The sequence below is a fragment of the Kitasatospora griseola genome, from assembly GCF_014648555.1.
GTDB lineage: Bacteria > Actinomycetota > Actinomycetes > Streptomycetales > Streptomycetaceae > Kitasatospora > Kitasatospora griseola.
Window position 1 is genome coordinate 31473 of record NZ_BMRI01000026.1, and the last position, 55514, is coordinate 86986.

57 protein-coding genes and 1 pseudogene (1 of these 58 only partly in view) are annotated in these 55514 nt (G+C 72.6%); 29 read left to right on the plus strand and 29 right to left on the minus strand.

The features are described from left to right. Positions 1–199, plus strand: a 199-nt coding sequence (locus IEZ12_RS39175) for a DUF6126 family protein (RefSeq protein ID WP_229848062.1), incomplete at its 5' end; no start/stop codon positions are given. A 16-nt stretch (positions 200–215) separates the two neighbouring features. Here the strand turns inward: IEZ12_RS39175 and IEZ12_RS26565 are convergent. Both IEZ12_RS26565 and IEZ12_RS26570 read right to left on the minus strand, forming a co-directional pair. Then, entirely contained in the window at positions 216–557 is a 342-nt protein-coding gene (locus IEZ12_RS26565) for a MazG-like family protein (RefSeq protein WP_189275393.1), read from the minus strand. 124 nt (positions 558–681) lie between these two features. Then, complete coding sequence (locus IEZ12_RS26570; protein ID WP_043911705.1) at positions 682–1044, minus strand: UBP-type zinc finger domain-containing protein; 363 nt, start codon at positions 1042–1044, stop codon at positions 682–684. 253 nt (positions 1045–1297) lie between these two features. Here IEZ12_RS26570 and IEZ12_RS26575 point away from each other — a divergent pair, with 253 nt between their 5' ends. Next, positions 1298–1873 carry a TerD family protein gene (locus tag IEZ12_RS26575; protein WP_043911706.1) on the plus strand — a complete coding sequence of 192 codons (576 nt, stop codon included), beginning with the start codon at positions 1298–1300 and terminating at the stop codon, positions 1871–1873. A gap of 73 nt (positions 1874–1946) precedes the next feature. Here the strand turns inward: IEZ12_RS26575 and IEZ12_RS26585 are convergent, their stop codons facing one another. Continuing rightward, positions 1947–3008: a helix-turn-helix domain-containing protein gene (locus IEZ12_RS26585; protein WP_229848064.1), complete on the minus strand. Its 1062-nt coding sequence runs from the start codon at positions 3006–3008 to the stop codon at positions 1947–1949. 1081 nt (positions 3009–4089) lie between these two features. Between IEZ12_RS26585 and IEZ12_RS26590 the strand changes: the two genes are divergently transcribed. Then, positions 4090–5229 (plus strand): hypothetical protein, encoded by a 1140-nt coding sequence (locus IEZ12_RS26590; protein WP_189275397.1) that lies wholly within the window; start codon positions 4090–4092, stop codon positions 5227–5229. Between the two features lie 672 nt (positions 5230–5901). Here IEZ12_RS26590 and IEZ12_RS26595 read toward each other — a convergent pair. From IEZ12_RS26595 to IEZ12_RS26605, 3 genes are all read right to left on the minus strand, one after another. After that, complete coding sequence (locus IEZ12_RS26595; RefSeq protein ID WP_189275399.1) at positions 5902–6345, minus strand: hypothetical protein; 444 nt, start codon at positions 6343–6345, stop codon at positions 5902–5904. Positions 6346–6520: 175 nt separating this feature from the next. Further along, positions 6521–6826, minus strand: coding sequence for an MvdC/MvdD family ATP grasp protein (locus tag IEZ12_RS26600; protein WP_189275401.1), 306 nt, complete (start codon positions 6824–6826; stop codon positions 6521–6523). Positions 6827–6999: 173 nt separating this feature from the next. Further along, positions 7000–7767, minus strand: a complete 768-nt coding sequence (locus tag IEZ12_RS26605) for a hypothetical protein (protein ID WP_189275403.1) — start codon at positions 7765–7767, stop codon at positions 7000–7002. Positions 7768–8086: 319 nt separating this feature from the next. Here IEZ12_RS26605 and IEZ12_RS26610 point away from each other — a divergent pair, with 319 nt between their 5' ends. Further along, entirely contained in the window at positions 8087–8719 is a 633-nt protein-coding gene (locus tag IEZ12_RS26610) for a hypothetical protein (RefSeq protein WP_152645032.1), read from the plus strand. Here the strand turns inward: IEZ12_RS26610 and IEZ12_RS39180 are convergent. Then, the gene (locus IEZ12_RS39180; protein WP_308431085.1) at positions 8650–9375 is read right to left on the minus strand and encodes a helix-turn-helix domain-containing protein; all 726 of its coding nucleotides are present in this window, start codon (positions 9373–9375) and stop codon (positions 8650–8652) included. The two genes, IEZ12_RS26610 and IEZ12_RS39180, sit on opposite strands and share 70 nt — an antisense overlap. Between IEZ12_RS39180 and IEZ12_RS26620 the strand changes: the two genes are divergently transcribed. After that, entirely contained in the window at positions 9374–10357 is a 984-nt protein-coding gene (locus IEZ12_RS26620) for an aldo/keto reductase (protein ID WP_043911712.1), read from the plus strand. The genes IEZ12_RS39180 and IEZ12_RS26620 overlap by 2 nt on opposite strands. Positions 10358–10482: 125 nt before the next feature. Here IEZ12_RS26620 and IEZ12_RS26625 read toward each other — a convergent pair whose 3' ends face one another. From IEZ12_RS26625 to IEZ12_RS26640, 4 genes are all read right to left on the minus strand, one after another. Then, on the minus strand, positions 10483–10713 hold the full coding sequence (locus IEZ12_RS26625; RefSeq protein WP_043911713.1) for a DUF6296 family protein: 231 nt from the start codon (positions 10711–10713) through the stop codon (positions 10483–10485). Between the two features lie 99 nt (positions 10714–10812). Beyond that, positions 10813–11712, minus strand: a complete 900-nt coding sequence (locus IEZ12_RS26630; protein WP_189275404.1) for a diacylglycerol kinase catalytic domain-containing protein — start codon at positions 11710–11712, stop codon at positions 10813–10815. Then, on the minus strand, positions 11709–12818 hold the full coding sequence (locus IEZ12_RS26635; RefSeq protein ID WP_229848066.1) for an SPFH domain-containing protein: 1110 nt from the start codon (positions 12816–12818) through the stop codon (positions 11709–11711). Before IEZ12_RS26635 ends, IEZ12_RS26630 begins: the two co-directional genes overlap by 4 nt. Before the next feature lie 191 nt (positions 12819–13009). Continuing rightward, positions 13010–13978, minus strand: coding sequence for an NAD(P)-dependent oxidoreductase (locus IEZ12_RS26640; protein ID WP_189275407.1), 969 nt, complete (start codon positions 13976–13978; stop codon positions 13010–13012). On the opposite strand from IEZ12_RS26640, the gene IEZ12_RS26645 reads away from it, so the two are divergent. The 4 genes from IEZ12_RS26645 (at position 13923) to IEZ12_RS26660 (ending at position 16077) form a co-directional block, all read left to right on the plus strand. Next, a complete protein-coding gene (locus tag IEZ12_RS26645; protein WP_229848070.1) occupies positions 13923–14411 on the plus strand; it encodes an alkyl sulfatase C-terminal domain-containing protein in 489 nt (162 codons plus the stop codon). The two genes, IEZ12_RS26640 and IEZ12_RS26645, sit on opposite strands and share 56 nt — an antisense overlap. 75 nt (positions 14412–14486) lie before the next feature. Further along, on the plus strand, positions 14487–14804 hold the full coding sequence (locus IEZ12_RS26650; protein WP_100584504.1) for a DUF6191 domain-containing protein: 318 nt from the start codon (positions 14487–14489) through the stop codon (positions 14802–14804). 63 nt (positions 14805–14867) lie between these two features. Continuing rightward, positions 14868–15191, plus strand: coding sequence for a hypothetical protein (locus IEZ12_RS26655; protein ID WP_189275412.1), 324 nt, complete (start codon positions 14868–14870; stop codon positions 15189–15191). Positions 15192–15393: 202 nt separating this feature from the next. After that, positions 15394–16077 carry a hypothetical protein gene (locus IEZ12_RS26660; protein ID WP_189275414.1) on the plus strand — a complete coding sequence of 228 codons (684 nt, stop codon included), beginning with the start codon at positions 15394–15396 and terminating at the stop codon, positions 16075–16077. Positions 16078–16281: 204 nt separating this feature from the next. Here the strand turns inward: IEZ12_RS26660 and IEZ12_RS26665 are convergent, their stop codons facing one another. From IEZ12_RS26665 to IEZ12_RS26675, 3 genes and pseudogenes are all read right to left on the minus strand, one after another. After that, positions 16282–17184, minus strand: coding sequence for an SGNH/GDSL hydrolase family protein (locus IEZ12_RS26665; protein ID WP_189275416.1), 903 nt, complete (start codon positions 17182–17184; stop codon positions 16282–16284). A gap of 196 nt (positions 17185–17380) precedes the next feature. Beyond that, positions 17381–18547: a glycosyltransferase gene (locus IEZ12_RS26670; RefSeq protein ID WP_189275418.1), complete on the minus strand. Its 1167-nt coding sequence runs from the start codon at positions 18545–18547 to the stop codon at positions 17381–17383. Between the two features lie 206 nt (positions 18548–18753). Beyond that, a pseudogene (locus tag IEZ12_RS26675) lies at positions 18754–19893 on the minus strand (glycosyltransferase family 4 protein); the annotation flags it as partial. Between the two features lie 344 nt (positions 19894–20237). On the opposite strand from IEZ12_RS26675, the gene IEZ12_RS26680 reads away from it, so the two are divergent. Continuing rightward, positions 20238–23075: a TIM-barrel domain-containing protein gene (locus tag IEZ12_RS26680; protein ID WP_229848072.1), complete on the plus strand. Its 2838-nt coding sequence runs from the start codon at positions 20238–20240 to the stop codon at positions 23073–23075. A 301-nt stretch (positions 23076–23376) separates the two neighbouring features. Here the strand turns inward: IEZ12_RS26680 and IEZ12_RS26685 are convergent, their stop codons facing one another. Continuing rightward, positions 23377–23799 carry an avidin/streptavidin family protein gene (locus IEZ12_RS26685; protein ID WP_100584499.1) on the minus strand — a complete coding sequence of 141 codons (423 nt, stop codon included), beginning with the start codon at positions 23797–23799 and terminating at the stop codon, positions 23377–23379. A 275-nt stretch (positions 23800–24074) separates the two neighbouring features. On the opposite strand from IEZ12_RS26685, the gene IEZ12_RS26690 reads away from it, so the two are divergent. Together IEZ12_RS26690 and IEZ12_RS26695 are read left to right on the plus strand one after the other, a co-directional pair. After that, positions 24075–24905: a pentapeptide repeat-containing protein gene (locus IEZ12_RS26690; protein WP_189275422.1), complete on the plus strand. Its 831-nt coding sequence runs from the start codon at positions 24075–24077 to the stop codon at positions 24903–24905. 163 nt (positions 24906–25068) lie between these two features. Then, positions 25069–25305, plus strand: coding sequence for a hypothetical protein (locus IEZ12_RS26695; protein WP_043911723.1), 237 nt, complete (start codon positions 25069–25071; stop codon positions 25303–25305). Positions 25306–25557: 252 nt separating this feature from the next. Here the strand turns inward: IEZ12_RS26695 and IEZ12_RS26700 are convergent, their stop codons facing one another. From IEZ12_RS26700 to IEZ12_RS39185, 3 genes are all read right to left on the minus strand, one after another. Further along, positions 25558–26130, minus strand: coding sequence for a rhodanese-like domain-containing protein (locus IEZ12_RS26700; RefSeq protein ID WP_043911724.1), 573 nt, complete (start codon positions 26128–26130; stop codon positions 25558–25560). Positions 26131–26266: 136 nt separating this feature from the next. Continuing rightward, entirely contained in the window at positions 26267–27244 is a 978-nt protein-coding gene (locus IEZ12_RS26705) for a sulfite exporter TauE/SafE family protein (protein WP_189275424.1), read from the minus strand. Continuing rightward, positions 27241–27618, minus strand: a complete 378-nt coding sequence (locus tag IEZ12_RS39185; protein ID WP_229848073.1) for a rhodanese-like domain-containing protein — start codon at positions 27616–27618, stop codon at positions 27241–27243. The genes IEZ12_RS26705 and IEZ12_RS39185 overlap by 4 nt, the downstream gene beginning before the upstream one ends. A 326-nt stretch (positions 27619–27944) precedes the next feature. On the opposite strand from IEZ12_RS39185, the gene IEZ12_RS26715 reads away from it, so the two are divergent. After that, positions 27945–29315 carry an MBL fold metallo-hydrolase gene (locus IEZ12_RS26715; protein ID WP_189275429.1) on the plus strand — a complete coding sequence of 457 codons (1371 nt, stop codon included), beginning with the start codon at positions 27945–27947 and terminating at the stop codon, positions 29313–29315. 132 nt (positions 29316–29447) lie between these two features. Then, positions 29448–29714: a metal-sensitive transcriptional regulator gene (locus IEZ12_RS26720; RefSeq protein ID WP_043911727.1), complete on the plus strand. Its 267-nt coding sequence runs from the start codon at positions 29448–29450 to the stop codon at positions 29712–29714. A 39-nt stretch (positions 29715–29753) separates the two neighbouring features. Here IEZ12_RS26720 and IEZ12_RS26725 read toward each other — a convergent pair whose 3' ends face one another. Next, the gene (locus tag IEZ12_RS26725; RefSeq protein WP_043911728.1) at positions 29754–30002 is read right to left on the minus strand and encodes a hypothetical protein; all 249 of its coding nucleotides are present in this window, start codon (positions 30000–30002) and stop codon (positions 29754–29756) included. A gap of 128 nt (positions 30003–30130) precedes the next feature. Between IEZ12_RS26725 and IEZ12_RS26730 the strand changes: the two genes are divergently transcribed. Then, positions 30131–31795: a NaeI family type II restriction endonuclease gene (locus IEZ12_RS26730; protein ID WP_189275431.1), complete on the plus strand. Its 1665-nt coding sequence runs from the start codon at positions 30131–30133 to the stop codon at positions 31793–31795. 1 nt (position 31796) lies between these two features. Here the strand turns inward: IEZ12_RS26730 and IEZ12_RS26735 are convergent, their stop codons facing one another. From IEZ12_RS26735 to IEZ12_RS26745, 3 genes are all read right to left on the minus strand, one after another. After that, positions 31797–32063 (minus strand): metal-sensitive transcriptional regulator, encoded by a 267-nt coding sequence (locus tag IEZ12_RS26735; protein ID WP_100584489.1) that lies wholly within the window; start codon positions 32061–32063, stop codon positions 31797–31799. 90 nt (positions 32064–32153) lie between these two features. Next, complete coding sequence (locus IEZ12_RS40165; RefSeq protein ID WP_189275432.1) at positions 32154–33038, minus strand: lysophospholipid acyltransferase family protein; 885 nt, start codon at positions 33036–33038, stop codon at positions 32154–32156. Then, entirely contained in the window at positions 33035–33895 is an 861-nt protein-coding gene (locus tag IEZ12_RS26745; RefSeq protein ID WP_189275434.1) for a GNAT family N-acetyltransferase, read from the minus strand. Before IEZ12_RS26745 ends, IEZ12_RS40165 begins: the two co-directional genes overlap by 4 nt. A gap of 346 nt (positions 33896–34241) precedes the next feature. Here IEZ12_RS26745 and mptB point away from each other — a divergent pair, with 346 nt between their 5' ends. The 3 genes from mptB to IEZ12_RS26760 all read left to right on the plus strand — a co-directional run bounded on the left by mptB (position 34242) and on the right by IEZ12_RS26760 (position 38130). After that, positions 34242–35645 (plus strand): polyprenol phosphomannose-dependent alpha 1,6 mannosyltransferase MptB, encoded by a 1404-nt coding sequence (gene mptB / locus IEZ12_RS26750; RefSeq protein ID WP_189275436.1) that lies wholly within the window; start codon positions 34242–34244, stop codon positions 35643–35645. Then, positions 35639–36904, plus strand: a complete 1266-nt coding sequence (locus tag IEZ12_RS26755) for a glycosyltransferase 87 family protein (protein ID WP_189275438.1) — start codon at positions 35639–35641, stop codon at positions 36902–36904. The genes mptB and IEZ12_RS26755 overlap by 7 nt, the downstream gene beginning before the upstream one ends. A gap of 98 nt (positions 36905–37002) precedes the next feature. Further along, positions 37003–38130, plus strand: a complete 1128-nt coding sequence (locus IEZ12_RS26760) for a DUF4037 domain-containing protein (RefSeq protein ID WP_189275440.1) — start codon at positions 37003–37005, stop codon at positions 38128–38130. Positions 38131–38248: 118 nt separating this feature from the next. On the opposite strand, the gene IEZ12_RS26765 is transcribed toward IEZ12_RS26760, so the two are convergent. From IEZ12_RS26765 to IEZ12_RS26785, 5 genes are all read right to left on the minus strand, one after another. Continuing rightward, positions 38249–39073, minus strand: coding sequence for a class I SAM-dependent methyltransferase (locus tag IEZ12_RS26765; RefSeq protein ID WP_189275442.1), 825 nt, complete (start codon positions 39071–39073; stop codon positions 38249–38251). A gap of 112 nt (positions 39074–39185) precedes the next feature. Further along, a complete protein-coding gene (locus IEZ12_RS26770) occupies positions 39186–40283 on the minus strand; it encodes a glycerate kinase (protein WP_189275444.1) in 1098 nt (365 codons plus the stop codon). Between the two features lie 299 nt (positions 40284–40582). Continuing rightward, complete coding sequence (locus IEZ12_RS26775) at positions 40583–41443, minus strand: sugar phosphate isomerase/epimerase family protein (protein WP_189275445.1); 861 nt, start codon at positions 41441–41443, stop codon at positions 40583–40585. Beyond that, entirely contained in the window at positions 41440–42588 is a 1149-nt protein-coding gene (locus IEZ12_RS26780; RefSeq protein ID WP_189275448.1) for a dihydrodipicolinate synthase family protein, read from the minus strand. Before IEZ12_RS26780 ends, IEZ12_RS26775 begins: the two co-directional genes overlap by 4 nt. Positions 42589–42837: 249 nt before the next feature. Then, on the minus strand, positions 42838–43989 hold the full coding sequence (locus tag IEZ12_RS26785) for a Gfo/Idh/MocA family protein (RefSeq protein ID WP_100584479.1): 1152 nt from the start codon (positions 43987–43989) through the stop codon (positions 42838–42840). 372 nt (positions 43990–44361) lie between these two features. Here IEZ12_RS26785 and IEZ12_RS26790 point away from each other — a divergent pair, with 372 nt between their 5' ends. From IEZ12_RS26790 to IEZ12_RS26800, 3 genes are all read left to right on the plus strand, one after another. Beyond that, on the plus strand, positions 44362–45405 hold the full coding sequence (locus tag IEZ12_RS26790) for a LacI family DNA-binding transcriptional regulator (protein ID WP_229848074.1): 1044 nt from the start codon (positions 44362–44364) through the stop codon (positions 45403–45405). A gap of 184 nt (positions 45406–45589) precedes the next feature. Then, positions 45590–46336: a phosphotransferase family protein gene (locus IEZ12_RS26795; protein ID WP_189275449.1), complete on the plus strand. Its 747-nt coding sequence runs from the start codon at positions 45590–45592 to the stop codon at positions 46334–46336. Between the two features lie 80 nt (positions 46337–46416). Then, positions 46417–46725 (plus strand): DUF7677 family protein, encoded by a 309-nt coding sequence (locus IEZ12_RS26800; protein WP_229848075.1) that lies wholly within the window; start codon positions 46417–46419, stop codon positions 46723–46725. 535 nt (positions 46726–47260) lie between these two features. Here IEZ12_RS26800 and IEZ12_RS26805 read toward each other — a convergent pair. Further along, complete coding sequence (locus tag IEZ12_RS26805) at positions 47261–47698, minus strand: MarR family winged helix-turn-helix transcriptional regulator (protein WP_189275451.1); 438 nt, start codon at positions 47696–47698, stop codon at positions 47261–47263. A gap of 127 nt (positions 47699–47825) precedes the next feature. Between IEZ12_RS26805 and IEZ12_RS26810 the strand changes: the two genes are divergently transcribed. Beyond that, entirely contained in the window at positions 47826–48692 is an 867-nt protein-coding gene (locus IEZ12_RS26810) for an NAD(P)H-binding protein (protein WP_189275453.1), read from the plus strand. A 43-nt stretch (positions 48693–48735) separates the two neighbouring features. Here the strand turns inward: IEZ12_RS26810 and IEZ12_RS26815 are convergent, their stop codons facing one another. Then, positions 48736–49311, minus strand: coding sequence for a MarR family winged helix-turn-helix transcriptional regulator (locus IEZ12_RS26815; RefSeq protein WP_189275455.1), 576 nt, complete (start codon positions 49309–49311; stop codon positions 48736–48738). A gap of 410 nt (positions 49312–49721) precedes the next feature. Here IEZ12_RS26815 and IEZ12_RS26820 point away from each other — a divergent pair, with 410 nt between their 5' ends. The 7 genes from IEZ12_RS26820 to IEZ12_RS26850 form a co-directional block, all read left to right on the plus strand. Further along, on the plus strand, positions 49722–50732 hold the full coding sequence (locus IEZ12_RS26820; protein ID WP_189275490.1) for an MFS transporter: 1011 nt from the start codon (positions 49722–49724) through the stop codon (positions 50730–50732). After that, on the plus strand, positions 50729–53029 hold the full coding sequence (locus IEZ12_RS26825) for a molybdopterin oxidoreductase family protein (protein ID WP_189275457.1): 2301 nt from the start codon (positions 50729–50731) through the stop codon (positions 53027–53029). The genes IEZ12_RS26820 and IEZ12_RS26825 overlap by 4 nt, the downstream gene beginning before the upstream one ends. A 6-nt stretch (positions 53030–53035) precedes the next feature. Next, positions 53036–53644: a 4Fe-4S dicluster domain-containing protein gene (locus tag IEZ12_RS26830; RefSeq protein ID WP_189275459.1), complete on the plus strand. Its 609-nt coding sequence runs from the start codon at positions 53036–53038 to the stop codon at positions 53642–53644. A gap of 93 nt (positions 53645–53737) precedes the next feature. Beyond that, positions 53738–54370, plus strand: coding sequence for a QcrA and Rieske domain-containing protein (locus IEZ12_RS26835; protein ID WP_043911748.1), 633 nt, complete (start codon positions 53738–53740; stop codon positions 54368–54370). Positions 54371–54422: 52 nt separating this feature from the next. Continuing rightward, a complete protein-coding gene (locus IEZ12_RS26840; RefSeq protein ID WP_043911749.1) occupies positions 54423–54791 on the plus strand; it encodes a hypothetical protein in 369 nt (122 codons plus the stop codon). Between the two features lie 113 nt (positions 54792–54904). Next, complete coding sequence (locus IEZ12_RS26845; RefSeq protein ID WP_189275461.1) at positions 54905–55306, plus strand: SHOCT domain-containing protein; 402 nt, start codon at positions 54905–54907, stop codon at positions 55304–55306. Between the two features lie 38 nt (positions 55307–55344). Continuing rightward, positions 55345–55514, plus strand: partial view of a SpoIIE family protein phosphatase gene (locus IEZ12_RS26850; protein ID WP_189275462.1) — the 5' portion only. The gene runs 1888 nt beyond the window's last position; 170 of the gene's 2058 nt are visible here — the first part of the coding sequence; the start codon lies at positions 55345–55347; its stop codon lies off the right edge, out of view.

Sequence of the window (55514 nt, forward strand, 5' to 3'; positions counted from 1 at the left end):
GCTACCCTGCAAGGGTTCGAAACGACCGAACGACCGCAGCAGAACCCAGGACGACAGGAGAACGGGTGTGACCAGCGACGGCGTGCGCGATGAGAAGGCGCGTCGCAAGCAGATGATGATCCGCGCACTGATCTACATCGTGGGGACCCACCTGTTCGCCGGCTTCGTGGGCCTGCTGTTCGTCGTCGGGCACCGCTGACGGAGCCCCCCGGCCGTCAGTGCGCGGCGGCGTCGGCCCCCGGTGCGGGCAGCGCCCGGGCCGCGACCTGCGCCAGGTGCGCGTCGAACGCGGCGGCTGGGTCCGGGTGCACCCGGACCAGCGCGACCATCGCGGTGATCATCACGTCGCACAGCTCGCCCGCGACGTCGTCCCAGGTGTGCGAGAAGCCCTTGCGCGGATTCTGGCCGAGCACGCCGATCACCGCCTCGGCCACCTCCCCGGCCTCCTCGCTGACCTTCAGGCACTGCAACACCCGCTGCATCTCCGCGGGTTGAGTACTGCCGTCGGCCAGCCACGCCGCCAGCCGCCGCACCGTCTCCCACTGCTGCGCGTCCACGTTCCCGCCCCTTCGCCGCCGTCACTCGTCCTGCCGCAACGACCGTACCCGGCGCGGGCGGTGGCCAGGGCCGGGTACGGTCGTTGCGACAGGACGAGTACGGTCGCTGTGGCAGGGCGGGGAGTCAGCGCAGGCGCTGCTGCCAGTCGATCGGGACGTGCCCGGCCGGGCCCGGGGTGGGCTGGGTGACCGGGTGCGCGGACGGGCCGGCCAGCGGCGGTCCCTCGTAGAACTGCTCGGTCTCGGTGTTCCAGAACCAGTCCTCGCCCGGTTCGAAACTGGTCAGGAACGGGTGGCCGGCCGACCGGGCGTGCGCGCTGGCGTGCTGGGACGGCGAGGAGTCGCAGCATCCGATGTGTCCGCACGCCGCGCACCGGCGCAGGTGGAACCACCAGCCCTGGCCCTCGCCGGCCAGGCACTCCATGCAGCCGTCGCCACTGGGCGGCACCTTCGGGTCGATACCGGGGATCGTCGTGTCGTCACTCATCTCGGGCACCTCCTCGGAAAGGGTATGCCCGGGGTGGCGGCCGACGCCGGTAGGCGGCTCCCGGCGCGGCGCGCCTCCCGGGGTGGGGCGTTTCTTTGCCGTCCGTTGGGGTGCTGACGGTGTGAAGGTGGATTCCGTCCTGATCTACAGTGCTGTAGATTCAATGGCGGGGCCTGGGCCCGCGGACGCGGCCGGGGGCCGGCCGCCGGACCGAACTGCCGGTCCCGGCACGGGGATACCACAGGAGGGCAATATGGGAGTCTCGCTCGCCAAGGGCGGAAACGTCTCGCTGACCAAGGAGGCGCCGGGACTCACCACCGTCATCGTCGGCCTCGGCTGGGACGTTCGGGCCACCACGGGCGCCGACTTCGACCTCGACGCCAGCGCACTGCTGTGCAACGAGGCCGGCCGGGTCCTCAGCGACCAGCACTTCGTCTTCTACAACAACCTGCGCAGCCCCGAGGGTTCGGTCGAGCACAGCGGCGACAACCTGACCGGCGGCGGCGACGGTGACGACGAGCAGATCAAGGTCGACCTGACGGCCGTCCCGCCGCAGGTCGCGAAGGTCGTCTTCCCGGTGTCGATCTACGACGCCGAACAGCGCCGCCAGAGCTTCGGCCAGGTCCGCAACGCCTTCATCCGAGTCGTCAACGAGGCCGACGGCACCGAGGTCGCCCGCTACGACCTCTCCGAGGACGCCTCCACCGAGACCGCGATGGTCTTCGGCGAGCTCTACCGCTACGGCACCGAATGGAAGTTCCGCGCCATCGGCCAGGGCTACGCCTCCGGCCTGCGTGGCATCGCACTCGACTACGGCGTCAACGTCTGACACCCGGAAAGGGCCGGATCCTGCGGGATCCAGCCCTTCCTGCGTTCTCCGTCCCGCCGTTGCCGAGGGCCTGTCACAGAGCGGGGAGGCTCCCGGACTTCACCGCCGAGACGAACGCCTGCCAGGTGTCGGTCGAGAATCCCAGAACGGGGCCGCCGGGGTCCTTGGAGTCACGCACCGGCACCACGCCGGCGTCGACGAAGTCGTATGCCGCTTCGATGCACTGCCCGCCGTCGCTGCCGCTGTAGCTGCTCTTGAACCACCGGGCGGCGGACAGGTCGACCTTCGGACTCATGTTCAACAGCCCTTCCATGATGCGGAGGATCAGGCGGGACGATTCCGGTGCCGACAGGACTTCGGCCCGGAGCCGATCATAGGCGCGGGATCGCTCACCGACCTGTCTCGGATTGTTGGAGAACGCCCCTCTGCTGAGCGATTCCGCGTACTGCCACTCCGGCCCCTCGGGCAGTCTCAGCAGAGTGAACGACGCGCCGAACGGCGCACGTTCTCCGATGCCGTAAGGCGCCACCTGGAGAACGATGTTGGGGCGCTGCGCCAGTCGCAGCAAGTGGCGCAGTTGGTCCGCCATGACCACCGGGCCGCCGACCGCCCGGTGCAGGACTGCCTCGTCCAGGATGACCACCAGGAACGGTGCCGAGTCCGCTTCGAGGAACCGTGCCTGCCGACCCAGCCGTGCCGCGACCCGCTCATCGATCAAGTCCTCGTCACCCGCTGCGTCGCCCTGTGCGAGCAGCGCCCGAGCGTAGGTCGGCGTCTGCAGCAGGCCAGGAATCCAAGCGATCTCGTACTGCCGGAGGACGGTGGCCCGCGCCTCCATTTCGGCGAAACGGCGGAACCAGTCCGGGTGTTCGACCTCCCGGTGCCAAGGGACCTTCTGCCAGACGCGCAGCAGCATGCCTCCTGTGCCTAGGAGCTTGTCGCAGGCGTGGACGAAGTCCTCCTGCGGTACGCGCTCGGCGGCCTCGATCCGGCTGATCAGCGACCGGTCGCAGGGGATCAGCCGCGCCAGCTCGCCCTGTGACAGCCCCGCGCGCTCGCGGGCCTCCGACAGTTCCGAGGCGAAGAACCCCGGTGAGCAGAACGCTTGTTCCCGTACGGCCTCCCGACGGCCCACCCGTGCTCCCTCCGGTGACAGGCCCCGATGTCACGACCTGACGCCTACTCAGCGTAGCCCCGCAGGCCGACTCTTGTAGCGGAAAGCACAGCGCGGCGCACAGGAGCACCCTCATGTCGACAGTCGTCCAACTCCCGCCCCGGTGCAGGGTCGTACCCCTGCCCTCGCCTCCCGGCGCGGTCGACCTGTGGGGCGTGGCCGTGGAGGGCGACGGAGGTTGCCTCGTGCCCGGGCCGGACGGCGAGCCCCTGGCCTTCCACAGCTTCACCGAAGCCACCCGATGGGTGGCGTCCCTGGCGGAGCCGTGGCGGCCCCGGGAGGGCCGAGCTGCTCACGACCAACGGTCGGGCCAGGACGTGCGGGTGATGGCCATTCACGAGTGCGGCGTGTTCGTGCGGCGAGTGCGGGACGGACGGGAGGGCGTCACGTCGCTCGACGACCTGTCCCCGCCGCAGCGAATCGCTCCGCCGCGGTGACGGAGCCTGCCGACCGGGCGTGGGACGCGGCTGCCCAACTGGTCGCGCTGACCGGGGAGGAGGTGCGGCTGGCACACCTGGCGGACGGCGTCCGGCTCCGATTCCGAGCACCGTCCCTCGCCGACGGGTCACACCTCGAACTGCTGCGGATCCTCGGAGAGTCCGACTCCTTCGGGCGCGAGCGCCGGTCCGACGGCAGCGGCGAGCTGTGGGCCTTGGCTCTCGGGTGTCCAGGCCGTGGCCGCGGCCGAATTCTCCGATCGGATTCAGATCACCCATAGATGTGCAATTTCTCATTCGCACACCTCGCTCGGATCCGGTGGATCCGCTAAGGATTGGACCGCGGAAGGCGGAAATCGGCCCGCACCGCCGATGCAGTCGTTGTCGAACTTCCGGACGTCTTGTCAGTACATGCCCCTCTTGCGTGAGTTCGAGGTGCCTCGCACGCCGGTCGGGCTGCCGTCGCGGGATCGTTACCGGACTTCGAAGCGGAGATTTCAGGCATATGGCGAAATTGGCGCTTCACATTTCGATCCCGCACAGAGAACATCTAGGAATCAAAGCCTTCCACCCGGTCGGCGACTCACGGAAATTGGGTGCGATTCATGTCCGATCGAACTTCCGACCTGCGCAAATCGCGGCTCTCCGGCCCCAAGGCGCGCCAGTTGCCACGCCTGCTCGCCCTGATCGCTTCCGGCGCTCTCGGAATCGGCCTGCTCGGGATCCCGGCCGCCGGCGCGACCAGCTTCGACGTCTCCCTGTCCCCGGCCACGGCGTTCACGACCGAGGGCATCGCCTACAGCGACGTCACTGGCGACGGAGATGCGGACATCCTGCTGCCGGACAGCGCCGGCAATCTCCGCGTCATCCAGAACACCACCGAAACGCCCGACACGGGTCGGCTCTTCGGATACGCAGCCGACTCGCCCACCGGCACCTGGCAGGGCGTCCAGATCACCCACCACGGCTCACTGTTCGGCGGCGTCTACCGCAGCGACCTGATCGCCCACCCGGCCGGCGACCGACGCATGTACCTGTACATGAACTCGCCCACCGGATTCTCCATCAGCACCGGGTTCTTCCTCAACGGCAGCACCACCCAGGGCGCGGTCACCTGCCTCAGCGCTGGCGGCGTCACGGTCACCTGCCCGTCCGAGCTCGGCACCGACTGGAGCAACGCCAACCAGATCCTCGCCATCGGCTCCGTCAACAACGAGACAACCAGCACTCCGGCCAGGACCAACCTCGTCGCGGTGATCGGCACGAAGCTCTGGCTGTTCTCCCCGGGGAGTAACAGTGTCAAGCTGCTCGCCCCGACCGACACTCTGCTCTCCGCCCTCGACTGGAGCGACTACGACCTGATCGGCCCCGGCCCCGCCAACGGCACCACCACCTGCACCGACGCTGCCGGGACGACCACCACCACCTCGCAGGCCACCCTGTGGACTCGCGAGCGCAGCACCGGCCGGATCCTCGCGTACCCGATCACCAGGAACCCCGCCAACAACTGCGCCATCGACTACTCCGCGCTCGCCGACCCGGCCCAGGGCACCGTCATCGGCAACGGCATCGCCCCCAGCGCCTACCCCGTCGTCGGCTCGGTCGGCGACCTGACCGGAGACGGCATCCCGGACCTGTACGGGCAGAACCCGGCGGGCCAGGTGACCGTCTGGCCGGGTGCGGTCGGCGACGCGACCGGGCGCCCGGGCGCGGTCACCGGCTTCGAGGCGCCGCTTGCCGGCTAGGAACTGTCCTGGTGGAAGCGTGTGAGTTCCAGGAACCCTGACAGTCGAACGGCCGGAGGGCGGTGCTGGTCGTTCTGCACGCGGGTTGACGGTGGAGGCCCCTCTCGCCGGGTTGGGCCTCCGCCGTCGAACGGCGCGGCAGGTGGCCCACCGGTGGTTCTGCCACGAGGCGCTGCCGGTGGCGGGACGCGAGGGCCGAGCCGTCGTCGGGTCGTGGGCGGTGGGCAGTCGGGGCGGTGTGGTGCTCGTGGTCGCAGGCGAGGAAGACGTTGACTCGCAGGCCGTGATCGTCGTTCGGCCGGTACACGGTGTCCTGGTAGTCCATCCCGGCCGCCCGCTCGTCGATTCGGTGCATGCCGGGACTGTTGTCCGCCAGCAGCGAGACCGACAGCAGTTGCTGCGTGTCGCACAGCCGGTCGGGGTGACCGCACCTGCGAGGGGCTCCTGCGGCACAGTGAAACCCTCGGTCGGCCCGCGCTAGGCATTGATCGTCTCCGTCGCCGTGCCACCAGGAGACCCAGCCCGCACGGAGACTCGGCGCGCCCATCACGTCTTCACCCGGGCCGGCCGCCCGGCTCACGCCGGTCCGCCTGCCGCGCGGTGCACGCCCCGACTCCCGCCCGTCGTCGGAGCGTCAGCCACCGGCCGACCGCCCCCGGTGGCGGCCGTCCGTCAGCCCGCGAGCGAGGCGGAACGGCGTCGGCGGCGGGCCCGGACGGCCAGCCGGAGCCAGAGCAGCAGTCCTGCGAGCCCGCCGGCGGCGATCCCCAGGCCGCGCTGCGCGGCTCCGCCGCCGTCCGGCGGGTACACCTTGCCGTCGTGGCCGACCGCCCGGGCTTGATCGCCCAGCACGCGAACCGGGAGACGGCCCATCACCTGGGCGCCGGTCAGGGCGGGTTCTGCCGGATCGTCCGGCTTGAAGGTGCCCTCGACCACGCAACGGCCGCAGTTCACGGCCTCCTTGGTGACGGTGAACACCCCCGGACTGCCCGCGCCCCGCGCCACTGCCCGGCCCGACGCCGCATACCCGGCGCCCACCATCAGCAACAGCAGCGCGACCACCAGCACCACCCAGCGGATCGCCGCGGCCTGCGCCCTGCTCCGCCGGTCGTCCATTGCCGCACCCGTCCTCGGCCCACCCGTCGAAAGACCGTCATCGTGCCATACGCGTGCTGGATCGTCAGAGGACGGTCAGGGCGGTTGCGGAGCTCAACTGGTCGTGGCGAGCCGGGACCGGGCCGGCACAGAGTTCGGCAAGTCGGGTCATGCGTCGGAGCCTTCCCGGAGTCGGTCAGCGACAGCGAAAGCGATCGAGTCGGGGTGCCATGCCCACGGCCCGTTTGGGGTTGCATTCAAGGAAGCACCAGGCACCGGCCGCGGTGACGGCGAAGTCGAGCGCCTTCGCCACCAGGGCCTGGAACAGGTGAGGGCAGGCGGCCACCGCGCCGGTGATCTCGTGCGCGCGCACCTCTCGCACCCACACGTGTCGCGCCCGGCCGTCAACCTGGCACGGGGTGTTCCGCCGCGGCTTGTGGACCACTCCGCCCAACTGACGGTCGATCAACACATGTGCTCTGCCGGGGTCGTTGGTGGTCATGGTGTCGGGGACGGGGAAACCGCTGCGCTGCGTGGCGACGAGCTGGGCCGGCGCGTACTCCGCCGCCCGGGTGTTCCACGGGGTAGCTCAGGTCGTGGGCCCGGAGCGACGCCAGGATGCCGCCGGCGGGCCGGCACGCGGCCTGCGTCGCCGGTCTCCGGCGCCTGGTGCTGCTACTGGGGCAGCTGCGCCAAGTAGGGGAGGAAGGGACTGCTCTCCATGACGTTGCCGTTCTCGTCGTAGAAGGTGGTCTGTTCGAGGACGCCCGGCAGGGTGTGGACCATGTACAGCTCCCAGTCGGTGACGCTCGGAGCGAACTGCCACTTCTCGGCGAACGGCAGGATCTTGCCGTTGAGCTGAGGGATCTGTCCCCTCCACCTGGGGTCCGTCTCCCATGTGTAGCCGCGGAGCAGGATATTGGGGTAGTCCGTCCTGCGCATGTCCTTGAGTGAGAAGTGGATCCGGTAGTTCGGCGAGTTCAGCCGGCTGAGGGTTTCCCGGCGCAGCTCGGCCCTCGTGATGTCCCTCCTCATCAGGTGCTCGAAGCTGTTGGCCTCTGCGAAGCCCTTGATCCCTCCGGACGACAGCCCGAGGGCCAGGTGGCGGACCTGTTGGTCGGGCTGGGGCGCGGCAGGCGCGTCGACCGGCCGGACCTCGGTGATGAGGATCTTCTTGCCGTCGACGACGGCGATTCCCGCTGCGCCCCGGCCGACGGTGTCGTCGAACGCCGTCTCGGCCGCGGTCGGCTTCCGGGCGGAGTTGCTCAAGTACAGGGCGCGGTAGGTGCCGTCGGGCTTCTTGACCAGCCCGTCGTAGAACCGCAACGGCGGGAGGGCGCCCACGTGGTCGGAGCTCGCCTTGGATACGGCGTTCGGGGACAGGACGGCGGTGACCGGCCGTTTGTCGACCTTCTCGCCGGTGCGGGCGGCGTACTGGTCCAACGGCTTGCCCGAGGTGGCGCCCGAAACGCTGTCGCCGCCGTCGACCTCTCGCCCTGGTGTTCTGGAACTTCGCCCCGCCTTTGAGACGGGATCGTGGCGATGTCGTTGCACCTGGTGACGTGAACACGACCCGGTCCGGGCGACGGCTGCTGCGCCTGCGGTTGCCGCACTGGCCGTGTTCTCGGTCAACAGCCGTGGATTTCTCGGTCATTTCGACCAAAAGGCCCTGCCGCACGGGCGCCGACACCATACCGTGGAAGGAGTCTGCCCTGGTCCGGGGCGGAACGGGGTGATCGAAGCGCACGGAGGGAGGGAAGCCATGGGGGTACGTGCACGGCTGCGCGGGAGCGCGGTCGCGGTGGGGGCCGCGGTGCTGGCGGTTGGGGCCCTGGGGGCCGGGGTGGCTCCGGGGCGGGCGGCGGCTGCCGACCAGTGGCGGCCGCAGCCGGGGACCCTGTACATCTCCGACTTGCCGAAGACCGAGTCGTGGCGCGCCAGCCCGACCGCCCGGGGGTGGGGCGACGATTTCGACTGTCCGGTGGGCTGGCCCGCCGAGCCGGCCGAAGTCAATGTATGGCACCGGGACTTCACTACCGCGGAAACCGCGCTGGCCCAGCAGAAGGTGGCGGTCTTCGACACGGAGGCCGAGGCCATCGCCTTCGCGGACAAGGCCCGGCAGGACTACATCGCCTGCGCGCACGCCCCGCAGCGGCCCGGCGTGACCGCAACCTACTTCGACCACGGGGTGATCAACGTCGAGGAGGGCGCCACCCTTCAGGGGATGCACACCTTCGACTCCAACGCCACCGAGCGCCCCGACTACAACTACCTGTGGGGCGTGGGCCGCGACGGCGACACGGTGACGCTGGTCCTGTGGCAGAGCTACTGGGGCGATCCGCCTGTGATCCCGTGGAAGAACACCCTGAACACCGCGGTGAAGAAGCTGTACTGAGCACCCGCCGCCGACTCCTCGCCGCGGGTCCCGGCCGGGGCGGCGCGGCGGGCCGCGGTCGGATCGAGCACGTGGCCGCCGCCGCTCCCGGCGGGGCCGATAGCAAGGAGACCAGATGCCGGCCGACCGACGGAGCCTGGGCGGAGGATCCCCCGCTCGACGTTGCCGTCGGTGATCTTCCTCGGGGCGCCAGGCCGCGGGTCGTCACACAGGCCGTCCAGGCCCCGCTCGATGAACCGGCGCCGCCGGGTGCGGACCGGGTCCGGAGCGACCCGCAGCCGGCGGGACACCTCCGTGATCGAGTGGCCCTCGGCGCACTCCAGCACGATCCGCGACCGCTGGGCCAGAGCCTGAGCTGTCGTGCGGCGACGCAACCAGCCATGCAGCACAGCCCGCTGGGCATCAGTGACCGACAACGGCGGAATCTTCGAACCCGGACGACTCATGCCCCGACTCCGGAAGAGAGGGCCCAGGCCGGTGCCGGCACCGGCATCGGCACGCCGGGCCCGCGTCCGGTAGATCATCTGATCGGTGATCGAAGCCCTGCTGGAGTGCCGGCCGAAGTGCGGGGTGAAGGGCACCACAAGCCCCAACGCTCCAGGTGGGGGAGTGTCGGGGGTTGGGCGGTGGCGGGCGTTGTGGCAGGCTCGGCGCATGGAACAGCGTGTACTTGGCAGGACCGGGCGTCCGGTGTCGGTGGTGGGTCTCGGGACGTGGCAGTTGGGCGCCGACTGGGGCGTGGTGCTGGAGGACGACGCGCTGGCGGTGCTGGACGCCGCGGCGGATGCCGGGGTGACGTTCTTCGACACCGCCGACGTCTACGGGGACGGCCGCAGCGAGCAGTTGATCGGTCGTTTCCTGAAGTCCCGGCAGGGCGAAGGCCTGATGGTCGCCACCAAGCTCGGCCGCCGGCTGCCGCAGCTGCCGGAGAACTACACCCTCGCCAACTTCCGTGAGTGGACCGACCGTTCGCGCCGCAACCTGGGTGTGGACCGGCTCGACCTGGTGCAGCTGCACTGCCCGCCCACCGCGGTGTACTCCAGCGACGAGGTGTTCGACGCGCTCGACACCCTGGTCGAGGAGGGCCGCACCGCCGCGTACGGCGTCAGCGTGGAGACCTGCGCGGAGGCGCTGACCGCGATCGCCCGGCCCGGCGTCGCCAGCGTGCAGATCATCCTCAACCCGTTCCGGCTGAAGCCGCTGGACGAGGTGCTGCCCGCGGCCGAGAAGGCCGGCGTCGGCATCATCGCGCGCGTTCCGCTGGCGTCCGGCCTGCTGTCCGGCAAGTACACCAAGGAGACCCTGTTCGGTGCGGACGACCACCGCACCTACAACCGGGACGGCTCCGCGTTCGACCAGGGCGAGACGTTCTCCGGTGTCGACTTCGTGACCGGTGTCGAGGCCGCCGACGAGTTCGCCCGCCTCGCCCCGCCCGGTGCCACCTCCGCGCAGACCGCGCTGCGCTGGATCGTCCAGCAGCCCGGTGTCACCACCGTCATCCCCGGCGCCCGCAGCCCCGAGCAGGCTCGGGCCAACGCCGAGACGGCCGCTCTGCCGCCGCTGTCGCCGCAGACCCTGCACGCCGTCCAGGACATCTACGACCGCCGCCTGCGCGCGCAGGTGCACTCGCGTTGGTGAGCGCTTGAGGGATTGACGGCGGCCGGTTGACCGGACGGAACGGGAAAGCGCTTACCGGAGGAGTTCGGCAAGCGCTTTCCCGTTGCCGGTCGGTGGTCGGTAGTCGGCGGTGGGGAAGCCGACGCTCAGGGCAGTGGCTCGGCGTGCATGGGCGTTCGGGGGGTCTGGTGGCCGCCGCTGGCCATCATCCGGACCTCGCCGGCGTCGCTGATCTCGGCCTGCACGATGCCGGATGCGTCCGCGTACACGGGGTGCCCGCCGGGTCCTCGGGTGCCGGTCGCCTCGACCACCACCACGTCCTGGTCGGCGTGGCCTCCGGTCTCCCCGGGGAAGGTGAGAGCGAATCGTCGAGCCATGGCCGGACCTCCTTCCCGTCGTTCGTTCCATCCTAGGCAGCGCCGCCGCCGACGGTCGCTCCCAGGCAGCGGGGCCGGCGGCCCGGTCGGGTTGCCGGGTCAGGCGAGCAGGTGGAGGCGCTGCTCGGCGGGGCCGATCCGGACGGTCTGGCCCCAGGTGAGGTGCAGGGCGTCGGACTCGATGCCGTCGCCGAACGCCACCAGCCGCTCGCTCTCCACGGTGAGGGTCAGCTGTTGCTCGGCGGTCAGCAGGCCCTCGACCCGGGACGTGCCGGTCACGGGGGACGGCCAGGCCTCCCGAACGAACCAGGACAGCTGCGCCACCGTGGGCCCGGGCAGCGGCAGCCGGCTGGACCGTTCCAGCCAGGCCGAGCGGCACCACCCGGTCGCACCGGTGCCGGTGCCGACGAGCACGCCCGAGGACGCCTGTGACTCCGGGTCGCCGCCGGGCGCGGACAGTAGGTAGCGGGCCGTCTGGTGGCCGGGCTGTCCGAGGTAGATCTCGTTCAGCGCCAGCAGCCGCTGGGTGTCGTCCGCCACCGCCTCCACCATGGTGCGCAGCTCCAGCCGCCGCTCCGCGCCCGGTCCGACGGCCGCCCGCAGCAGCGCCCCGGCCCGGCCGGCGCGGTGGCGGACCAGGACACCGGGGTTGCGGCCCGGCTCCGCGTCGATGCCGATCACCGGCTGCCCCGTCAGGTACTTGGCGGTGTTGGCGACCAGCCCGTCCTGGCCGACCACGACCACCAGATCCTCGGGGGCGAACAGGAACCGGTCCAGGTCGGCCCGCTCCACCCGGGTCTGCCGCCAGTCCAGCGGCACCGCCGCCGACACCTCCGCCAGCGCCTCCCGGGCGAGGTCGTGCCGGCGCTCCGCCTCGTCGAGGGAACGGCCCCGGCCGGCGAGGAAGAACTCGGCCTGGCCGTGCGTGCCGTGGTGGGCGATCAACTCCTGGTACTCGGTGCGCCGGTGGACCAGCACCACGCGCGGCGCGAGGCTCACCGTCCCGGCCGATCCGTGTCGCGGGCCGGGGCGGCCGGGGAGGTCGAGACGGTCGGGGCGTCGGCACCGGCGGCGGGGAGCGGGGTGGACAGCCGGGTGAGCAGACCGGTCAGCACGTCCGGGGTGAGGGTGATGCTGTCGATCCGGGGCAGGTGCTCGGCGAGTCGGATCAGCGCCAGCGCCTGCAGGATCTCCGGCCCGACCTGCTGGTGCGCCGTCAGCCACGCCGCCTCGGCGGCGGCCTTCGCCTCGCCCATCGCCCGTGCGGCCTCGGCCTGTTGGGCGGCCAGCGTGCCCGCCGCCTCGGCCTCCGCCACCGCCAGGCGGGTACGGCGGGACGCCTCGGCGTCGGTGCGCACCGCGTCCGCGGCGGCCTTCTGCTCCGCCTCGCGGCGCGCGTTCGTGCCCTGCTGCGCCACCAACTCCTCTTCGCGGCGCGCAAGTTCGATCTGGCTGGCGAGTTCGTTCTCGGCGATGGCGCGTTCCCGCTCGACCGCGACCGCGCGACGCTCGTAGGTCGCCCGGTCCGCCTCCTGCTGGACCTGCTCCCGGGCCGGGGTGCGCAGCGCCCGCTCCAGTTCGGCCTCGGGCCGGACGGCGGTGACGCGCACCGCGAGCACCGCCAGCCCGATCTCGCCCAGCCGGGGTTCGGCGGTCAGCCCCTCGGAGATCCGGTCGCGGACCACTGTCACCCCGTCAATCAGGGTGTCTGCCAGTGGAGTTCGGGCGATCAGCTGGAGGGCGTGCTGCTGGGCGGTCTCGGTGAGCAGGGTGGCGAGCTGGGCGAGCGGTTCGGCCCGCCATGCGCCGGTGTCGGGGTCGATGCCGAAGTCCATGCGGGTGGCGGCGATCGCCGGGTCGCTGATCCGGTAGGTGACGGTGGCCTGCACCGCGAGGTCCTGGAAGTCGGCCGTGCGGGCGTGGAACACCATCGCCAACTCGCGGTCGTCCGCCGGTACTTCGGATATCGCGGCGGTGAGCGGCCGGAACCAGAACGCCAGGCCGACTCCTTCGTGGGCGAGCCGCCCGCCCCGCAGGTGACGGATGTGGCTGGTCGGAGCGGAGCGCAGGTGGCGGAAGCCGAAGCGGCGGGTGATGTCGGCCATGGAGATCGCGACCGTCCTTTCTTTTCGTCTCTACGACGATAAGTCGGAGGATCGCTTGTCGTCAATACGACGAAAAGAGGGGTGGGTATGCCGATGCGCCGCGCGTCCGGAGGTGCGCGGTAGGGGTCGTTGCGGAGGGCGCCGGCGGAATTGCGGCGGCGGTCGGGACGGGGTGGCCAGCTGACCTGACGTCAGAGTGCGGCGCGGGTGCGGGAGGTGGTGGAGATCGCGGCGAGGTCCTGCTCGCCGTGGCCGTGGGCGACGGCCTGGAGCAGGGAGTCGCGCAGCAGCGAGCCGAGGGGGAGCGGCACGTTGGCGTCGGCGGCCGTGCCGAGGGCGAGGTTCACGTCCTTCAGCCCGAGCGCGAGGCGGAACCCGGCCGGATCGAAGGACTGCTCGGCGATCATCGCCCCGTAGCCGGCGTAAACCGGCCCGGGGAAAATGGAGTTGGTGAGGACGTCGAGCAGCGCGGCCGGGGCGAGCCCGTTCGCCTCGGCGAGCACGGCGGCCTCCGAGAACGCCTCGATCGCCGACACCAGAAGGAAGTTGGCGCTGACCTTCGCCACGTTCGCCGCCGCCGGGTCTTCGCCGAGATGCCAGGTTCGCCGGCCCATCGCGTCGAACAGCGGTGCCACCCAGTCGAGTTCGGCCGCCGGGCCGGACGCCAGGATGTTCAGGTTCCCGGCCGCCGCAGCCTCCGAGCGGCCCAGCACCGGCGCCGCGATGTAGCCGAGCCCGTGCTGCGCGTGCAGCTCCGCCGCGCGGCGTGCCAAACCCGGCGAGACGGTGGCCATGTTGACGTGCACGGCGGCCCGCGCCGACGACAGCAACTCCTCGTTCAGCAACAGGCGTTCGACCACCCGGTCGTCCGCCAGCATGGAGATCGCCACCTCCGCGTCGAACGCCTCAGCGAGCGTCGTCGCCGCCGACGCCCCGTCCGCGACCAGCTCCGCCACCGGCTCCGGCGACCGGTTCCACACCCGCACCGAATGCCCCGCCTCCAGCAGCCGACGAGCCATCGCCCGGCCCATCGCGCCCAGACCGACGAAACCGACGTTCATGTTCACTGCCTCCCAGCAGGGTGCGAACGATGCTCCGAGGGCGATGCTACGACGTTCACTCTCCGACCGGCCGGTGAACCTGCCGAGGCGTTCGGGCATCGCCGAGAGCCGGGCGACCGCCGGGGGAAACGGCGGTCACCCGTTCGGCCCGCTCCCGTCGGGCGGCGTCCGCCCGGGCCGGCGAGGACGACGGGCCCGGGCGCATACCGGTCCCGGCGCGCCCGTCCCGATCCGGACGTCCCCGCTGATCAGCGGCCCCAATGCGTGGGACCACTCGCTGACCGCGCTGTGGCGGTTCACCGACCTCGACCGGACGCCCCGGACCAGCCTCCGCAACGGCGTCCCGGCCCACCGCCCCGCTGTCGACGGCTCCGCCGATCTCACACTCGTGCTGACCGAACCCCAGCTCATGGGCCCGCCCACCGGCCACGGCCTCGACCGCATCGACCACACGGGCGACCCGACCGTGCTGACCACCCTCATGTCGGTCCTCAGCGAACCCGACCCCGGGTTCGCCGTCGTCACCCCCTGAACCTGAACCGCCCGCGACAGCCCGCGACCGCCAGAGACCCTGTTCGGCGGGTTGCCCAGGAGTGATACTGGCTGCATGGGGTTCATCGTCTTCATGACGCTGCCGGGCCTGGTGCTGCTGCTCACCGCACTCGCCGTGGTCGACCAGGTCCTGCTGCGCGCCGGGCGCGCCGGTCTGCTGCCCTGGCGCCCCGGCCACCGGCAGGGGCAGATCTCGGCGACCGGCTTCGAGCAGCTGCACGCCCAGTTCTCGGCCGGCAAGCAGAACGAACTGAAGGAACGCCAGTCGGCGCTGATGCTCCGCGACGAGGACGAGGACGGTGCCCCGCCGAACCGCACCCGGATCGACCTCGCACGCGGCTCGGCCGTGATCCGGCTGCCGAAGTCCCCCTGACGGCAGGCTCGTCGGACCCCGCAGGGAGAATGATCCCGTCGCCCAGCGGGAGTGGAGCAGCGGATGAACTGGTACGGGGTCCGGTGCGTCTTCGAGTGGACGGCCGCGAGCGGGCGGTCCTACGAGGAGCGGATCACCCTCTGGCAGGCTCCGTCCGCCGACGACGCGATCGCCCTGGCCGAAGCGGAGGCCGAGACGTACGCACGCGAGAGCAGCGTCGAGTACCTCGGCTTCGCGCAGTCCTATCGTCTGGGCGACCACGGGGTGCCGGGGGCGGGCGCGGAGGTGTTCTCGCTGCTGCGGGACAGCTCGCTGGAACCGAGCGCCTACCTGGACGCGTACTTCGACACCGGTGCGGAGCGTCAGCAATCTCTGCCGGATGGATGAGGCCCGGCGTCGGCGTCCCGCCTGCGGAAACGGACGGGACGCCGACGCGGCGCGGCGTCGGTAGCCTCGCGGCCGTGATCGACGAAGGAACGCCGGGAACGGACGACGGCGCCCCGACGACGACGCGCCTTCGCGAGGCGCTCGACCGCGCCGGGTACGTGGTGATCGTGGAGGGGCCGCCGGACAAGCGGAGTCCCCGGACGTGGTGCGGACCCTGGTGAACGGGGCCGGGATCGCCGAACCGGCCCGGCTGCCGGCCGTGGTGGACGGCGGCACCGGCGACCGGTGCCCGTGCAGCGGTCGGCCGACGATCATCATGCACGACATCGACGGCGAGTCGATCGCCTGCCGGAACCCGCACCACGGGACCGGCCTCCGTGGGCTCGGCGACCGCGACGCCGAGCCGCGCGACGGGTCGGCCCGCACCGCATGGCCGGCGGACCGGGGGCTGACCGGATCCCGGGACGTGCAGGCGGAGTTGGCCGAGCAGGCAGCCGAACGGGAGCGACGCCGGCTGCGCCGGCTCGATACTGCGCCCGTCGGGGTGCGTGCCGCGGCCGAGGCTGTCGCCGTTCACCCAGGGCGCGACCTGGAAGCCTGGTCGGGCCGCGCCCGGGAGGCGGAGGCCCAGCTCATCGCGCAGGTCCAACAGGGCTTTCCCGACCGGACCGAAAGGATCCAGGTCCTGTCGGCCCGGGCCGGAGCATCGGCCAGGGCGCACACCGGTGGCCTGACGTGGTACGACCGGGCCGTCGAGCAGCACCTGCTGGCCGAGGAGCCCGGCCGCGTCCTCGCCGCGCTCACCGCCGGCCCGCCCGGCCCGGGCCCAACTCGACGGCGGTGCCGAACTCTTCGGCTCGCTCGGACGGACCGAACGCAGGGGTAGCAGTCGCCGGAGTCCTGAGCTCGACACTGATCGGGCACATCCGGGCCGACGGCACCTCGGCCAGGAGGTTCCGACCGGGCAGCGGCCGCTACGGAGCCGAGCGCGACCGAGGACGCTGAGCGACGACCACCCCGACGGCCGGGCACTGTCCCAATGTGCCTGGGGCGGTGATGTGTTGGGGGCGTCGTCCGGCCGACTGCCGCCCTACCCCGGGGCCGAGGTGTCGGCCGTCGACGGCTCCGAGGTGGGTGCTGTGGGCCGGTGGTCGACGGGCGGTGTGGGGTCGGGGGCGGTGATGCGGGCGATGACGGCGGCGGTGGTCCGGTTCTCCACGTGGTCGAGGCGGCGGGCCGAGCCGCGCAGCAGGTGACGGGCCTCGATCGCGGCGAGGGCGAGGAGGCCCGGGAGCAGGTCGGTGGAGCGGGCCGCCAGCCAGCGGGTGCCCTGGGTGGCCATCCACCACAGGTTCGCGCCGGGGGCGGGTGCGGGGGCGGGAAGTTCGGCGGGCGGCGGGCCCACCGGGTGGCCGGCCTCGGCGAGCAGGGTGTGGAAGCCGTGTGCGATCAACTGGTGCCCGGCGGCGCTGGGATGGAGCCGGTCCACGCTCAGCAGAGCGCGCCGGTCCGTCCATGGCAGGTCCGCGAGATGCAGATGCACCGCATGATGGTGCTCGGACAGCGCATGGACGACCGCGTTGACGCCGCGCATCCGGCGCGCCAACGGGCGGGCGAGCGGCGCCGGTAGCCCCAGCAACCGTCCCGGATCGGGCAGGCAGGCCGTGAGCGGGACGGTGCCGGCTGCCGTCAACGAGGCGAATGCGGCTTCGAGATGACGTGCCGTCAGATTCAGGTCGAAGGAAGCGCGCAGGGTGTCGTTGCCGCCGACCACCACCGCCGCGTACTGCGGGCGCAGGGCGAGTGCGGCGGGCAGTTGGGAGACCAGCAGGTCGCGGCTGAGTGCGCCGCTGTTGGCGAGGTTGCGGAAGTCCACGGGGTCCGGCGAGAGGCTGGGTGCGAGCAGCGCTGCCCAGCCGCGCCAACCGCCGGGAACGGGGTCGCCGACACCCTCGGTGAGGGAGTCGCCGAGAGCAGCGAATCGTACCGTCATCACGTCCCTCCAAGTGGGGTTCGGTGGGGTGGGAATGCGGTGGGGGAATGGGGAGTTTGGCCCGCACTGCCCCGGCGCGGTGCGAGGTGGAGGGCGGCGGGCCCGGTGCGGAAAGGCGGAGTCGGAGGTGGGCCCGCTGCGCGCCGAGGCGCGGGCAGCGGACCCGAGGGCGGCGGAGGGGGTCGGGGACCGTCCGCTACGGGGTGCGGTGCCGGACGGCGGGCCCGGCGGCGGAGGGGAGTGGTGCATGGTGGGCGGCGAGGAAGGCGGTGACGGCGGCGTCCCAGCCGAACTCCTCGGCCCGGGCGCGGGCGGCGGCCCGCCGTTCGGCCTCGGGGCGGTCGAGCAACTGGCGTACCGCGTCGGCGAATCCGCTGCCGGTGTCGGTGGCGGCGAGGCCCGCCCGGCCGACCACCTGGGGGAGCGCGGAGGAGCGGCTCACCGCGACCGGGGTGCCGCAGGCCAGTGTTTCGAGCGCGGCCAGGCCGAAGGTCTCCACCGGGCCCGGCGCGATCACCGCGTCCGCCGTCGCCAACAGGGCTGCCACCTCGGCGCGTTCGGCCAGGTGGCCGAGGAAGGTCACGGGCAGCCGCAACTCGGCGGCCTGCCGCTCCAGCCGGTGGCGCAGCGGGCCCGTCCCGGCGACGGCCAGCACCGCCGGGACACGGTGGTGGCGCAGCTCCGCCAGCGCTTCGATCGCCCGCTCCGGCCGCTTCTCCCCCGACAGCCGCGAGCACATCACCAGCAGCACCTGCCCGGGATCGGCCAACCGCGCCCGCAGCTCGGGGTCGTGGCGGGCGGGGTGCATGGTCGTCAGGTCGACTCCCAGCGGGGCCTGGACGACGTTGCCCGCGCCGATCCGTTCGAACTCCTCGGCCGCCCACGCCGTCGTGCACAGCACCGTGTCATAGGCCTGCGCGGTACGGGAGTTGAGCCGGTCGGCGAGGCCGCGCGCGGTGTGCCCGGGCAGGCCCCAGGTGCCGAGCACGCCGGTGGCGCTCTCGTGCGAGACCATCATCGACCGCACCCCGTGCGCCTTCGCCCAGGCGCCCGTCCAACGCAGCGTGGTGCGGTCCGACACCTCCAGTCGGTCCGGGGCCAACTCGGCCAACACCGATGCCACTTGACGGCGGTCCCGGAGCACCCGGTAGCCGCCGCTGCCGGGCACCCGGGGCCCGGGCAGGGTGATGACCCGGCCCTGCTCGGTCCACTCGTCGCTGCGGCGCTCCCCGGGGACGACCAGCACCGGTCGGTGGCCCGCCGCCAGGTAGCCCGCGCCGAGGTGTCGGAGCGCGGTGCGCAGGCCGCCGGAGACCGGGGTGACGAAGTTCGCCACCCGGACGATTCGCAATTCTCCGTTCACGCCGGCTGCTCCTCGACCAGCTCGCCGGCGGGGGCGGCCGCGGCGGACGGAGCGGCCAGGGCGGCCGCGGCCTCGGGCTGGCGGGGCGTCGGTATCGGTGCTGCGGCCGCCGGCCCGTCCGCGGCGACCGAGGCCGGTGCGGGGGCGGCGGCGACGGAGTCGGAAAGCGCTTTCCGGTTGGTCGGGGAGGGCGCGGTGCCGGACCGGGTGCGGTGTTCGGCGAGGACGTCCTGGTAGTGCTGGACGAGCTGGTCGCCGACGGCCTCCCAGGTGCGGTCGGTGACGTCGGCGCGGCCGGCCGCGCCGTAGCGGGTGCGGAGGTCGGGAGCGGCCGCCAGCGCGGCGACGGCCCGGGCGACGGCCCCGGCGTCCCGGGGGGCGACCAGCAGGCCGGTGCGGTGGTGGCCGACCAGGTCGAGCGGGCCGCCGACGGCCGGCGCGACCACGGGGACGCCGCTGGCCATCGCCTCCTGGATGGTCTGGCAGAAGGTCTCCAGCGGGCCGGTGTGCACGAACACGTCCAACGAGGCGAAGCAGCGGGCGAGTTCGGCGCCCGTGCGGCGGCCGAGGAACACCGCGCCGGGCATCGCGGCCTTCAGCGCGGGGGCGCTCGGCCCGTCGCCGATCACCACCACCCGCACCCCGGGCAGTCGGGAGGCCTCGGCGAGCAGGTCGACCCGCTTCTCCGGGGCGAGCCGTCCGGCGTAGCCGACCAGCACCTCGCCGCCGGGGGCCAGGGAGCGGTGCAGCGACTCGTCCCGGTGGTCGGGGTGGAACCGCGCCGAGTCGACGCCGCGCGCCCAGATCCGGACGTTGCGCACGCCGTGCGCGGTCAGGTCCTGGGCGGCCGGGGTGGACGGGGCGAGGTTGCGCGCGGCGGAGCGGTGCACGGAGCGGATCCGCGCCCAGGCGAGCGCCGAGCCCAGCCCGCGGCCCATCCGGTACGCCTGCGCGTACCCGGCCAGGTCGGTCTGGTAGACGGCCACCGTCGGCAGGTCGAGGCGCTCGGTGAGCCTGGCCGCACGCGCGCCGAGGATGAACGGACTGGCGAGGTGCACCACGTCCGGCCGGTGGGCGGTCAGCGCGGCGGCCAGCCGGCGGCTGGGCAGCGCGATGCGCACCTGCGGGTAGCGGGGCAGCGGAACGGACGGAATGCGCACCACCGGCAGCGGTTCCCGGTCCGGGCCGAAGGACTGCGGCGGGCAGTGCGCGCCCCGGGCCGGCGCGGGCGTGATCACCAGTGGCTGGTGACCCCGCCGGACGAGGTGTTCGGCGGCCCGCAGCACGCTGTGGGCCACGCCGTTGACCTCGGGCGGGAAGGATTCGGTGACGATGGCGACTCGCATGCCAACGTTCTGGCCAAGCCGGGCATGCGCCCGGACAAAGGGATCTTTCGCGCAGGCGAACGTCTGCCGCCATTTCCGCACACCCGGGTGGCCCGATCGCTCGCCGCCGCGGCGATTCGCGCAAACGGTCTGCGCCGATTGCGCAAAACTGCGCAGAACACGGATTGAATGAACGCTTGACGCCATGCCGGGTTGCTGCTGCGATGTGTACCGCTCAACTCGCCGGATCGGCCCACCGTTCAACCACACGGCTCCGCAAGCGACTTGGCGCACCCCCACCCCTCCGTTCCGGCCCGGCGACGCACCGTCCACCGTCCGTCCCCGCTCGCTCAGGAGGAATCCCGATGCGTTCCGCCCCACGGACCCCGCTCTCCGGCCCAGGACGGCCACGAAGGCGCGGCGGCCCGGCCGGCGCCGGCCGACGCCCCACCGCGACCACGCTCGTGCTGCTGATGCTGGTGACACTGTTCGCCGTGTCCGGCCCGGCCACCGCCGCCCGCGCCACCACCGCCGGCAACGCCACCGCCGTCACGCGCTCCGGCGACACCTTCACCGTCGCCACGTCCGGCGGGGCCGCCGCCCGGATCCAGCTGGCCCGCGCCGACATCTTCCGGATCTGGCTCTCCCCGAACGGCGCGTTCACCAACGACCCGGCCGGCAGCGACCTCGCCGTCACCACCACTTTCGGCAGCGTCGGCGCCACCCTCTCCGACGCCGGAACGTACTGGCGCATCGACACCGCCGCGATCGCCCTGCGGATCAACAAGACCCCGCTCACCTTCGCGCTCTACCGCGCCGACAACACCACACTGCTCTGGGCCGAGTCCCAGCCCACCAGTTGGACCACCAGCCAGACCACCCAGTACCTGAACCGAGGCGCGGACGAGCAGTTCTACGGCACCGGCCTGCACCTGGGCGAGTGGGCGCTGCGCGACAAGACCGTGCCGGTCGCCGTCTCCAACCAGTGGACCGAGAACAGCAACGCCAGCCCCGCCCCGTTCTACCTGTCCACCAACGGCTACGGCGTGCTGCGCAACACCTGGGCCCCCGGCAGCTACAACTTCGGCGCGCCCACCCAACTCACCCACAACGAAAGCCGGTTCGACGCCTGGTACTTCGCCGGGAACTCGCTCAAGGACGTGCTGAACGCCTACACCGACGTCACCGGCAAACCCTTCCTCGCCCCCATCTGGGGACTCGAACTCGGCAACGCCGACTGCTTCAACGCCTCCAACCCCGCCTACACCGGCGACCACAACCGGCTGCGCCACCAGACCACGCCCGACGTGGTCGGCTACGCCACCGACGCCCGCGCCGCCGACATGCCCTCGGGTTGGTTCCTGCCCAACGACGGCTACGGCTGCGGCTACACCGACCTGCCCACGGCAGCCGCCGACCTGAACGATCGCGGCTTCCACACCGGCCTGTGGACCTCCACCGGCCTGAACAACATCAACTGGGAGGTGGGAACGGCCGGTTCACGCGCCGTCAAGACCGACGTGGCGTGGATCGGCGGCGGCTACAAGACCGCGTTCACCGGCGTCAACCAGGCCGTGGCCGGCATCGAGAACAACTCCGACGGCCGCCGCTTCGTGTGGACCGTGGACGGCTGGGCCGGCACCCAGCGCAACGCCGCGGTGTGGACCGGCGACACCCACGGCACCTGGGACGCCATGCGCTGGCACGTCCCGTCCATCGCGGGCGCAGGCCTGTCCGGCCTCAACTACGCGTCCGGGGACGTCGACGGCATCTACGACGGCAGCCCGAAGACGTACGTGCGCGACCTCCAGTGGAAGGCCTTCACGCCCGCGTTCATGACCATGTCCGGCTGGGGCGCCGTCAACCCGTCCACCGGCTACAACGACAAACAGCCCTGGCGGTTCGCCGACCCCTACCTGTCGATCAACCGCAAGTACCTGCAGCTGAAGATGCGGCTGATGCCGTACATGTACACCATGAGCCGGATCGCCACCGACACCGGCGTCCCCGCCACCCGCGCCATGGTGCTCGAATACCCCCAGGACCCGGTCGCCCGAGGCAATCTGACGAGCGGTCAGTTCATGGCGGGCGACTCGTTCCTGGTCGCCCCCGTGGTCAGCGACACCTCGGTGCGCGACGGCATCTACCTGCCCGCGGGCAACTGGACCGACTACTGGACCGGAAAGACCTATACCGGGCCGGGCTGGCTCAACGGCTACAGCGCGCCGCTCGACACCCTGCCGCTGTTCGTCAAGTCCGGTGCCGTCGTGCCGATGTGGCCGCAGATGAACTACACCGGCCAGAAGCCCGTCTCCACCCTCACCTACGACGTCTACCCGCGCGGGAACTCCACCTTCAGCCTCTACGAGGACGACGGCACCACCCGCGCCTACCAGGGCGGCGCCTACTCCCGCCAACGGGTCGACGTCACCGCGCCGAACGGCGGCACGGGCGACGTCACGCTCGCCGTGGCAGCCGCGAACGGCAGCTACGCCGGGCAACTCGCCGCCCGCGACTACGAGTTCACCGTGCACGCGGCCGGCGCGCCGAGCGGCGTCACGGTGGGGGCGTCCGCGCTGCCCGGGTTGGCCGGCAAGGCCGCCTACGACGCGGCGGGCGCCGGCTGGTACTTCGACGCCGCCGACCGCTCCGGCACGCTCTGGATCAAGGCCGGCAACCGCGCCGTCACCAGCGCCTTCACCGTCACCGCGACCGGCCTCACCCTGCCCACCGGCACGCCCGTCACCGCCAACGGCCCCATCCCGCAGGCGAATTGGAAGGTCGTCTCGGTCGACAGCCAGGAGACCGCCGCCGAGAACGGCGCCGCGACCAACGCCATCGACGGCAACAGCGCCACCATCTGGCACACCCAGTGGTCCACCACCGCCACCCCGCTGCCGCACGAGATCCGGCTCGACCTCGGCGCCCGCTACAGCGTCGACAGCCTCACCTGTCTGCCCCGCCAGGACGGCGGCGTCAACGGCCGGATCGGCGGCTACGAGATCTACGTCTCCGACAGCACCGGCAACTGGGGCACCCCCGTCGCCACCGGGACGTTCGCCGACACCGCCGCCGCCAAGACCGTCAACTTCACGCCGAAGAACGGACGTTACGTGCGCCTTCGAGCCCTGGGCGAAGCCGGGAACCGGGGCCCGTGGACCAGCGCCGCAGAGATCACCGCCACCGGAACGCCCGCTCCGTAGCCGCGGGCTCGTCCGCCCCGCGCCCGCCCCGACCCGCCACGCGGGAAGGGGCGGGCGCGAGGTCGTCCGGGGCGGGCCCGGCGGCCGCCCGCTGTCGCGGACCCGCGTGAGCAGGCGCCAGCGCACGGCAACCGGACCAATTCCCAAAGCTTGTAAGCACCATGGGCCCGATGACCACAAGGCGCGACCGCGCCGGCACGCCACCCGCTTCGGCCCGGGCTCGGACGACGGCCACCACCGCGGGTCGCGGCGCTGTACCGGCGGAGGGTGCTACCGCGGGCGCCGGCCCGGCCGGCCGTGCTCAGGGTTTCGGATGCGGCAGTGGGCGCGCCAGCCGCCGCACCTCCTCCAAACGGGCCGGATCGGGCTCCTGCCGAGTGAACAGGTCGTGCCCGACCACCGTCGACTCCCACTCGTCCGGGGCCTCCGCGGACCGCGTCAACAGCCAGGCGGCCGAGATCCACTCCGCCCCGTTCTGCTGGTACTGGCCGCTCCACGAGGTCACCGAGCCGGCGTCGCCGCTGTCGTTGTGCCACGCCACCGTCCAGCCCACCGCCGTCCCGTGCCCGGGCTGCGCCGGTGCCACCAGGCGCCCCACCAGCGGATACGCGCCGCTCGCCCGGCCCGTCGCCGAGACGTACGCCCCGGTCAGCGACCCGTCCGGACCCGCCACCAACCGCATGTGCGAACCCAGTTCGCTGTACCAGTCGCCGGTGATGCCCACGCTGCTCCTCCCGCCGTCCTGCCGGCCGCCACCGCGTCCGGCCCGGACGCGCCAGCCACCACTGTGCCGCCCCCGGCCGCCCGGGCGGCGGCGACGCGCGGACGTCGCCCGACGGATGACCCGAGCTGCGGACGCCCTGGCACCGGCGCGTCCCCGGGAAGGGGCCTCGCGGCTTGGAGTGCCCCGGGACGGGGCACCCCCGCGACCGGGGACAATGGTGCCCGGACGGAACCGACCCGGGCCCGTCGCCCCCGCGCCGCAGGAGACCCCGCACCGTGACCGACCAGCAGCACCCCACCCCGACCGGCCGTCGCCTCGACCTGCTCGCCGACTGCTCCTCCTGCTTCGGGCTGTGCTGCGTCGCCCTGCCCTTCGCGAAGTCCGCGGACTTCGCGGCCAACAAGAACGCCGGCACCCCGTGCCGCAACCTCGACGCCGACTACCGGTGCGGGATCCACGTCAAGCTGCGCGACCGCGGCTACCAGGGCTGCACCGTCTTCGACTGCCTCGGCGCCGGCCAGAAGATCTCGCAGCACACCTTCGACGGGCGCAGCTGGCGGGACGACCCGGACGCCGCCCGACAGATGTTCGAAGCGTTTCCGGTGATGCGTCAACTCCACGAACTGCTCTGGTACTTGACCGAGGCGATGGAGCTCCCGCGGGCCCGTCCGGTGCACGCGGAACTCCGCCGCGCGAGCGACGCGATCGACGAGCTGACCCGCCGGGACGCCGCCGCCCTGGTCGCCGCCGACGTCCCCGCGATCCGCGCCGAGACCAGCGAACTCCTGCTGAGGGCAAGTGAGTTGACCAGAAACGCGCTGCCCGGAAAGAAGCGCAACCACCGTGGCGCGGACCTGATCGGGGCCCGGCTGAAGGGCGCCGACCTGCGCGGAGCGAACCTGCGCGGCGCCTACCTGATCGCCGCCGACCTGTCCGGGGCCGACCTGCGCAGCGCCGACCTGATCGGCGCGGACCTGCGCGACGCCGATCTGCGCGGCGCGGACCTGACCGACGCGCTGTTCCTGACGCAGTCCCAACTCAACGCCGCCAAGGGCGACTCCACCACCCGCATCGGCACCGGACTGGCCCGGCCCGCGCACTGGTGACGCCGGGCCCGGCCCGGTCCGGGCCGCGGGTGGACGGGCGTGGCGGGTCGCAGGGGGCGCGAGGGGCGCGCGGGTACCCCGGAAACGGGATTAATGGACTGCGCCCCGTGCGATGCGCGCGTATGGTCATGACCTCCCCGACGCGAGAGGAGGATCATCCGCGATGGGACTGTTCAAAGACGCCCCGCCCACTGCACATCCGGAGTTCACCAACCTACGGTTCATGGCCGCCGGTACGCCCTCGTGGTGGAAACGCAACCGCCACAAGGTGGTCGGCATCGTCGGCCTGCTGATCGGATTCTGGCTGGCCGGACACCACGACACCGCAGCACCTGCCACACCGGCGGCACCCGCGGCGCCCACCGCACCCGCCGGCTCCTGCACCCCGACCGGGCACTGACCGCCGAGGGTTGACCGTGGGGCGCTGACCACCAAGCGTTGACCGCCCGGCCCAGATCGCAGGGCGCGCCGACTGCCGGACGGCACCGGCGAGTCGAGGTCCGGTGCCAACGACCGATGTACGCGTAGGCCCTCGGTGCCGACGTCCCGTCACGACGACGGGCGGCACCGAGGGCCGAGTTCACTCACCGCCGGGCGAACCCGGGTCCGGGTCGGAGGCCGGGCGGCGCTTCGACGGCAGCCGATTCAGGAGTCACTTGCCGCCGTGCAGCTCGGCGAGCGTCGCCTCGAACGCGGCGCCGGAGTTGCGCGGACGGTTGTACGGCAGCTTGCCCAGCATCGCGCCCATCGCGCAGGTGTTGGTGGCCGCCGAGAACAGCAGGCCGAAGCCGACCGCGGCCGACACCCAGCGCACGCCGGGCACGGCCACGTCGACGACGACACCGGCCAGCACCAGCGAGCCCGCGACCATGCGGACCTGGCGGTCCATGGCCCAGCGGACCTTCTGGCCCGGCACCTTGTTCAGCTGGTGGCCGCCGGCCGCCCAGGCGGCGGTGCCGCCGGAGATCAGCAGGGCCGAGATGCCGGCGGCGGACAGCTGCTCGCAGGCGTTGCCGGCCCGGGCGCCCGAGGCGCAGGTGATCGCCAGCTCGCCGCGCGCGGCGGCGGCCCGCAGCGCGGGCAGCGCCTGGGACAGCTGGTCCAGCGGCACGTTGTGGGCGCCGGGAATGTGGCCGCCGGCGAACTCGCCGGGCGACCGCACGTCGATGACGGTCAGCTGCTGAAGCCTGGGCTGGAGCTGGTCGACGGTCAGGGGCGTGGTCATGGAGTGTGGGGCCTTTCGGGCAGGAGTGCCCCGGCAAGCGGTTGCCGCCGGGCGGGAGAGTGGAGCGTAGTGCGCAGGCGGGGCTGCGCGGGGCAGGTGGCGCGCTGCGCCTGCCGCAGGGCTGTGGACCCGGCGGTCAGAACACCGCGTCCACCAGCATCAGGGCGGCCACCGCCAGCAGGGCCGTGGCGAAGATCCGCTGCAGGGTGCGTCCCGACAGCTTCGACGCCAGCCGCTTGCCGTCCCACGCGCCGAGGACAGCGGCGGCCGCGAACGGGCCGACCACGGACCACGGGATGTCGGCGGCGCCGCCGAGCCGGGGCAGCAGTGCGGACAGCGAGTTGAGCACGATCACCAGCAGGCTGGTGCCGATCGCCTCGGCCATCGGGAACGCCAGGAACGACACCAGCGCGGGTACGGCGAGGAACCCGCCGCCGACTCCCAGCACACCGGTCGCCGCGCCCAGCCCCGCGCCCGCCAGCGCGGAGCGCCGCGCGGACGCCGGAGCGGGCGAGGCGTCGTCGAGGTCCGTGGCGGTGGCGGCACCGGGGTGCTCGGAGGGCGACGGGAAAGCGTTTTCCGTCTGCGGTTCCGCGACCCGGACCGCACCCGGCACGCCGTCGGCGGTCGCCTGCGCCGCGGCACCCGTCCCGCCGTGGGACAGCTGCACCTGCGCCGACGCCCCGGCGGGCACGGGCGCCGCCTGCTGCGCGGGGATCGGAGCCGATCCCGCGACCCGGCGGCTGCGCGACGCGCGGCCGGAGGACAGCATCCGCCAGGCGGCCAGGCCGGCGAGCAGCGCGAACGCGGCGGTCAGCGCCGGGCCGGGCAGGTGGCGGGAGAGCGCGCCGCCGAGCGCGGCGAACGGAAGTCCGGCGGCGCCGAACAGCAGCCCGCTGCGCCAGCGGACGCGGCCGGCTCGGGCGTGCGCGACCAGTCCGGTGAGGGAGGTCACGGCGACGATCAGCAGGCTGGCGGTGGTCGCGGTGCCGGGGGTGAGGCCGAGCAGGTAGATCAGCGCGGGGACGGCCAGCATGCTGCCGCCGCCGCCGAGTCCGCCGAGGGCCAGCCCGACCACCGCGCCGGCGATCAGGGCGAGGAGGACGGCGGTCATATCGCGGCGCCGCAGGAACACCCGCCCTGGTGCGACGGAAGACCCGCCTGCAGCCAGGCGCGCATCCCGCCCACCACGTTGACCGTCCGCACGCCGCGCGCGTTCAGCACATCGGTGGCCACCTGCGAACGGTTCCCGGAGCGGCACAGCGCCAGGACCAGCGGGCCGTCGCCGCCCGGGCCGGTGCGGCCCTCGGGGACGACGAAACCGTCCAGGCTGCCGAGCGGGAGGAGGACCGCGTCGGGCGCGTGCACCTCCGCGTACTCCGCGGGCTCGCGGACGTCGAGCAGCAGCGCCTCGCCGGCGGCGGCCAGGCGGTGCGCCTCGGCGGGGTCGATCTGCGCGGGAGCGGGCGGCTGGTGGGACGTGGCCACGGGGTCCTCCTGGGCGGTGGTGAGGGTGGTGCGGTTCGGGGGTCGTGCGAGGTCCGGCGGTACCTCGGGGCGGCGAGCCGCTCCGAGAAAGATACCGGAGGGGGTATATCGTTGGAGTCGAGCATATACCCCCACCGGTATCTCCCGGGATCCGCTACAGTCGAGAACTGCCTGCAATAATACCCATGGGGGTATCGGCGGGCCCGGGTGTGGGGCGTATCGGCCCTGTACCCGCATGCGGATCCGCGCCCGTACTCGAAAGCCGTACCCGCGCCCGCACCTCCACCCTCCAGCCGTGACCGGCCGACGCAGAGATGAGGACATCCGTGTTCTTCGCCCAGTACTACCTCGACTGCCTCTCCCAGGCCTCGTACCTGATCGCGGACGAGACCACCGGCCGTGCCGTGGTGGTCGACCCGCGCCGCGACGTGGACGAGTACCTGGCCGAGGCCGAAGCGCGCGGCTTCACGGTCGAGGGCGTCATCAACACCCACTTCCACGCCGACTTCCTCTCCGGCCACCTCGAACTCGCCGCCCGCACCGGCGCCTGGATCGGCTACGGCCGCCGCGCCGAGACCGAGTTCCCCGTCCGCAAGCTCGCCGAGGGCGAGCGGATCAGCCTCGGCACGGTGGAGCTGGAGATCCTGGAGACGCCCGGCCACACCCCCGAGTCGATCAGCGTGCTGGTGCGCGAGCGCGCCGAGGACGCCGTCCCGTACGGCGTGCTCACCGGCGACGCCCTGTTCATCGGCGACGTCGGCCGCCCCGACCTGCTCGCCTCCGCCGGCGTCACCGCCGACGAGCTCGGCCGGATGCTGTACGACAGCGTCCAGCACAAGCTGATGGCACTGCCCGACGAGGTCCGGGTCTACCCCGCGCACGGCGCCGGCTCCGCCTGCGGAAAGAACCTGTCCACCGAGCTCCAGTCCACCATCGGGCAGCAGCGCGCCACCAACTACGCCTGCGCGCCGATGACCGAGGGCGAGTTCGTCGCCATCGTCACCGCCGGCCAGCCCGCCGCCCCCGGCTACTTCGGCTACGACGCCGACCTCAACCGCCGCGAGCGCGAGCTGTTCGACGCCGCCGCGCTCGCCACCCCGCTGGACGCCGAGACCTTCCTCGCCCGCCGCGCCGAGGGCGCCGTCGTGGTCGACGCCCGCGACCCGCTCGACTTCGCCGCCGGCCACCTGGCCGGGGCCATCAACGTCCCCGCCGACGGGCGCTTCGCCGAGCAGTCCGGCACCGTCCTGGACCCGAGCTGGCAGCTGCTGGTGGTCGCCCCCGAGGGCCGCGAGCAGGAGACCGTCACCCGCCTCGCCCGGATCGGCTTCGACCGGGTCGCCGGCCACCTCGCCGACCCCGAGACGACGTTCCGCACGGTGCCCGAGCAGATGCGCCAGGCCGCCCGCCGTACCGTCGCCGACCTGCGCGACGAACTCGCGGGCAGCGAGCCGCCGTTGGTGATCGACGTGCGCGGCGGAGCGGAGCGCGAGGGCGGGCTGATCCCCGGCTCGGCGCACATCCCGCTGGCCGAGCTCCCCAAGCGCCTCGCCGAGATACCGCAGGACCGCGCCGTCGTCGTGCACTGCGCCGGCGGCCACCGCTCGTCCATCGCCGCCAGCCTGCTGCGCCACCACGGCCACCCGCAGACCTCCGACCTGCTCGGCGGCTACGGCGCGTGGGAATCCGCAGCCTGACCAGCCATGACCGCACCACCCCGACCGGTGGGCGGGAATTCCCCGCCCACCGCCCCGGTTGATACCGGCGGGGGTATGACCGGCCCCGCTCGGCACCCGCCGGAGCAAGGCCCAGCACGAGGAGGAGACCCGATGCAGGTGGACGAGGCGGCCGTCGGCGCCGTACTGAACCGGCTGCGCCGAGCCCAGGGCCAACTGGCCGGCGTCATCGCCATGATCGAAGCCGGTCGCGACTGCAAGGACGTCGTCACCCAGCTCGCCGCCGTCTCCCGCGCCCTCGACCGGGCCGGCTTCAAGATCGTCGCCAGCGGCATGCGCCAGTGCATGGCCGAGGCGGAGGAGGGCGGCGCGCCGATGAGCGAGGCGGAGCTGGAGAAGCTCTTCCTCACGCTCGCCTGAGCGAGGCACTCAACAAGGCCCTCATGGGGCTCACGGGGCTCACGGGGCCGGGTCGTTCGTCGGCGCGGCCCCGCGAGTCCACCACAGGCGCCACCACTCCAGCCGGTCCGCCGATTCCTGCGGGAACACCAGGTGGAGGGCGGCCACCAGCAGCGCCGTGCCCTGACAGGCGAGAATCGCCCACCAGGGCGCACCGGCCACCACACCCAGCCCGGTCGACCCGCCGACCACCCCGATCCCGGTGGCCGCGCGGGCGAGAGACGGCTGGGGCGACGGACGTCGCGGCATAGAATTTCCCCTCCAGAGTCAGTCGGTGATCCACCGCCTGGATCATTGCGGGCGGCCGAGCGTTGCCGCACGCGCACACCGTTGCGAGTTGCCCGCAACGGTGCGCCCGACCGGTGGGGGAGTGTGCGGTGGAGCGGGACGGCAGCCAACCCGAGATCGTGGTCGGCGAGTTGGTGCGGCAGTACGAAGGGCCGCGCGCGATGGTCTTCCAGAAGGACCTCGACCGGGCCGCCGTGGGCGAGGAGCGCTACCAACTCGCCCTCGCACTACGCGAATTGGCCCAGCGCCTCGGCATCTCGCTGACCCGCTACGCGGCCCGGGTGACCTGGGACCGCTCCTCACTGTCACGCTTCTTCAGCGGAATCGCGGTCCCGCCCGCCGACTTCGTCGAGCAACTGATCGCCGACGGCGACCGCGCGCTCGGGGCCGAACTGACCCCCGCCGTGTGCGAATTGGTCCGCGGCCTGCACCGGACGGCCCTCACCGTCGCCAACCCCAAGGGCGCCCAGCTGCAGCGCCTGCGCGACGAACTCGCCGACGCGGAACGGCAGAACGGGCTGCTCCAGCAGGAGCAGCGACTCCTGCGCGACATGGTCATCGCGGCGAAGCAGCAGATCGAGGACCGGGACGCCAAGATCCGCGCCGTGGAAGCCTCCGCCACCGCCGACCGGATCACCCACCGCGCCGAGCTCGCCCAACGGTCGGAGAGCTTCGAGACCCTGCGCGAGGAACGCGATCGGCTTCGCGCAGTGCTGGAGAAGCTGAGAGGTGAGCTGGCGGACACCGAATCGCGTGCGGCCAAGGCCGAGCGGCGCTGTGTCGAACTGGAGAACCGGCTGGAGGCGGCCGAGGAGGGGGCAGGTGACGAGCCGGACGGACGACTGCTGCGTGCCGACGCGGCAGCGACCGCCGCAGCTTCCGCTCCGTACCACGGCGACGACGTGGACCTGCGCGATGTCATCACCGAGCTCCAGCGGCGTGACCTGTTGGGCAGACGAGTCGTGGGCGCCGTCACGCGCGCCATGGACCAAGTGGTCGACGCGGCACGGACGGGGCGAGTCCGACTCGACCAGCTTCCCGCCGTTGAGCTCGCCTCGCTGACGGCGATCGTGGCGAACCACCTCCAGTACGTGTTGCGGCTTTCGGACGAGCAGTCCTCGGGACTCGTCGTCGCCGGTCGGCAGGTGCGCTTTCGATTCGCCCTGACTCCGGCATGGGCTGTCGCGCCCGAAGAATCGGACGACCTCTTCCTGCTGGTCGAGGTCAACGAAGCGGGCGGTTGGTGGCGGATCGGGGTGGCGCGCGCCACTCCTCAGAACCTGGCCGGCCCGTCGGAGATCCATTGGCTGCACCACCGGGTCGAGCTGGAGCCGAACGTCCTGGGCTTCATGACGGCGGAGGAACGTCGCTCGATCACCGCCGCAGGTCTGCCCAATGACCAGCTGGGCCAGCTGTTTCGCATGGTTCAACTCCGGCCGATCGACCGACGGACAGTGCAGGCGATCGCCCGTACAGAGTCCGTTGTGAGTCGAGCGCTCGGGGCCGCTGCCCGACTCGCGGCGGAAGGGATCATCGTGCTGACCCCTTACAGCGAGCGTTGCCAAGAGATCGCAGCCGAGCTCGGTCTCCCGGTGCCGCGGCGTAACTCTCGCAACTACCTCGCCGCCCGACTGGTGCATCTGCGCCCCGACCACGGCTCGGTTCCGTCGGTGGAACTGGCGGGGGAGCGGTGGTGCGTTGCCCGGCCGGAGGATGCCGTGGAGGCACTTCCACCGGGCCACCAGCTCCGGTGACCTACGCCAGGGTGAGGAACAGCTTCTCCAGCTCCGCCTCGGTCATCGGCGGCGTGTTCTCGTCCGTGGACGCGAGGCACTGCCGCATGCCGCTCGCCAGGATCTTGAAGCCGGCGCGGTCGAGGGCGCGTGAGACTGCGGCGAGTTGGGTGACCACGTCCTTGCAGTCTCGGCCGGCCTCGATCATCGCGATCACACCGGTCAGTTGGCCCTGGGCTCGGCGCAGTCGGTTCAGCACCGCGCCGACGGCCTCCTCGTCCACCTGCATGGAGCACTCCTCGCCTTCTCAGAACTCGCCCGATCATACGGGAGCCGTACGGTCGTACCTGCCGTCGCCGTCGCGCGTGGGCCGCCGGGGTCAGTGCGCGGCGTCCACCCGGGGCCGCGGAACCTCCCGGCGGTCGGGGACGCGGACCGGCGGCTCCGACGGATGGGCGAGCCGGTCCAGGTGGCGGCCCCGCTCCACCACCCGCTGGGCGGCGGCCGCCAGGTGGCGCCGGCCCGGGAAAAGCACGGGCGGCAGCTGCGGCAGGAACTCGACCTCGCCGACCAGGCCGCGCACTGACACCACCCGCCACAGCGACGGCAGCAGCCCGTCCTCGCCGACGAACGCGGGCACGGTGCTCGGGCCGTCCGCCGTCCGGTAGCGCAGCGTCACCGGCTGGACGGGGACGTCGGCGCGCACCGCCGCCTCGAACAGCGCGGGGCGGAACCGGCCGCCGCCGCGCCCGCACCAGGTGCTGCCCTCGGGGAAGACGACCACCCGCTCGCCGCGGCGCAGCGCCGTCGCGATCTGCTCGACCGTCCCGGGCAGGGCCCGCAGGCGGTCCCGGTCGATGAAGATGGTGCCGCCCCAGGCCGTGAGCGGGCCGAGCAGCGGCCAGCGGCCGACCTCGGTCTTGGCCAGCATGCGGCCGGGGCGGACGGCGGAGACCAGCAGGATGTCCAGCCACGAGATGTGGTTGGCCACCACCAGCGAGCCGCCGACCTCCTTGCCCGGCACGGCGATCGGCCGCACCCGCACCCCGAGTGCGGCCAGCAGCAGCCACGCCCAGCAGCGCACCAGCCGCTCGGTCGGCAGCCACCGCAGCGTCCGTACCACGGGCACCGCCGCGACGCCCGCGAGCAGCACCGCCAGACAGCCGGCCACCCGCAGCACCCGGCGCGCCACACCCGCCCGCGGCCCGGCGACCGTCACGCAGCCATCGGGCGTGCACGGCGCGGCCGGCAGCCAGACACTCATGCCGCCGTCGCCGCCTCGTCCGAAGTGCCCTCCACGTGACGGGAGTTGATGGCGGAGATCGGCAGGTCCGCCCCCGCGGCCAGGAAGTGCCGCAGGTAGCGCGGGTCGGTGCGCTCCAGCGACAGCAGCACGTACAGGTCCGCCACGTTGAAGTCCGGGTCGTACGCGGGCTCCCCGCACACCCACGCGCCGAGGCGCAGGTAGCCGCGCAGCAGCGCGGGGATCGGCGTCCGCCCCTGCCGGGCCACCCCGTCCGCCGACCACGGGCGCAGCGGCGTGACCCGGTAGTCCTTCGGCGCAAGGTACTTGGCGGACACCGCGTCCCACACCCCGGCCGCGGTCGCGCCGCCGTCGGACAGCGGGACCGAGCAGCAGCCGGCCAGCCACGCGTTGCCGGTGGCCGTCATGTAGCGGGCGATGCCGCCCCACATCAGGTTGATGACCGCGCCGTTGCCCCGGTGCGCCTCGGCAATGCAGGACCGGCCGACCTCCACCATGCCGTCCCGCAGCCTGCCGAGCCGGGCCAGGTCGAACTCGGTGTCCGAGTACAACCGGCCCGCCCGGCGCGCCTGTTCGGGCCGCAGCAGCCGGTACGTGCCGACCACCTCGCCGCTCTGCTGCTCGCGCACCAGCAGGTGGTCGCAGTATTCGTCGAACGGGTCCGCGTCCAGGCCGGGCAGCGGCGAGTTCAGCACCGCCCCCATCTCCTGCACGAACACCTGGTAGCGCAACCGCTGCGCGGCCCGCACCTCCTCAGCGGTCCGTGCGAACGCCAGCTGGTACGAGGGCTGTTGGTCGGCCGCGGTGGGCACCGGGGCCGAGGACGACAGGACGGGGCGAGCAGGAGCGGTGGTCATGGCGGACTCTCCGGGGTCTCGGGGCGCGATACGGTGGCGGCGAACAGCACGGGACGACACGCGACGACACTGCGCCCGCACCCGGCCCACCGGTCGGGCGGAGCCGGTCACGAGCGGCATGGGTATGTCTCCCCGACTCGCCTGGCCCTCAGGTGGACACCCGAGGGAGACCAGATGTGCACATGCTGAATGGCCGGTTCGCCAAGCGGAGTACGGCAGTTCGCAGCCCGCCGACGGTGGTCCGGATGCCCGGCCCCGGGTCCGCCCCGATTCGGACGCCCCGTGGTCACCAGCCGGACGCGGGCCCGTCGCCCGGCCGCCACACCGCTCTGCCAGCGTTCCCGGCATGCCGAACACGGGCGCGAACGCCTACCCGAGCCGGTACCGGTGGCTCGGACTCCTGGGATCGCTCGCCCTGGCCGCCGGCGCCCTCACCGCAGGCGCCCGCCCCGCCGCCGACACCGGGCCCACCCTGCGGGCCTCCGGCGGCGCCGGCACCGTCCTGGTCTTCGCCGGCCTCGCCGTCCTCACCGCCGCCTGGCTGCTCCTCGGGCGGCCCGCCGACGGCCAACGCCCGCCCGGCACCCGCTGGTTGACCACCACCCTGGCCTGGTGGGCCGCCCCGCTGCTGCTCGTGCCGCCGCTGTTCAGCCGCGACGTCTACAGCTACCTCGCCCAAGGCGCCATGCTCGCCCACGGGTTGGACGTCTACGCGCACGGACCCGCCGACCTCGGCGGGCCGGCCGCAGCCCAGATACCGCAGGTCTGGCAGCACACCCCCGCCCCCTACGGCCCCGCCTTCCTGCTGCTGACCCGCGCCACCGCGCCGCTCGCCGAACACCCCTGGGCCGGCACGATCGTCCTGCGCCTGACCGCCGTTCTCGCGGTCGCCGCACTGGCCGCCCTGCTGCCCGCCCTCGCCCGCACGCTCGGCATCGACCCTGCCGCCGCGCTGCGGCTGGGCGCGCTCAACCCGCTGGTGCTGCTCCACCTGATCGCCGGCGCGCACAACGACGCCCTGGCGTTCGCCCTCCTCCTCGGCGGACTGCTCGCCGCCACCCGGCGACAGGTCCTGCCCGCCGCGGCGCTGGTCGCGCTCGCCGCCCTGGTGAAGGCCCCGGCCGCGCTCGCCCTGCCCGTGGTGTGCCTGCTCGCCTCGGCCGACCGCGCCTGGCGTCCCCAACTGCGCACCGCCGCCCAGGCAGTGGCGGCCGCCACCGTCACGGTGCTCGTCGTCACCGCCGCCGCCGGCACCGGCTACGGCTGGATCGACGCCCTCACCACCCCCGCCACCAGCACCAGTTGGTCACCCAGCACCAGCCTCGGCCGACTGGCGGCCGACCTCACCGACGCCGCACCGGACGTCGCCGTCACCGCCGCCCGCCTGATCGGACTGGCGCTCGCGGCCGTGGCAACCGCCCTGCTCGTGCGACGAGTTGTCCGCCGGGAGAGCGAACCGATGGCCGCGCTGGCCCTCGCCCTCACCGCCCTGATCGTCCTCGGACCGGCCTTCCGACCTTGGTACGCCCTGTGGGCGGTGCTCCCCGCCGCACTCGCCGTCCGCACCCCGGCCGTCCGCCGGGTCGCCGAACTCGGCTGCGCCGTCCTGGCGTTCATCGTGATGCCGGACGGCTTCAGTCCCGACGGCGCGGAACTGGTGCTCGCCGTGGGCGGATTCGCGATCGGTGCCGCAGTCGTGCTGATGGCGGAACGCGGAACACCGCTCCACGAAAGGCAGTTGGCGTGCTGAGCCGAGGCACCACCACGGCCCGGGCCGCGATCCTCGCCGCCGCCGTGCTCGTCACCATCTTCGTCCTGGCGGTCATCCCCGGCCACCGCGGCTGGTTCGACATCGGCGTGTACTACGGTACCGTGCGGCACTGGCTCGACACCGGACAGCTCTACGACTACGTCCGCCCCGGCACCGTCTACGGGTTCACCTACCCGCCGTTCGCCGCGGTCTGCATGCTGCCGATGCGCCTGTTCGGCTGGCACCCTGCGATAGCGGTCGGCGTCGCGCTGTCCGCCGTCGCCACCGCGCTGCTGCTGTACTGGCTGATCGACCCGATCGCCCGCCGGCGCGGCTGGTGCCGCTGGTACACGTTCGGGCTGGCCGCCTGCCTGTGCGCCCTTACCAACCCCGTGCGGGACACCTTCAGCTTCGGCCAGGTCAACCTGCTGTTGGTCGCCCTGGTCCTCGGCGACCGGCAACTGGCCGACAGCCGCTGGAAGTTCCTCGCCGGAGTCGGCACCGGACTGGCCGCCGCGATCAAACTCACCCCCGCGCTGTTCATCGTCCACCTGGTGATCACCCGTCAGTGGCGCGCCGCCGCGACCGCCACCGCCACCACGCTGGGCGCCACCGGAATCGGCTTCCTGATCGGCCCCGAGGTCTCCCGCCAGTTCTGGACCACCACACTCTGGGACACGGACCGGGTCGGCGGCTTCGCCAACATGTCGAACCAGTCCCTGCAAGGACTCATCGCCCGCCTCGGACCCCAACTCCCCGGCCGCGTCCTGTGGGTGGCCGCCTCGCTCGCCGTCCTCGCCATCTGGGCCCACCGCCTGCGCCGCGCCGCCCGGGCCCGCGACACCCTCGCCGCCTACAGCCTCACCGGCCTCGCCTGCTGCCTGGTCAGCCCGATCACCTGGGTGCACCACCTGGTGTGGGCCCTGCCCGCCCTCGTCGTCCTCGCCGACGCCGCCCTGCGCGACCGCCGCCGCGACCTGCTCGCCGTCAGCTGGCTGCTCCAACTGGTCATCTCCAGCGGCATGGTGTGGCTCTGGCACCCCGACGGACGCACCCCCGGCACCCTGTTCGGCGGCAGCGCCTACGTCCTGCTGACCTTCGCCCTGCTGGTCGCCATGCCGATCCGGCGCCATCCCGACGACCACCCGGATCCCACCGTACCCCTGCCTCCCTGGCACCACACCGCCGGAACGGACCCCGACACCGCCGCCGACCCCCGCTCCGGCCGGCCCCGCAAACGCCCGGCCGCCGTCGGCTGAACCCTCTGCGGGTGGACGGAAGCACAGCCGGCGCGGCGGACCGGGCCTGCGCGGACATGCGATGGACCCCGGCTGCGCCCGGTGTCACAGTGAGCGGCATGATCACGCCGGATCCGCCGTTCGTCCCGGGACTCGAACTCGCCGCGGCACTGTACGAGGACGCCGTCCGACCCTTGCTGGAAAGCGCTTACCCGCAGCTCCGCTACGCGGCCGCGCGCATCGGTCCGGGCTCCGAAGTGCTCGGCTTCGACACCGCCCGCTCCACCGACCACGACTGGGGGCCACGACTCCAGCTCTTCCTCACCCCCGAGGACGCCGAACAGCACGGCGCGGCCATCACCGCCCTGCTCGCCGAGCACCTGCCCCGGCAGATCCGCGGCTGGTCCACCCACTACCGCCGCACCGGCGACCCGCACAACCCGGTCAGCCACCTCGAACCCGCCACCGGCGCCACCATCGACCACCGCGTCACCGTCCACGACCTGCCCGGCTGGCTCACCACCAGGCTCGGCCCCCGAGCGGCCGCCTGGATCGACACCGACCCCGCCACCACCGACTGGCTCGCCCTCCCGCAACAGCGACTCGCCGAACTCACCGCCGGCACCGTCCTGCGCGACGACCACGGCACCCTCACCGCCGTCCGCCGACGCCTCCACTGGTACCCCGACCAGCTGTGGCGCCACCTGATGGCCTGTCAGTGGCAGCGCATCGCCCAGGAGGAGGCATTCGTCGGCCGCTGCGCCGAAACCGGAGACGAACTCGGCGCCGCGATCGTCGCCGCCCGCCTGGCCCGCGACCTGATGCGGCTCGCCCTGCTCCAACACCGCACCTACGCGCCCTACAGCAAGTGGCTCAGCCGGGCCTTCGCCCGCCTGCCCACCGACCCCGCCCTCGGGCCCGCGCTGCGCGCCGCTCTCGCCGCGACCGACCACGACACTCGCGAACGCCACCTGTGCGACGCCTACGAGTCCGCCGCCCGTACCCACCATGCGCTGGCCCTCACCGAGCCGGTCGACCCGACCTGCCGCCCGTACCACAGCCGCCCGTACCAGGTCCTGCACGCCGACCGCTTCGTCCACGCCCTCCGACGCACCGTCACCGACCCCGACCTGCGCGATCTCCCGCCGACCGGCAGCGTCGACCAGTGGGCCGACAACACCGATCTGCTCGGCCGCCCGGCAGCGCTCCACGCAGCCGTCGACGCACTGGTCGGCCAGGTGCACTGAGCGGGCGGGCAGGCTGGCAGGCGGCTTGCCCACCGCTCCGGTGCCGCAGGCGGGCGCCCTTGGCTGTGGGATCTCGGTGGACCGGAGCCCGGACGGTGCTGCGGGAACCGGCCGGGCGTCAGGACGGTCGGGAGGCGCGCAGCGAGTAGACCAGGGGGAGGCGGGGGCCGGGCGGCAGGAAGAAGTGTCCGTGCGCGTGTTCGTGCAGGAAGTCCAGGTGCAGGCCGGAGGCGGCCAGCGCGCTGACCACGTCGCCGATTCCGTGCCGCCACTGCACCGTGCGGGTGGCCGTCATCGTCGCGTCCCGGTCGGCGTAGCTGCCCGGCGTGTCCAGCACGGCCGGCGCGCGGTCGAAGTAGTCCTCCACGACGGTGCGGCCGTCCGCTGCGACGAGTTCGGCGATCGGGTGGAACTCCGACAGGTAGGCGAACCCGCCCGGACGGACCAGCGCCGCCACCGTGCGGGCCCAACGCGTCAGGTCCGGCAGCCAGTTCAGGGCGCCCATGCCCGTGTACACCACGTCGAAGGTCTCGCCGCCGAGTGCCTCCACCGCGCCGTACACATCGGAGGCGACGAAGCGCGCCGAGTCCACCCCGAGCTGCTTCGCCAACTGCGCGGCCTCCACCAGCGCCGGCTCGGAGAAGTCCAGCCCCGTCACCAGTGCGCCGCGACGCGCCCACGAAAGAGTGTCCAGGCCGATGTGGCACTGCAGGTGCAGCAAGCGTTTTCCGGCAACGTCCCCGACCTCCGCGAGCTCGAAGTCCCGCAGCACCTCCGCTCCGGCCACGAACGCCGGAACGTCGTAGAACGCCCCGCCGACATGGACCGGCACCCGCTCGTCCCAGTTGGCGCGATTGGCCGCCTCCCAGTCCGTCCAGTCGGCGGGCGGGACGGACTGGGAGGCGGGTGGAGGCTGGGGAAGGTCGTCGGAGAAAGTAGACATGACGACATAGCCTTCCGGGTTGCCGGTAATGGGTCAACGAAATATCGGACCGGCCGGGCGGACGACCACCTGGTCGGTCGGCGGGCCGGGGACCCGGTGGGTCGATGCTCGATCAGGTGCGCGCCGCCCACTGCTCCGCCAGCGTGGCTCCCGCCCGGTGCAGCCAGCGGGCCGGTTCGGACCGGGCGGCGGACGCGGATCCCGCCAGCGAGGAGAGGGTGAGCACCCCGTCCGCCGCCGACTCGCCCGCCACCACGCTCGACGGGACGCCCGCCGCCTCGGCCAGACGCACCACCTCGCCGACGGCCTTCCCCTGCAGACTGGTCGCGTCGTACCGGCCCTCGCCGGTGATCAGCAGATCCGCGGACGCCAACAGGCCCGGCAGCCCGAGGAGTCGAGCCACCGCCGGTGCGCCCGGCTCGACCACCGCGCCCCAACCGGCCAGCAGCCCGTACCCCGTCCCGCCCGCCGCGCCTGCGCCCGGATGCGACGGGTCGCCGCCCATCAGCTCCGCCAGGCGTTCCAACCTTCGTTCCAACAAAGGAAGTTCGCGCTCACCGGCACCCTTCTGCGGGCCGTACACCGTCGCCGCGCCGCGCTCGCCCAGCAGCGGATTGGTCACATCCGTGAGCAGCACCACCCCGCCGGGCGGGGCGAAGCGAATCCGCGAACGGTCGAAGGCGGTCGCAGCGTCGAGCGCGGCATCGAGATCCGACAAGGCGTCAGGAACGACGTGGCCCGTGCGGTCCAGCAGGCGGGCGCCGAGCGCGGACAGCAGCCCGAAGCCGCCGTCGGTGGACGCCGAACCGCCGAGGCCGACCAGCAGCCGGGTCGCCCCGGCATCCAGCGCGGCGGCGACGGTCTCGCCGGTGCCCCGGGTCGTCGCCGTCAGTGGACGCAACTCGCCGCCCAGCAACGGGAGTCCACTGGCCACGGCCAGCTCGACCACCGCCGTGCCGTCCGGCAGCAGCGCGAACTGCCCGCGCACCGGCCGCCCGTCCGGCCCCGCCACGTCGGGCACGTCGACCAGCCGCGCACCGGGACTGGCCGAGACGACGGCCGCGAGCGTCCCCTCCCCGCCGTCCGCCATCGGCACGCACCGCATCTCGTCCGCCGACCGGACCGAACACCAGCCCGAGGACAGCGCCTCGGCGGCATCCGCCGCGTCGATCGTCCCCTTGAACGAGTCCGGCGCCACGACGATCCGCATCCGCCCCACCTCCGCCTCTCTCGATCTCGACCCGCCGACCCCGACAGGACCCCGACAGGCCACCTCCGGCCCGCCAACTCCGCCGGAGCATCCACTCCGACGCGGCACCACTCAACCGGACCGCTCCACGTGCCCACCACCTCGACACGACGCGCGCGACAGTCTGAGGCACGACACCATCGGACAGCGACGGGCGAGCCGGCCGAAGACCCGCTCGCCCCTCCACCTACCTGCGCGTGCCGGCCTGCCCGTCCGCCCCTCCACCTGCCTGCGCGAGCCGGCCCGCGCGCCCGCCGGCGTCAGCGACGCACCAGATGCGTGCGGTGACGCTCCTTCAGCGTGGCGAGGGTCTGCTCACCCGGGGTGTTCCACACCTGCTCGTTGAAGAGCTCGACCTCGATCCAGCCCTCGTAGCCGGCCTCGGCCACCCGGTCGGTCAGCCAACCGAAGTCGATGTGCCCGTCGCCGACATGGCCCCGGCCCAGCAGCGCGTCCGCCGGCAGCGGCAGCGTCCAGTCGCACACCTGGTACGAGGCGATCCGGTCGCCCGCCCCCGCACGCGCGACCTGCTGCTCCAACTCCGGGTCCCACCACACGTGGTAGCTGTCCACCACGACGCCGACCTGCTCGGCCGGATGGGCCTCCGCCAGATCCAGCGCCTGGCCCAGCGTGGAGACCACCGCCCGGTCCGCGCAGAACATCGGGTGCAGCGGCTCGATCGCCAGCCGGACGCCGAAGTCACCTGCGTGCGGAGCGAGTTCACCGATCATGTCGGCCACCTGACGGCGCGCCCCGACCAGGTCGCGACTGCCGGACGGCAGGCCGCCCACCACCAACACCAGGGTGTCGGTGCCGAGTTCGGCCGCCTCCTCGATCGCCGCCAGATTGTCCGCGAACGCCGCCCGGCGCGCCGCCTCGTCACCGGCCGTCAGGAACCCGCCCCGACACAGGCTGCTCACCGCGACACCGGCGTCCCGACATAGTCGCGCCGCCCGTGCCAGGCCCGCCTCGGCGACCTTGTCGCGCCACAGGCCGATCGCCGGAATCCCGGCGTCCACGCAGCCGCGCACCGCCTCCTCCAGGCTCCAGCCCTTGGTGGTGATCTGGTTCAGCGACAGCCGCTCGCACCCCTCGGCCACCTTCAGCACCGCCGCGCTCATGCCCGCACCCCCGCCAGCGCCAGGAACTCCCGCATCCGACCCGCCGCCAACTCCGGATCGCCCAACACCCCGGCCGCGTCCGCCAGTCGGAACAGCTCCACCAGGTGACTCACCGAACGGCCGCTCTGCGCACCGGCCACCATGGTGAAGTGCTCCTGGTGCCCGCACAGCCACGCCAGGAACACGATGCCCGTCTTGTAGTGGAACGTCGGCGCCGCGAACAGATGACGGGCCAGCGGCACCGTCGGACCGAACAGCGCGTCGTAGCGCGCGAGATCACCGGCGTCCAGAGCCTGCAGCGCCGCCGCCGCGACCTCCGCGATCGGATCGAACACGCCCAGCAGCGCGTCACTGTGACCGACCTCGTCACCCCGCACCAGCTCCGGGTAGTTGAAGTCGTCACCCGTGTACATCCGCACCCCGGACGGCAGTTCACGCCGCAGCGCGACCTCCCGACCCGCGTCCAGCAGCGACACCTTGATGCCGTCGATCCGGCCCGGGTGGCTGCGAATCAGCTCCAGCACCGTCTGCGCGGCCGCATCCAGATCCGCCGAACCCCAGTAGCCGGCCAGCGCCGGATCGAACATCTCGCCCAACCAGTGCAGAATCACCGGCTGTTCGGCCTGCTCGACCAGCTTCCCGTACACCGACAGGTAGTCCTCCGGACCGCGCGCCGACGCCGCCAGCGCCCGGCTCGCCATCAGGATCGGCTGCGCACCCGCCGCCTCGACCACCGCGAGCTGCTCCTCGTACGCCGCCGACACCTCGGTCAACGAGACGTTCACGGACGTCAGTTGGTCGGTGCCCGCACCGCACGCCAGCCGGCCGCCGACGGCCTTCGCCTCCGCACCCGAACGGGCGATCAGCTCCCGCGTCGCGGCCCAGTCCAGGCCCATGCCGCGCTGCGCGGTGTCCATCGCATCGGCCACCCCCAGGCCCAACTCCCAGAGCCGGTGCCGGAACTTGAGCGTCCCCTCCCAGTCCACGGCGGCCGGCGCACCGGGCGCGTTCCCGCCCAGCGGATCGGCCACCACATGGGCAGCCGCGAACGCCACTCGGGACGAGGCCGGCCCCGTCGGGGCGGCGAGCGCCACGGGCTCGCGCAGCTGGTACCGGCCGATGCCGGGCAGATCGAGATGAGTCATGGTGTCAGGCCTTGGGATCGGGCGATCACACGGATCGGCGAGATGGGGGAGGGGTGCGGAGGCGGCGGCCACAACCTGCGGAAGGTCGGGGACGCGGGGAAGGGCTGCCGACGGGGTTCACGTGCCGGGCGACGCAGACGAGTTGAACGGGGCGGCGGCGGAGCCGGGTCTCGGCACGCGCCGCCCCGTCGGTCCCGTCGCCGGTTGCCGGTCCCGGATCCCGGGTCCCGGCAGTTGCGGCCGGACGAGTCAGAGGCTGAGCTCCGGCACGTCCAGTCGGCGGCCCTCGCGGGCCGAACGCAGGCCCAGCTCGGCCAGCTGCACGCCCTTGGCGCCCTCCAGCAGGTCCCACTGGTACGGCGCGCCGGTCACGACGTGCTTGAGGAACAGCTCCCACTGCACCTTGAAGCCGTTGTCGAACTCGGCGTTGTCCGGCACCTGCTGCCACTGCTCACGGAACGACTCGGTGACCGGCAGGTCCGGGTTCCACACCGGCTTCGGCGTCGAACCACGGTGCTGAATGCGGCAGTTGCGCAGCCCGGCGACCGCGCTGCCCTCGGTGCCGTCGACCTGGAACTCGACCAGCTCGTCCCGGTCCACCCGGACCGCCCACGACGAGTTGACCTGCGCGACGATCCCGCCCTCCAGCTCGAACACGCCGTACGCCGCGTCGTCCGCCGTCGCCGGGTACGGGCGGCCCTGCTCGTCGACCCGCTGCGGAATGTGCGTGGCGGCGTGCGCGTACACCGAGCGGACCGGGGCGATGATGCCGTCCAGCACGTAGCGCCAGTGCGGGAACATGTCCAGGATCATTCCGCCGCCGTCCTCGGCCCGATAGTTCCAGGACGGACGCTGCGCGTCCTGCCAGTCGCCCTCGAACACCCAGTAGCCGAACTCGCCGCGCACCGACAGGATGCGGCCGAAGAAGCCGCCGTCCACCAGTCGCTTCAGCTTCAGCAGGCCCGGCAGGAACAGCTTGTCCTGCACCGCACCGTTGCAGACCCCGGCGGCCCGCGCCAGCCGCGCCAATTCCAGCGCCGCGTCCAGCGACTCGGCGGTCGGCTTCTCGGTGTAGATGTGCTTCCCAGCCGCGATCGCCGCCTTGATCGCGGACTCCCGGGCCTGGGTGACCTGCGCGTCGAAGTAGATCTCCGCCAGCGGGTGCGCCAGCGCCTCGTCCAGCGAGGTGGTCCAGTGCGACAGGCCGTGCCGCTTCGCCAGCTCCTCCAGCTTGGCGGCGCTGCGCCCGACCAGGATCGGCTCCGGCCACAGCACCTGGCCGTCGCCCAGCGGCAGGCCGCCCTGTTCGCGGATGGCCAGGATCGAGCGCACCAGGTGCTGGCGGTAACCCATCCGGCCGGTGACGCCGTTCATGACGATGCCGATGACCCTGCGGGACATGGGGGGTCCTTTCCGTGGGCGGTAGGTGGAGAGGGGAGGGTGGGGAGCGGGGCGTGGAAAGCGCTTGCCGACTCCGTCCGGGAGACCCCGGGCCGGTGCGGGAAAGCGCTTTCCACGCCCCGCTGCCGACCGGCGCCGAACCCGTGGCGGGGTCGGCGCGGAGACCTGGGGGAAGTGTTGCGAGAGCTGATGGAAAGCGCTTTCCAAACCGGTCGGAGAAGACCCTTGGAAAGCGCTTTCCATGCGCCGAGGCTAAGCGGCCCGACCGCCTCGGTCAAGGCGTTGTGGTCGCCTCGGCCGCCCGGACCCGGTCGAGCGGTAACCTGTCCCTCGATCATCGGCGAGCAGGGCGAGGGAATCGGGGAGTATCGGGTGGCTGTCACTCTCGGGGATGTGGCGCGGCACGCGGGTGTCTCGCTGGCCACCGCCTCCCGGGCCCTGAACGGCTCGGCGCGGTCCGTGACGGAGGAGCTGTCGGCGAAGGTCCGGGCGAGCGCCGACGCCCTCGGCTACCTCCCCAACGCGCCGGCGCAGGCGCTGGCCCGGTCGTCCGGCGCGACGATCGGCGTGCTGCTGCACGACGTGGCCGACCCGTACTTCGGCGGGATCGCCCGCGGCGTCGGTGACGCCGCCGCCCGCGCGGGCCTGCTGTCGCTGGTGACCAGCACGGACGGTGACCCCCGGCGCGAGCTGGAGGCGATCCGGATGCTGCACGCGCACCGGGTCCGGGCGATCGTTCTGGCCGGGTCCGCGTACAACGACGTCTCGGTGATCCAGCAGCTGGACGAGGCGCTGGCGGCCTATCAGGAGCAGGGCGGCCGCGTGGCGGCCATCACCGATCACGGCCCGCTGTACGACACCGTCCAGGTGGACAACAAGGAGGGCGCCGCCTCGCTCACCCACTCGCTGGCCCGACTCGGCCACCGCCACTTCGCGGTGATCACCGGCCCCGAGCGGATGCGGGTCGCCGAGGACCGCCTCGACGGCGTTCTCGACGCCCTGCGCGAGATCGGACTGGCGCCGGCCGAAGGGATGCTCCAGCGCACGGAGTTCACCCGTGAGGGCGGCCGGGCCGCGATGGCCCGGATCCTGGACGTCGCCCGGGAGAGTGGAACTCCGCTGCCCACGGCCGTGCTCGCGCTCTCCGACATCTGCGCTGCCGGTGTCCTCGCCGAACTGCGTGACCGTGGCATCTCCGTCCCCGGCGAGATCTCGGTGGCCGGCTTTGACGACATCCCGCTGGCGACCGATCTGGCCCCGGCGCTGAGCACCGTCCGCCTGCCGCTCGCCAGGATGGGCGAGTCCGCCGTCCGCCTCGCTCTCCGCGAGGGCGGCCGACGCGAGGCCGCCGAAACCAGTTCGGCTTACGCCGAGGTGGTGCTGCGGGACAGCACGGCTGCCCCGAGGGTCGACTGACGTCACATCAGGGCACAACTGCGCAGACCCGTCAGGCCGTTGGAGCAGGCGCGAGCCGGTGGGCGAGGCTGTGACGCCGCACCGGCCGGTGGCCGCCGACGGACGGCGGGGGCGCGGTCGGCCGCGTAGTCGCATGTGACAAACCCGGGGACGGCAGTGGTCGTTCCCGGGATACTGGGTGCCCATGGATGAGGTGGAAGTCGTCGTCGCGCATTCCGAGCGGGCGACTCTGCGCGTCGGTGACGTGTTCCTGAAGGTGGACGCCGATCGGGCGCGCATCGACGCCGAGGTCGAGGCGATGTCCCTCGCGCCGGTCCCGACGCCGGAACTCCTGTGGTGCAAACCGCCCGTACTCGCGCTGGCCGCCCTTTCGGGGACGCCGCTCGGACGACTCGGCGGGCCGTCGACCGGATCGTCGGCAGGCTGGGCCGCGGCGGGCGCCGCCATCCGGCAACTGCACGACGCGCCGCTGCCGCCCCGGCCGGGGCGGGCCGGCCGGAGCGTCGCCGCGCTGGTCGCGGAACTCGACGCCGAGTGCGAACTACTCGTCACGAACGGCGTCCTGCCCGCCGACCTGGTCACCCGCAACCGCCAGGTCTCCGAGGCCGCGCTCCGGCCGTGGACCCCGGCCTTCACGCACGGCGACCTGCAGATCGCCCATGTCTTCGTCGACGGCGACGAGGTCACGGGCATCATCGACTGGTCCGAGGCGGGCCAGGGCGACGCCCTGTACGACCTCGCCACCTTCACGCTCGGACACCAGGAACACCTCGACGACGTCCTCACCGGCTACGGCACCGACGTCGACCTCGACGTGATCCACGGGTGGTGGTCGCTGCGAAGCCTGCTGGCGGTCCGCTGGCTGGTCGAGCACGGCTTCGACCCCTTCGCGCCGGGCTGCGAGGTCGACGTGCTGAGATCCCGGATGTGAGGGCTGCGACGGCCGCTGCTCCGGTCGTCGTACGACGCGCGGCAGCAGCGCCTGTTGTCGGCAGGGGATAGGTTCCCGGCATGGCTTCACATCTCAGTCCTGGTGCCTCCGGTGCCATCCGGCGTTTCGCCGGCCGGCTCGCCCGTGGTTCGGTCGGTCATCCGATGCTGGAGGGGATCGACTACTGGGCGGAGCTCCGGGATTCGCCTTCGCAGGCGGAGACCTGCTTCGCCGTCTTCGTCAACGTCCTGGAACTGGACGAGAGCGGGGAGCCGGTCAACGAGAAGTACGCCGAGCGCCGGGCGGCGACGTTCCTCTACCGGTACTGCACTGGGGAGTTGCCGCCGGGTGAGCCAGAACTCGAAGGATGGGAGTGCGAGTTGTACTGACGCGGGTCGGGAGACGGTGCCAAGGAGCCTTGCTGGTAGGGGCCTTGGCGACGGACGAGCTGCTGGAGCGGCTGGTTCCGGTGGTGCGGGCCGGAGTTGCCGATGCGCCGTCGTGGGCGTTCGACGATCCGGCGTCGCTCTGTGCGGGCAGCCGGGATCGGGAGTGGCAGTGGCTGTGGGCCATTTGGGCGGGGCGGGCGCGGGTGAGCGAGGACTTCTGGCGGCGGTACTTCGTGGTGCTGCTGGACGGTGAGCCGATCGTTCGTCGACAACCACGCCTCCAACAAGGTGTCCCGGGCGCTGGGTTACGAGCCGAACGGCACCGCGTGGGACACCCGCCGCGGCGAGGCCGCGCCGATCCAGCGCCGGCGGCTGACGCGGGACGCGTGGGAGCGGACCCGCCGTGACGACATCGAGCTGGTGGGCGTTCAGGCGTGCCTCCCCGGGCTGGGCCTCCCCGGGCTGGGCCTCCCCGGGCTGGGCCTCGCCCGACCGTCGGCCCCGCGTGGAGGGTCCACACGTGGCCGCCCCAGGGTCAGGTGTCGGCCGGGGCGGTGAGCAGGTTCGTCGCGGCCCGGTGGACCTTGGTGAGGGCGGCCAGCAGGAGTGCGCGCTCGGCCGGGGTGAGGTCGGCCAGGACGTGGTCCTCCATGGCCCAGCGTTCGGCCTCGACCGGTTCCTGCAGGGCGCGGCCGGCGTCGGTGAGCCAGAGGCGGACCAGGCGGTTGTCCCGGTCGTCGCGTCGGCGGGTGAGGAGTCCGGCGGTGGCCATCCGGGTGGCCATCTTGACCACGGTCGGCGTGGTGACGTTGAGCGCCGCGGCGATCTCACCGGGGGTGCGGCCGTCCTGTTCCCACAGGGCGGCGAGCAGGTGGTTCTGTCCGAGGTGGAGGCCGTGGCGGCGCATCGCTCCGTCGGCGAGCGCCCGGAGCGCCTTCGAGGTCTTGCCGTGCAGGTCCAGGAACTCGGGCATCTCGGCCTCCGGGGTAGAGCGGGCGGATCGCGGAACAGGCATGCGCAGCAGATCGATTGACGGCTAATCAGTTCCTGGCTAGCGTTCTCGCCGAATCGCTAGACGGCTAACGTCTCCAGGGGGAACGATGATACTGATCACCGGCGCGACCGGAAACATCGGCCAGGAGCTGGTCCGCGCACTCGACGCGCAGGGCGTCGAGCTGCGCCTGCTGGTCCGCGACCCGGCCCGGGCCGCCGCACTGCCCGCGCGGGCCGAGCGTTTCGTCGGCGACCTGGACGAACCGTCCACACCGGCAGCCGCGTTGGCGGGCGTCGAGAAGCTGTTCCTGCTCACGCCCGGCATCGGAACGGCGCACACCGCGCATGCGGTCGCCGCCGCCGAGGCGGCAGGGGTGCGCCACCTGGTGCACCTGTCGTCCGCCAATGTGCTGGGCGATCCGATGCCCGCGATGGGGCGCTGGCACCACGAACGGGAGGAGATCGTGCGCGGCTGCGGCATCCCGGCCACCATTCTGCGGCCCGGCGGGTTCATGACGAACGCCCTGGAGTGGGCGCCGACGATTCGTGCGGAGGGGTACGTCCTGGACCCGGTCGGGCCGGGCCGCTTCGCGCCGATCGACCCGGCCGACATCGCCGCCGTCGCCGCCCGGGTCCTCACCGAGGACGGCCACCAGGGTGAGGAGTACGTGCTGACGGGCGACGAGTGCCTCACGGTCGCCGAGCAGGTGCGGATCCTCGCCGGAGCGCTCGGCCGCCGCATCGAGGTCCGCGAGGCGCGGACGCCCGCCGAGGCCGTCCGCGCCCGCTTCCCCCGCGGCGTGCCGCAGGCGCTGGCCGACGCCATTGTCGAAGGGTTCGCGCTGATGCGCGCCGACACGGTCGGGCTGCGCACCGACACCGTGGAGCGGCTGCTCGGACGTCGGCCGGGCACGTTCGAGGCCTGGTGCGTGCGCAACGCCGACGCCTTCCGGTCGGCGGCCGCGGTCGGCTGAGCAGCCCGGCCGGCGTCCGAGCAGCCGCTCCGCGGTCGGCCGGTCAGGACTGCATGCCGCCGAGGTACTGCTCCAGCTGCTGCTGGTTGACGACCAGGCGCAGGCACAGGTGCCGGAACTGCGCGAGTTCCTCGGGAGTGAAGCCGCGGAAGATGGCGGACATGGCGCGCTGGGTCGGCAGGCGGAACGCGTCGAGCCATTCGCGGCCGGCGGGGCTGATGGTGACGCGGACCGAGCGCCGGTCGTCGGGGTGCTGGACGCGGCGGGCCAGGTTCTCGCGTTCCAGGGTGTCGACCAGGCCGGTGACGTTGCGGGAGCTGACGCCGGCCGCGCGGGCGAGGGCGCCGATGGTGAGGCCTTCCGCGTCGGCGTTGCCGAGCCGGGTGAGCAGGTCGAGGGCTCCGGCGCTGAGGCCGCGGCCGCCGGCACCGTGGGCGCGCAGGCGGTCGATGGACTGCGAGGCGGAGCGGACGGCGGCGGCGGCCTCCAGTGCGAGGGTGTCGTCGCCGAGCGCGAACGCGGCCATCGAGCTGCGCACGCCGGGGTCGTAGAGGTGGCCGTCGGGGTCGTTGGCGAGGGAGGGTTCGGGGGTGGGCGAGTTATGTACGTCCTTCAACATGAAGCAGTACCTTAATCGGCAGGGGTGATCCGGTCCAGCCCCGAGGCGATTGACAGGCGATCAACCCCGGTGAGTCGAGCGGTGCTTGACGGCTCGCCGCCCGCTCGTCCGTTCGGCGCAGCGACGCGCCACCGACGGTGCAGTGGGCGCGCGGGGAGGCGGAGGTGCTGGCTAGCGTCCGAGGGTGGGCGGGCACCGGGGTCGGCATGCCGGGCGCCCGAGCCCGGAATCGAACCGAGTCGAGCGCTAGGAGAGTGCGCGTGGCCGCGACACCGCCGCCCCCCGGGGGGTCGCCGGACGGGAGTGCGGGGGGCAGTTCGGCGGGGGACGGGCCGCCGCCGTACCGCCGGGGAGCGGTGCCGGCGGAGACGCGGCCGGACGTCACGACCTCGCCGGCCGGTCGGGCGTCGATGGTGGCCGGGGCGGCGAGCGTGCTGCTGATCGCGGCGATCCTGCTGGGCAGCCGGGAGCTGCGGGACTTCGACTCGGCGCTGGTGCCGTATGCGGTGGCGACGGTGTTCCTGACCTTCGGCGTGGTGTACCGGTACATGATGTGGATCTCCGCCCCGGCCGCCCGCCGAATGTTCCGGGAGGGCTGGGCCGCGGCGCTGTCCTGGGAGAACCTGAAACGCTCGCCGACCGCGCTGCCGCGGATGGCGGCCACCTACCTGGGCTTCCAGAAGTTCCTCGGCGCCCGCTCGCACGCCCGCTGGGCAGCGCATCAACTCATCTTCTGGGGCTGCCTGTCGGCGGCCGTCATCACCTTCCCGCTGACCTGGGGCTGGTTCACCTTCACCGCCGCCGGCGCGACCGGCCCGGGCTACGAGATGCGGCTGTGGGGGGTGAAGTTGTTTGGCTTCGACTCCGGCAGCTTCTTCGGCTGGGCGCTGTACCACGGACTGGACCTGGCCGCGGTGATGGTGATCGGCGGCGTCGGCTACTTCCTGTGGCGACGGGTGCGGGACCGGGCGGCGACCACCGGTCAGCGGTTCGGCTACGACTTCCTCCCGCTGCTGGCCCTGCTCACCATCTCGGTGACCGGCCTGCTGCTGACCTTCTCCGAGATGTTCCTGCACGGCGGCGGCTACGAGTTCCTGGCGATCCTGCACATGGCGTCGGTGGTGCTCACCCTGGTCTACCTGCCGTTCGGGAAGTTCTTCCACATCGTGCAGCGCCCGGCCGCGGTCGGCATGCAACTGTTCAAGTACACGGCGCGACGCAAGGGTTCGGACGCCGAGGAGCTGCGGGCGTGCCGCCGCTGCGGGCAGCCGATCGACACCGCCGCCGCCGTCGACAACCTGCGCGCCACCATGCGCGACCTGCGGCTCGGCTTCGACGAGTGGGCCGAGTACTGCCCGCGCTGCAAGCGGGTGCTGCGCGGCACCGCGTACCTGTCGGACGTCAAGCGAGGGTTCAAGTGAGCGGCGAGCAAGTCCCGTTGGACCCGAGCGTCGCCCCGCTCGGCACCCGCGAGTTCCGCGACGCCGGCGGGCTTCCGGCCGCCGCCTGGCGGGCCGACCAGACCGAGCAGACCCTGGTGCCCACCCACTGCTGCTTCTGCGGCATCCAGTGCGGCATGTACCTGCGGGTGGACGGCCGCGGCAAGGTGTTCGGGGTCGAGCCGCGCAACCACGACATCAACCGAATGCGTCTGTGCCCCAAGGGAATCAACGCCTATCAGCAGGTCAACCACCCGGACCGGCTGACCGCGCCGCTGCTCCGCCGCGACCGTAAACAGCCGTTCCGCGAGGTGAGTTGGGACGAGGCGCTGGAGTTCACGGTCGAGCAGATCAACCGGATCCAGCGCGAGCACGGCCGGGACGCTTTCGGGATGCTCGGCGGGGCCAGCCTGTTCTCCGAAAAGACCTACCTGGTGGGCAAGTTCGCCCGGGTCGCACTGAAGACCCGGCACGTGGACTACAACGGCCGGCTGTGCATGGTGAGCGCCGCGGGCGCCAACAAGCTGGCGTTCGGCATCGACCGGGCGGCCAACCCGTTCGCCGACATCCTGCAGACGGACTGCCTGTTGATCGTCGGGGCGAACGTCGGCGAGTGCTTCCCGGTGCTGACCCAGTACGTGTGGGGCGCCCGGGACCGGGGTGCGACGCTGATCGTCGTCGACCCGCGGCAGACCGCGGTCGCCCGCACCGCCGACATCCACGTCGCGCTCAAGTCCGGTACGGATTCGGCGTTCTTCAACGCGGTGCTGCACGTGATCGTCGAGGAGGGGCTGACCGACGAGGCGTTCCTGGCGGCGAACACCACCGGCTGGGCGGAGGTGAAGGCCGCCGTCAAGGAGTACCCGCCGAGCCGGGCCGCCGAGATCTGCGGCGTCCCCGCCGAGCAAGTCGTGGAGGTGGCACGGTCGTTCGGCCGGGCGCGGCGGGCGATGGGCTGGCACGCGCGCGGCATCGAGCACCACACCCAGGGCGTGGAGAACTGCCTGACCGTCATCAACCTGTGCACCGCGACCGGCAACCTGGGCCGCCCGGGCGCCGGTTACGGCACCCTCACCGGTCAGGGCAACGGGCAGGGCGGCCGCGAACACGGCCAGAAGTCCGACCTGCTGCCCGGCGGCCGCTCCATCAACGACCCGGCGCACCGCCGGCAGATCGCCGCGATCTGGGGCATCGAGGAGTCCGAACTCCCGCCCGCCGGAACGTCGATGATGGAAATGGTGTGGCAGATGCAGCGCCAGGAGATCCGCGGCCTGATCGGCGTCTGCAACAACCCGTTCGTCTCGCTGCCCAACTACGCGGTGGTGAAGGACGGTTACGACAAGCTGGAGTTCCACGCCCAGTTCGACTTCTTCCTGTCCGAGACCGCCGCCAACGCGCACGTGGTCTTCCCCGTCACCACCTGGGCCGAGGACGAGGGCGTGATGGCCAACGCCGAGGCCCGCGTGGTCAAGCACAACAAGGCGCAGGAGCCCCCCGAGGGCGTCCGCACCGACACCTGGGTGATGTGCGAACTGGCCCGACGCCTGGGCGCCGGAAGCAAGTTCGCCTTCGAGGGCTCGCGCGACGTGTTCGACGAACTGCGCCGTGCCTCGGCCGGCACGGTGATCGACTACTACGGCATCACCTACGACCGGCTGGAGCGGACCGGCGGCCTGGTGTGGCCCTGCCCGGGCCTCGAACACCCGGGCACGCCAAGGCTGTTCGAGGACGGCAGGAGCTACCACCCGGACGGGAAGATCCACCTCCAGGCAGTCGAGTGGCACCCGCCGGCCGACCCGTACGACGACGACTTCCCGATGACGCTGACCACCGGCCGCACCGTCGCGCACTTCCTGTCCGGCAACCAGACCCGCCGCCTCGGCGCGCTGGTCGAGCAGACGCCGCGGCCGTGGGTGGAGGTGCACCCGTCACAGGGCTTCCGCAACGGCGAGCCGGTGCGGGTGGTCACCCGGCGCGGCAGCGCGGTGCTGCCGGCGCTGGTCACCGAGGCGATCCGGCCGGACCACGTGTTCGTGCCCTACCACTGGCCGTACCCGGTGGCCGCCAACGAGTTGACCGTCGACGCCCTCGACCCGCGCTCGAAGATCCCCGAGTACAAGGTGTGCGCGGTGCGGATCGAACGCGCCCGGGCCGTCGACGAGGTGCCCGCGCCGCCCACCCCGCCGGGCCGCGAGGCGTACCCCGAGACGCAGGCGCCGCGCACCGACCCGCTGCCGCCGACCTCGTCGCAGGGCGTCGGCACCGGAGAGAGGGGCTGAACCACGATGCTGGGACGCACCATCTTCATCGACCCCGGCCGCTGCATCGGCTGCCAGGCCTGCGTGTCGGCGTGCCGCGAATGCGACTCGCACCGCGGCAAGTCGATGATCCACCTGGACTACACCGACGAGGGCCGCACCGTCGCCTCGCTGCCCACCGTGTGCATGCACTGCGAGGACCCGGTCGCCCCGTGCGCCGAGGTCTGCCCCGCCGAGGCGATCCTGATCACCGCGGACGGCGTCGTCCACGAGGCCGACCCGACCCGCTGCATCGGCTGCGCGAACTGCGTCAACGCCTGCCCGTTCGGCGTGCCCAAGATCGACCTGGCGGCGAAGCTCCAGATGAAGTGCAACCTCTGCTACGACCGCACCTCCTACGGCCTGGCCCCGATGTGCGCCACCGTCTGCCCCACCGGCGCCCTGTTCTACGGCACCGCCGAGGAGTTGCAGGCCGAACGGCCCGGCGTGGACGTCTCCACCGAGTTCGTGTTCGGCGCCACCACCGTCTCCACCGGCGTCGCCATGGTGGTGCCGCCGGAGCGCCAGGCGCCCGTCCCCGGCGGGCTGTTGAACGTGATCGAGGTCAACGGGCGGTCCACGCCCGGGAACGGATGAACGTGATCGAGGTCAACGGGCGGTCCACGCCCGGGAACGGATGAACGTGATCGACGTCAGCGGGCGGCCCACGCCCGGGAACGGAGCGGTGGCGTGAGCAGCCCCGTCGACCCGCCCGAGCCGGGCAGCCCCGAGGACGGCCACCGGGCCGAGCAGGCCGCGCTGCGTGAGCGGATCAGCGCCGACTCGCTCACCACCCGCCGCGACTACCTGCGGATCGTCGCCACCGTTTCCGGCGGCCTCGCGGTCGGCTCCGCCGTCGTCTCGGCGGGCGTGCTGCACCGGCACGGCGACGGCATCGCTGCCCCGCTGAAGGTCGCCGACCGGCTGGAGCGCGGGCAGGCGGTGACCTTCGACTACCCCGGCGAGGATGATCGGGCGATGGCGATCCGCCTGCCCGACGGCACCCTGGTCGGCTACTCCACCGTCTGCACCCACCTGGCCTGCGGCGTGCTGTGGCGACGTGACCACGGCCCCGACGGCGACCTCTACTGCCCGTGCCACGAAGGGAAGTTCGACGCCCGCAGCGGCGAGGTGACGGCCGGCCCGCCGCCCCGGCCGCTGCCCAAGGTGGTCATGGTCGAGGACGCCCGGGGCGCGGTCTGGGCGATCGGCACCGCCCGCTCCGGCGAGGACGAGCAGGCGGGCCTGTGCCGGGGCCTGCGCGACCGCAACCCGGCGCTGGCCGAAGCCGCCGGATGCCCGAGCCGGAAGAGCGGCAAATGATGCTGGACGAAAGAGACCTGACGGTACGTCAGGAAAGCCTGGTGGGTGCGCGGTGAGCGTCCCCGAAGGCCACTTCCCCGAGGGCTACCACCCCGGCAGCGACGAGCCGTACCTCAACCGGCCCGTCCACGAACGCTATCCGCAGATCCGGCCGACCTCCGGGTACGCCGACGCCCGGGTCACCGCGACCGGCCCCGGACCCGGCGCGGGCACCGACCAGCAGCCGGAACGCTCGGCGATCCTCTCCGCCCGCGTCGGCCTCGCCATCACCGTCGTCATCGGCCAACTGTGGGGGCTCACCGTCGCCACCAACGCCTGGATGCGCGGCGAGATCGCCACCGCCTGGTGGGCCACCGGCTTCAGCATCGCCTCCTTCCTGGTGGTGCTGCTCGCCTGGCGGATCTCCCCGAACGACCGCTGAGCACCGGGTGCGCCTGCCGGCGGACACCCGGTGACGGCTCGCCCGAGGCACCCGGAGTGCGGTGCCCGGAATGTGGTGATACCTCTCGAAGAACCTGTGGAAGGGAGCCCCCGATGGACTACCCGTTGCTCAACCTGTTCTGGACGATGATGTGGTTCTTCCTCTGGATCCTCTGGCTGTTCCTGCTGTTCAAGGTGATCACCGACATCTTCCACAGCCACGACCTGAGCGGCTGGGGCCAGGCCGGCTGGACTGTGCTCGTCGTCCTGCTGCCCTACATCGGCGTGCTCGTCTACCTGATCGCCCGCGGAAAGTCCATGGGCAACCGTGACCGGGCGCTCGCCATGCAGGCCGAGAGCAGCTTCCAGGACTACATCCGCAAAGCCGCCGGCACCGAGAACCAGGACGCAGGGCGGCGGCACGTCGACGAACTCGCCCGGCTCGCGGACCTGAAGAACAGCGGCGCCATCTCCGAGGACGAGTACCGCGCGGCGAAGAGCAAACTGCTCGCTTGAGACCCCGCCGGCAGGCGGGCGGGAGGAGGACCGGCAGGGTGCCGGACACACCACTGACACCCGAGGTGTTCGACCGGGCCATCGTGGCGATCGCACTGACCGCCGGCGACGACCACCGGCTGGTGTACGTCAACGACGCGTTCCGCGACCTGTTCGGCGACCGCCCGCTCGGCGTCCCGGCCCGTGAGGTGTTCACGGAACCCGGTGC

Coding starts and splice junctions, on each gene's coding strand:
- IEZ12_RS26570 (WP_043911705.1), bottom strand. CDS start 1,044: ATGAGTGACGACACGACGATCCCCGGTATCGACCCGAAGGTGCCGCCC.
- IEZ12_RS26575 (WP_043911706.1), top strand. CDS start 1,298: ATGGGAGTCTCGCTCGCCAAGGGCGGAAACGTCTCGCTGACCAAGGAG.
- IEZ12_RS26590 (WP_189275397.1), top strand. CDS start 4,090: ATGTCCGATCGAACTTCCGACCTGCGCAAATCGCGGCTCTCCGGCCCC.
- IEZ12_RS26595 (WP_189275399.1), bottom strand. CDS start 6,345: ATGGACGACCGGCGGAGCAGGGCGCAGGCCGCGGCGATCCGCTGGGTG.
- IEZ12_RS26600 (WP_189275401.1), bottom strand. CDS start 6,826: ATGACCACCAACGACCCCGGCAGAGCACATGTGTTGATCGACCGTCAG.
- IEZ12_RS26610 (WP_152645032.1), top strand. CDS start 8,087: ATGGGGGTACGTGCACGGCTGCGCGGGAGCGCGGTCGCGGTGGGGGCC.
- IEZ12_RS26620 (WP_043911712.1), top strand. CDS start 9,374: ATGGAACAGCGTGTACTTGGCAGGACCGGGCGTCCGGTGTCGGTGGTG.
- IEZ12_RS39180 (WP_308431085.1), bottom strand. CDS start 9,375: ATGCGCCGAGCCTGCCACAACGCCCGCCACCGCCCAACCCCCGACACT.
- IEZ12_RS26625 (WP_043911713.1), bottom strand. CDS start 10,713: ATGGCTCGACGATTCGCTCTCACCTTCCCCGGGGAGACCGGAGGCCAC.
- IEZ12_RS26635 (WP_229848066.1), bottom strand. CDS start 12,818: ATGGCCGACATCACCCGCCGCTTCGGCTTCCGCCACCTGCGCTCCGCT.
- IEZ12_RS26645 (WP_229848070.1), top strand. CDS start 13,923: ATGCTACGACGTTCACTCTCCGACCGGCCGGTGAACCTGCCGAGGCGT.
- IEZ12_RS26640 (WP_189275407.1), bottom strand. CDS start 13,978: ATGCCCGAACGCCTCGGCAGGTTCACCGGCCGGTCGGAGAGTGAACGT.
- IEZ12_RS26650 (WP_100584504.1), top strand. CDS start 14,487: ATGGGGTTCATCGTCTTCATGACGCTGCCGGGCCTGGTGCTGCTGCTC.
- IEZ12_RS26655 (WP_189275412.1), top strand. CDS start 14,868: ATGAACTGGTACGGGGTCCGGTGCGTCTTCGAGTGGACGGCCGCGAGC.
- IEZ12_RS26665 (WP_189275416.1), bottom strand. CDS start 17,184: ATGACGGTACGATTCGCTGCTCTCGGCGACTCCCTCACCGAGGGTGTC.
- IEZ12_RS26680 (WP_229848072.1), top strand. CDS start 20,238: ATGCGTTCCGCCCCACGGACCCCGCTCTCCGGCCCAGGACGGCCACGA.
- IEZ12_RS26695 (WP_043911723.1), top strand. CDS start 25,069: ATGGGACTGTTCAAAGACGCCCCGCCCACTGCACATCCGGAGTTCACC.
- IEZ12_RS26700 (WP_043911724.1), bottom strand. CDS start 26,130: ATGACCACGCCCCTGACCGTCGACCAGCTCCAGCCCAGGCTTCAGCAG.
- IEZ12_RS26705 (WP_189275424.1), bottom strand. CDS start 27,244: ATGACCGCCGTCCTCCTCGCCCTGATCGCCGGCGCGGTGGTCGGGCTG.
- IEZ12_RS26720 (WP_043911727.1), top strand. CDS start 29,448: ATGCAGGTGGACGAGGCGGCCGTCGGCGCCGTACTGAACCGGCTGCGC.
- IEZ12_RS26725 (WP_043911728.1), bottom strand. CDS start 30,002: ATGCCGCGACGTCCGTCGCCCCAGCCGTCTCTCGCCCGCGCGGCCACC.
- IEZ12_RS26735 (WP_100584489.1), bottom strand. CDS start 32,063: ATGCAGGTGGACGAGGAGGCCGTCGGCGCGGTGCTGAACCGACTGCGC.
- IEZ12_RS40165 (WP_189275432.1), bottom strand. CDS start 33,038: ATGAGTGTCTGGCTGCCGGCCGCGCCGTGCACGCCCGATGGCTGCGTG.
- IEZ12_RS26745 (WP_189275434.1), bottom strand. CDS start 33,895: ATGACCACCGCTCCTGCTCGCCCCGTCCTGTCGTCCTCGGCCCCGGTG.
- mptB (WP_189275436.1), top strand. CDS start 34,242: ATGCCGAACACGGGCGCGAACGCCTACCCGAGCCGGTACCGGTGGCTC.
- IEZ12_RS26760 (WP_189275440.1), top strand. CDS start 37,003: ATGATCACGCCGGATCCGCCGTTCGTCCCGGGACTCGAACTCGCCGCG.
- IEZ12_RS26765 (WP_189275442.1), bottom strand. CDS start 39,073: ATGTCTACTTTCTCCGACGACCTTCCCCAGCCTCCACCCGCCTCCCAG.
- IEZ12_RS26770 (WP_189275444.1), bottom strand. CDS start 40,283: ATGCGGATCGTCGTGGCGCCGGACTCGTTCAAGGGGACGATCGACGCG.
- IEZ12_RS26775 (WP_189275445.1), bottom strand. CDS start 41,443: ATGAGCGCGGCGGTGCTGAAGGTGGCCGAGGGGTGCGAGCGGCTGTCG.
- IEZ12_RS26780 (WP_189275448.1), bottom strand. CDS start 42,588: ATGACTCATCTCGATCTGCCCGGCATCGGCCGGTACCAGCTGCGCGAG.
- IEZ12_RS26785 (WP_100584479.1), bottom strand. CDS start 43,989: ATGTCCCGCAGGGTCATCGGCATCGTCATGAACGGCGTCACCGGCCGG.
- IEZ12_RS26795 (WP_189275449.1), top strand. CDS start 45,590: ATGGATGAGGTGGAAGTCGTCGTCGCGCATTCCGAGCGGGCGACTCTG.
- IEZ12_RS26800 (WP_229848075.1), top strand. CDS start 46,417: ATGGCTTCACATCTCAGTCCTGGTGCCTCCGGTGCCATCCGGCGTTTC.
- IEZ12_RS26805 (WP_189275451.1), bottom strand. CDS start 47,698: ATGCCCGAGTTCCTGGACCTGCACGGCAAGACCTCGAAGGCGCTCCGG.
- IEZ12_RS26810 (WP_189275453.1), top strand. CDS start 47,826: ATGATACTGATCACCGGCGCGACCGGAAACATCGGCCAGGAGCTGGTC.
- IEZ12_RS26815 (WP_189275455.1), bottom strand. CDS start 49,311: ATGTTGAAGGACGTACATAACTCGCCCACCCCCGAACCCTCCCTCGCC.
- IEZ12_RS26820 (WP_189275490.1), top strand. CDS start 49,722: ATGGTGGCCGGGGCGGCGAGCGTGCTGCTGATCGCGGCGATCCTGCTG.
- IEZ12_RS26830 (WP_189275459.1), top strand. CDS start 53,036: ATGCTGGGACGCACCATCTTCATCGACCCCGGCCGCTGCATCGGCTGC.
- IEZ12_RS26845 (WP_189275461.1), top strand. CDS start 54,905: ATGGACTACCCGTTGCTCAACCTGTTCTGGACGATGATGTGGTTCTTC.